Genomic DNA, 57,671 nt, shown 5'->3' on the forward strand with positions numbered 1-57,671 from the left:
TGTCCGGCGACGGGCAGCGCCTGGTCTATCACGCGGGCGCGGAGCTGTTCCTGCTGGACCCGGGTGAGGGGCCGCGGCGGCTGGAGGTGCGGCTGGCCAGCTCCAGGACGCAGCTCAACCGCAGGTTCGTGGAGGCCGCCGACTATCTCGACAGCGCGAGGCTGAGCCCGGACGGCAGCGCGCTGGCGATCACGGCGCGCGGCAAGGCGTACGCGATGGCGGACTGGGAGGGCCCCGTACGCCAGCACGGCCGCCCCGACGGCGTCCGCTACCGCTTCCTGACCTGGCTGAACGACGGCGTCCGGCTGATCGCGGCGGCCAGCGACGACGGCGACGAGGAGCGGCTGGTCGTCCTGGAGGGCGGCGAGGGCGGGCAGGGCACGGAGGTGGCCCGGCTGGGGCGGGTCAACGAGCTGGTCCCCGATCCCGCGCACGACCGGGTGGCGGTCGTCAACCACCGCGACGAGCTGCACGTGCTCGACCTGGCCACGGGCCGATCTGAGCTGGTCGAGGCCAACCCGCACGGCCCGCCGGAGGATCCGGCCTGGTCGCACGACGGCGAGTGGCTGGCGTACGCGAGCCCGTCGAGCTCCCGGTCCACCGCGATCAAGCTGCACCATCCGGCGACCGGCCGCACGGTCCAGGCCAGCGAGCCGGCGCTCAAGGACTCGATGCCGGCCTTCGACCCGGAGGGCCGCTACCTGTACTTCATCGGCCAGCGCGTCTTCTCCCCTGTCTACGACCAGCTCCAGTTCGACCTGGGGTTCCCGCTGGGGACGCGGCCGTACGCGGTGGCGCTCCGGGCGGACGCGCCGGACCCGTTCGTGCCCCGGCCCCGCCCGCTGGAGGAGCCGAAGGACGACGACGAGGAGGACGAGCCGGAGCCGCTGCGCGTGGACGTGGACGGGCTGGCCCGCAGGGTGACCGCGTTCCCGCTGCCGGAGGGCCGTTACGAGCGGGTGGCGGGGCTGAAGGGCAAGGCGCTGATCCTGACCAGCCCGCTCGAAGGGGAGGACACGCTGCACCTGTTCGACTTCGCCGGCGGCCACAACGAGCTGTTCGCCGAGGGCGTGGACGACTTCGAGCTCGGCCGCGACCACAAGACGCTGCTGTACCGGGCGGGGAATCGGCTGCGGGTGGTCAAGGCGGGCGAAGTGCCCGGTGACGGGGAGAGTCCCGGGCGTGAGACCGGCTGGATCGACCTGTCGCGGGTCAAGGTGTCGGTCTGCCCGGTGGCGGAGTGGCGGCAGATGTTCCGCGAGGCGTGGCGGCTGCAGCTGGAGAACTTCTGGACCGAGGACATGGCGGGCGTGGACTGGCCGGCCGTGTACGAGCGCTATCAGCCGCTGGTGGACCGGGTGACGACCCGCGGCGAGTTCTCCGACCTGCTGTGGGAGCTGCACGGGGAGCTGGCCACCAGCCACGCCTTCGAGAGCGGCGGCGAATACCGGCCGGGCCCCGACTACACGCAGGGCAAGCTGGGCGTGGACTGGCAGTATCGCGGCGGCGTCTACCGCATCGGCGCCCTCGTGACCGGCGACCTGTGGGACCCGAAGGCCACCTCGCCGCTGAACCGGCTCGGCCTCGACGTGCGCCCCGGTGACGCCGTGCTGGCCATCGACGGCGCGCCGATCGGGGTGGCCGCCACCCCGAACGAGCGGCTGGTCAACCAGGCGGGCGAGGAGGTCGAGCTGACGCTGCGGCGCGGCAAGCGCGTGTTCACGGTCACCGTACGCACGCTCGCCGACGAACGGCCGGCCCGCTACCGCGACTGGGTGAACCTCAACCGCGCCCAGTGCCACGAGCGCTCCGGCGGCCGGATCGGTTACCTGCACGTGCCCGACATGGGGGCCGAGGGGTTCGGGGAGTTCCACCGGGGCTTCCTGGCCGAGTACGACCGCCACGCGCTCATCGTGGACGTGCGCTTCAACGGCGGCGGCCATGTCTCGGCGCTGCTGCTGGAGAAGCTGGCCAGGCGGCGGCTGGGCTACGACTATCCGCGGTGGGGCGATCCCGAGCCGTACCCGCCCGAGTCGCCGCGCGGCCCGATCGTGGCGGTCACGAACGAGTGGGCGGGCTCGGACGGCGACATCTTCAGCCACACCTTCAAGCTGCTCGGTCTCGGCCCGCTGGTCGGCAAGCGCACGTGGGGCGGCGTGATCGGCATCTGGCCACGCCACCGGCTGGCCGACGGGACGCTCACCACGCAGCCGGAGTTCTCCTTCGCTTTCGACGATGTCGGCTGGCAGGTGGAGAACTACGGCACCGATCCCGACATCGAGGTGGACATCACCCCGCAGGATTACGCGCGGGGCGTGGACACGCAGCTCGAACGGGCGATCGACGTGGCGCTTGACCTGCTGGCCGACAATCCCCCGCATACTCCCGATCATCGGCACCGGCCGCGCATGCAACCTTAAGCATCCCCAAAGCGTCTAAAGATCATAGGTGGGGTTAGCGCACAGGGGATGAAAGCAAATGCGCTCCACCGACGAATAAGTATGAGACCGGTGGTGAGGCGAGCCCTCTCCGCCGGTCACGTGTGTCGAGACTTCTTCCGTGAAAAGGGGATCTGTTAAGTGCGCGCACTGGCACGCAAGGGCAAGTCGGCGATGGTCCGGCTCTATCGGGAGTACAACCGGCGCAAGAAGCGCGACGCGCCGCCGCCCTCGATCCGGCAGGTACGCATCCTGCTGCTGCACGCCAACGGGATGGGGGGCACCATCCGCACCGTGTTCAACCTGGCCAGTTACCTGGCCGAGGAGCACGACGTGGAGATCGTCAGCGTGCTGAAGGAGGCGGACGCGCCGTTCTTCCCCATCGATCCCCGGGTGAGGTTCCGTTTCCTGGACGATCGGATCGATCCCGGCATCGACCCGGTGCGCGCCATGTTGTCGAAGCTGCCGAGCCGGCTCCTCCCCAAGGAGGAGTCGGCGTACCACAGGTTCAACCTCTGGACCGACCTCAAGCTGGCTCGTTTCATCCGTTCGCTCGACACCGGCGTGCTCATGGCCACCCGCCCGGGGCTCAACCTCGCGCTCGCCCAATTAGCCCAGCCCGGTGTGATCACGATCGGGCAGGAACATGTGGCGTTGCGTACTCAGCCCGAACCCATCCAGGAGCTGATCAAGTGGCGTTACCGCCGCCTGGACGCCCTGGTCACCCTCACCAAGGCCGATCTGGCCGACTACCGCGAGACGCTGCCGAAGCAGCCGCGCAAGCTGGTCCGCATTCCCAACGCCGTGCCGCCGATGTCGGGCGAGGTGTCCAAGCTCGATGCCAAGGTGGCCGTCGCGGTCGGCCGGATGACCCGGATCAAGGGCTTCCACCGGCTGATCACCGCCTGGGAGACCGTCGCCGCCGCGCACCCGGACTGGAAGCTGCGCATCTTCGGCGCGGGGCCGCAGGAGGAGAACCTGGCCAAGCAGATCGTCGAGGCGGGCCTTGAGGGCAAGGTGGAGCTGCCGGGGCCGACGACCGACGTGGGCGCGGAGCTGGAGAAGTCGTCGATCTACGTGCTCAGCTCGCGGCACGAGGGCTTCCCCATGACGATCCTGGAGGCCATGGCGAAGGGGCTGGCCATCGTCAGCTTCAACAGCCCGCACGGGCCCAAGGAAATGATCAAGAACGAGGTGGACGGGCTGCTGGTCAAGCCCCGTACCAACGCGAACCTCGCCGCCGCCATCATGCGGGTGATCGAGGACGAGCAGTTGCGCCGGGACCTCGCGGCGCGGGCGCTGGAGACGGCGCACAAGTACGACCCCGACGTCGTCGGGAAGAAGTGGGACGCGCTGCTGGAGGAGCTGCTGGCGCGGCGCGACGGCTCGTGGGCCGCGGCCCGCCGGAGCAAAGAGCCCGTCGAGGCGCCCGCGGCGGAGGAGTCGTCCCCGGCGCAGGAGCAGCCCGCGGCGCAGGAGCAGTCGCCGGCTCAGCGATAAGGGTCTGATCACACACCCGAGCCGGTGAGTTCCACCGGCTCGGCGATGACGTCCACGAGCGCGCCGTTGCGGTGCACGGTGATGGGTAACGGCCGTCCGATCGCGTCGGCGAACATCAGCCGCTGCAGGCTCTGCGCGTCACCCACCGGGGTACGCCCGGCGCTCAGCACCAGGTCGCCGGCGCGCAGCCCGGCCCGGTGCGCGGGCGAGCCGGGCACCACCTCGACCACGCGCAGGGCGCCGTTCTGCCCGGTGCTCCTGCGCAGGTGCTCGGGCAGCGGCGCGGGCGAGGTCACCAGGCCCAGGAACGCCCGCCTGACGCGGCCGTCCCTGATCAGTGCGGTGATGATGGAGCGGGTGGTGGCGTTCATCGGCACGGCCAGCCCTACCCCGACCCCGGCCACGGCCGTGTTGATGCCGACCACCCGCGCCCGCGCGTCGGCCAGCGCCCCGCCGGAGTTGCCCGGGTTGAGCGCGGCGTCGGTCTGGATGACGTCCTCGATCAGACGGGTGGCGGCGCCGGCCCGGGCGGGCAGCGACCGGCCCAGCCCGGACACCACCCCGGCCGTCACCGAGCCGGTCAGCCCGAGCGGGTTGCCCACGGCCACCACGAGCTGGCCGACCACCAGCCTGTCGCTGTCGCCGAGCTCGGCCGGCGGCGGGGTGGCGGTGCGCGCCCTGATCACGGCGAGGTCGGACAGCGGGTCGCGCCCGACCACCTCGAAGTCGCCGGACACGCCGTCGGCGAACGCGACGGTGCCGGTGCGGGAGTAGCCGACCACGTGGGCGTTGGTCAGCAGGAAGCCGTCGCCGGTGAACACCACGGCGGAACCACTGCCCCGCCCGGCCCGCACGCTGGCCACCCTGGGCAGCAGCTCGGCGGCCACGGAAGACACGACCTGGGAGTAGGCGTCGAGGGGATCGGCCACCGTGACCTCCAATGTGCTTACTGGATTACACGGTAACTCTCCCCTTCAAAACCTGAGCGGGCTCCACGCGAAGCAGCGCCTGGGCGCGCGGGCCGCCCCTCTCGAAGCGGCGCCTGGGCTGAAAGCAGGGCTGGGGCTCAGGGCAAGGGCCCGGGCTCAGAGCAGGGCTTGGGCGAGGGCCGCGCCGCAGAAGGCCGCGCCGAGGCCCGCGACCACGCTGGCCACGGCGTTGGCGACCGCGTGGAAGCGGGCCCCCTCCTCCAGCAGCCGCACCGTCTCGTACCCCAGCGTCGAGTACGTCGTCAGCGCGCCGCAGAACCCCGTGCCCACCAGCGCCATCACCCCGTCGCCCACCGGCAGCGCGGCCACGAAGCCCAGCACCGCCGACCCGCTCACGTTGACGGAGAGGGTCCCCCAGGGGAACACCGTGTCGTGCCGCGCCTGCACCGCTCGATCCGCCAGGTACCGCAGCGGCGCCCCGACCGCCGCCCCCAGCACGATCAGCACGATCGTCATCGGACACCCGCCTCCGGCACGACGAGCACGACTGTCATCGGGCACCGATCCCGGGCACAATGCCGGCGGCGCGGCGGGTCAGCCACATGCCGGCCGCCGTCGCGGCCACCGCCGCCAGCATCGTGGCCACCAGGTAGACCAGGCCGATGAGCGGCGCGCCCGCCTCGACCGTCCGCCGCACGTCCACCGCGTACGTCGAGAACGTCGTGTAACCGCCCAGCACCCCCACCCCGAGGAACGGCCGCACCAGGCGGTGGGCCGGGCGGACCTCCGTGATCAGCACCATCAGCACCCCGATGAGCAGGCAGCCGGACACGTTGACCAGGAACGTCGCCCACGGGAAGTCGGCCGGCCCTGCGGGCAGCGCCGTCTGGACGGCGTGCCGGGCCAGCGCTCCGAGCGCGCCGCCGGGGGCGATCACGGCGAGTACCGGCCAGAGCGGCTCGGCCCGCTGCGCGGGAACGTGAAGATCGACATCGGGGTCGACGGGACGATCAGTCACACGACGCAGGCTACCGCCGCCTCCCCGGCGCGCCCTCGCCCACCCCTCTCACATGCCCCCCGCCCCGTCCGAGCTCGCCCCGCGGCGCGGGTGCGGAGTGGTTGATGGGACGATCAGTCACACAACCCTTCCCGTGTCAAAAGCGCCGATGCCGGGAATTTCTCTAGACAACCTGGAGCTCACGGAGGTCTGCTTGAGCACCAAGGACGCGGTCGCCGTCCTCGCCGGAGCCATCGTCATCGTCTCGTTCATCGGCACAGCCAAGACCCCGCCGGCCACCGCGGCCAGCCCGCTGGGCAACGTCAGCGGCACGTTACCGGGCCTGGCCCCCATCAGCTCCGCCGCCGACAGGCGCGAGGCGCGCGGCCTCATCAAGCGCCTGCGCGTCAAGGGTCTCGGCTCCAACGGGGGATACGAGCGCACCCGGTACGGGGACAACTGGGCCGACGACGCCACCGGGGTGCCGTACGCGCGCAACGGCTGCCGTACCCGTGACGACCTGCTGGCCCGCGACGGCCGGAACGTGAAGTACCGCAAGGGGTCGAACTGCGAGGTCGTCTCGATGGAGCTGACCGACCCCTACACCGGGCGGCTCATCCACTGGCACAAGGACAACGCCGACGAAGTGCAGGTCGATCACGTGGTGCCGCTCAACTACGGGTGGCGCATGGGAGCGCCGCGCTGGTCGATGACGAAGCGGCTGGACTTCGCCAACGACCCGCTCAACCTGCTGCCCGTGGACGGCGAGGCCAACGAGCACAAGGACGCCTCGGGGCCGTCGGGCTGGCTGCCGCCGCGCCGGGGCATCCGTTGCGCCTACGTCACCCGGTTCGCGCAGGTGGCGCTCAAGTACGACGTCCCGGTCACCCCGGCCGACAAGAAGACCATGCTCGCGCAGTGCCGATGAACCCTATCGCGGGTCGATCCAGGTGAAGCCGCGCCGGTAGGTCTGCTCCGCCAGCACCCGCTGCCCGGCCGTGTTCGGGTGGAAGTAGTCCCACTTGCTGACCTGGTCGAGGGTGAAGGGGTAGGCGAAGACGGCTCCCCCGTCGGTGCGGCAGGCGGGCCCGTACGCGGCGCACGCCTCGGCCGCCGCCCGGTTGTAGCCGATCACCCTGTCCCGCACCCTGGCGCGGCGCTCGGTGTCGGCCCGGCGGGTGGACGTGGGCCGCAGCAGCAGGCTCTGGCAGATGCGGCCGGCCGACCAGAACGTACGGGCCAGCGGGTTGCCGCGCCCGGCCTGCCACAGCCGCCGCAGGTCGGGGATGCTGGCCACGAACACCCTGGCCCTGGGCAGCCCGGCGCGCAGCTCGGCCAGGGCGGTGTCCAGCCGGCGCCGGTAGGTCGCCACCGGGGTCATCGCCTGCTCGGTGCGGGCGCAGGCGTCGACCGCGCCGATGAGGATCGTGACGTAGTCGGCCTTGGCGGCGATCGCCTTGCGTACCTGGCCGAGCAGGGCGGCGCTGGTGGAGCCGGGCACGGCGAAGTTGTGGTTGTGTTTGTGGAGCGTTCCAGACAGCTTCGACAGGCGCAGGTAGTGGCTGTCGACGTCGGCGCGGTCGCCGGTGGACCAGGAGCGGGCGGTGCAGGAGACGTACCAGCCGCAGGCGTTGAAACCGGCGGAGATGGAGTCGCCGAGCGCGGCCATGACCTCGGGGACGGGTTCCGCGGGAGCGGCGGCGTGAGCCGGGACCGAGGCGGTGAGGACGACGGCGGCGGCCAGCACTGGCCCGAGGCGAACGATCATGCGCACCAAGGTAGATAGCCGATCACCCTGCCACTATGGCTACACGGCAAGGCCTGCCAGTTCGGGACCGACTTCATATCCCCGCTTGACAGGCCGAAGGGGATCTGGTGATACCCAATACCTAACGGCATCCCGTTTTTTCCGGGTTCGTTGCCCGTAACCTCGCATTCACGGGGGTCCGAGTCGAACGTGTTCAGTTCCCGCATAGAGTGTCTTGGGTGAGTGTCGCGCTCGGAACAACCCGCCCGCTGCCGGTTCGCACCACCCTTGTCGGCGACCCCGGTGACCTGCTGGCCTCCCTCCCCAGGACGGCGCCCTACGCCTGGATCAGAAACGGCGAGGGCCTGGTCGGATGGGGTGAGGCCGCCCGCGTGACGGTGCCGCCCGGCCCCGGCAGGTTCGCCTGGGCCCGCCGGTGGCTGGCCACCGTCCTCGGTGAGGCGCACGTCGACGACGCCGTGCAGGCCCCCGGCTCCGGCGCGGTCGCCTTCGGCAGCTTCACCTTCGACGAGGACGCCCACGGCTCCGTCCTCGTGGTCCCGCGAGCCGTGCTGGCCCGCCGCGACGGCCACGCCTGGCTGACCACGATCGGGGACGCGCCGCTGGAGACGTTCACGCCGATCCGCGACCCCGGCCGGATCAGCTACGGCGACGGCAGCCTGAGCGCGCCCGAGTGGGAGCACGTCGTGGCCAGCGCGGCCAAGCGCATCCGCGAGGGCGAGCTGGAGAAGGTGGTGCTGGCCCGCGACCTGGTCGCCACCGCCGAGCGGCCGATCGACGTACGGCTGCTGCTGACCCGCCTGGCCCGGCGCTATCCCGAGTGCTACACGTTCTCGGTCGCGGGGCTGGTCGGGGCCACGCCCGAGCTGCTGATCCGGCGTACGGGGCAGGAGATCGAGTCGCTGGTGCTGGCCGGCACGACCCCGCGCGGCACCGGCCCGGCCGACGACCTCGCCCGTGGCAAGGCGTTGCTGGCCTCGACGAAGGACCGGCACGAGCACGAGTGCGCGATCGCCTCCGTACGCCAGACGCTGTCGCCCCTGTGCTCCTCGCTCACCACGCCCGACGAGCCCGAACTACTCATGCTGCCCAACGTGCAGCACCTCGCCAGCCACGTCACGGGCCGGCTGGCCGACGGGGCGTCGGTGCTGGACGTGGTGGCGGCCATGCACCCGACGGCGGCCGTCGGCGGCACCCCGACCCACACGGCGATCGAGGTCATCCGCGAGCTGGAGGGCATGGACCGGGCCGGTTACGCCGGTCCCGTGGGCTGGATCGACGCCCGGGGCGACGGCGAGTGGGGCATCGCGCTGCGCTCGGGCCTGGTCGAGGGGCGCCGGGCCCGGCTGTTCGCGGGGGGCGGCATCATGGGCGACTCCGATCCGGCGGCCGAGCTGGCGGAGGCGCAGGCGAAGTTCCGCGTCATGCAGTACGCCCTGGAGGGCTGAGCCGCCGGGTCCTCGGTCAGGCGGGGACGTGGAGGTCGGCGCCCGGTGTGACGCGGGCCCGGCCGGCCGTCAGCGTGGCCACCCAGTCGGTGAACGCCGCGACCTCGTCCTCCCCCACCGCCACCGCGAAGGTGACCTCCCCCGCGTACGTCACCTCGCGCACCGCGTGACGGGAGGCGCGCAGATCGTTCTCCACCCGCCCGGCCTGGTCGTGCGCGACCGCGACGTGCACGAGCCTGGCCGGCACCATCCGGACGGGCGCGGCCCGGTCGAGGGTCTCGGTCACCGCGCCGCCGTAGGCCCGCACCAGCCCGCCCGCGCCCAGCAGGGTGCCGCCGAAGTAACGCGTCACCACCGCCACCACGTCGCTGAACCCCCGGCCGACCAGCGCCTGCACCATGGGCGTGCCGGCCGTGCCGCCCGGCTCGCCGTCGTCGTCGCCCTTCTGGATGCGCTCGCCGATCACGTACGCCGTGCAGTTGTGGGTGGCCCCGGCGTGCTCGGCGCGGCGGGCGGCGATGAAGGCCGCCGCCTCCTCGACCGTACGCGCCGGGGCCACGGCGCAGATGAAGCGCGAGCGCCGCGCCTCGGTCTCGTGCTCGATGACGGTCGTGAGTGTGAGATACGGGGCAGGCACATTCGACAGCGTATTCCCTTGCCGCGGGCACTCAGGGAGCTAGCATGCCGACTATCCATCAGGACCTACGGGAGGGCCTCGTGACTCCTCCGCCCCCTAAAGAGGGCGGCTTCTCGCGAAGCCGCTGCGGCTTCGCGAAGGGCAAGCCCTGCCCCGAGAATGTTGATCGCCGCGTTGACGTCGGCGTGCGCAGTGTGGCCGCACGCCGTACAGGCGAACTCGGCTTGGGTGGCGCGGTTTTCTTTCGCCATGTGCCCGCATTGGGCGCACGTGCGGGAGGTGTTGCGGGGGTCCACGGAGATCAGCTCTCGACCGGCGCTTTCAGCCTTGTGCGCGAGGATGCCCAGGAACACCCCCCAACCCGCGTCCAGGATGCTCTTGTTCAGTCCAGCCTTGGCCGCCGCGCGGTTGGGCAGGTAGCCGCCTTCTCCGTCAGGTTTCGGGGCTGGGCTCTTGGTCATGTTCGCGATCCGCAGGTCCTCGTGCACGATCAGGTCGTAGTCGCGGATCAGGGCGTTCGCGGCCTTGTGCGCGCCGTCGAGTCGTTGACGCCGGATCTTGCCGTGCAGGGCTGCGACGCGGGCGACCGCCTTACGGCGGCGCTTGGACCCGCGCTTCTTACGGGCGAGGTCCTGCTGAACGGCTGCCAGCTTCTCGGCGGGCACATCGTCGCACGACAGGACGATGTACCAGCGGGAGCCTTCCCGCTTTACGCTGATCGTCTTCACCCGGCCCCGCACCGGGCGGTGCTGGTGCACGCGGACATGCCCGACGCCTTGAAGGCGGACGAACGTGGCGGACGGGTGCTCGGGTTGGGAGTCCCACCGGCAGCCGTCGCCGTCCTTGGGCCACTCAACCGTGTCGAACCAGCCCCGGCCCTTGAAACGCGGGAAGCCCGGAGCGCGACCGGCCTTGACGCGGTCGAAGAACGCGCGGAACGCCTTGTCCAGGCGGCGCAGGGTGGCCTGCTGGGAGGAGAACGACCAGTGCGCCTGATCGGGGTCGTAGGCGCGGATCTCCTTGAGCTGGGCGGACTGGTCGCCGTACCGGATCGATACCTGGGACCGCTTGTGCGCTTCGCGCCGCTCCGAAAGCGCCGCGTTGTACAGGGCGCGGTGGTCGTCCAGGCACGCGGTGAGTGCGGCCTGCTGGCGCGCGGTCGGACGCATGAGGAACTTGTAAGACCTACGCACGGCCACCCGCCTGGGGCGCCCGCTCATACTGCGTCTCGATGTAACGCCGCACCGTCTCTGCGGACACGGCGCCGACGGTCGCCACGAAGCAGGACCGCGACCACAGCGCGGGGAACTGGGAACGCAGGTGAGCGAACTCGGCGCGCAGGTGGTGCGAGGTGAACCCTTTGAACTGGTTGGCCACATACGACGGCGAGTTCTTCGGATGCGGCTTGACGAACAGGTGCACGTGGTCGGGCATCACCTCAAGCGCCACGATCTCCCACCCCTGCTCGGCGGCCTTGACGCGGATCCGCTCCTCCAAGCGGGCCTTCACCCGGCCGCCCAGCACTGCACGCTCGGGCCTTGGCGGCCCTCCCGCTCCCGATTCCCCCGACGGCTAACGCCGCCGGTCCCCTCGGAGGTACTGATGGAAACGGCGAATGACGTCATGCCCTATGCCGCGGCGGCGATCGACGCCTTCGGCACCGGTGTGCTGGCCAAGACCGGTGAGCTGGCCGCCGACACGCCTGCCGCCCGTGGCTCGCGCATCCTGCAGCGGGTGTTCGGGCGCGGCGACGCCCGCGCCAAGGACCTGATCGACCGGGTGGCGGGTGCCAAGCCTGACGACGAGGCCGGCCGGACGGCGTTGCGGCTGGCGATCGAGGAGGCGTTCCAGGCGGATCCTCTGCTGCGGCGAGAGGTGGCGGCGATGCTGCCCCGGCCGGCGTGGGACGCGCCGGTGAACGGGCCGGGGGAAGGGCCGGTGACCGTCGGGGGCGGCACTACGGCGGTGTGACCGTCGGAGGGGGGCGGCACCACGGCGGTGTGATCGTCGGAGGCGGCACCGCTCCGATCGTCGGAGGCGGCACCGCGGCGGTTTTGATCGTCGCGGGTGCCCGGTTCGAGGCGTCGTACGGACCCTTGCGACCGGCACTGCGGACGGTGTCGCGCTGTGCGGAACGCACAGCTGGGCCCGGGATCGGGCGGCATACGGTGACGCGCATGACTTATCGCGTCGCCATGGACATCGGCGGCACCTTCACCGACGTCGTCTGTTACGACGAGCGGTCGGGGGCCGTCACCGCCTCGAAGGCGCCCACCACGCCGGGGGATCTCGCGGAGGGGGTGTTCGCCGCGCTCGCGCGGGTCGTGGACGATCCGTCGGACATCTCCTTCTTCGTGCACGGCACCACGCAGGGTCTCAACGCGCTGCTGGAACGCAAGGGCGCACGGGTGCTGCTGCTGGCGAGCCGGGGGGCCAGGGACGTCTACCAGATCGCCAGGGGCAACCGGGAGCGCATGTTCGACCTGCGCTACCGCAAGCCGGCGCCGCTGGTGCCGCGGCAGGACGTCATGGAGGCGGGCGGGCGGCTGGACTACCGGGGGCGGGAGCTCGTGCCGCTGGACGAGGAGGCGGTGCGGGCGGCGGCGCGGCGGGCTCGTGCGGAGGGGTTCGACGCGGTGGCGGTGTGCCTGCTGTTCTCCTTCGCCGATCCGGCGCACGAGGTGCGGGCCGGTGAGATTCTGCGGGCCGAGCTGGGTGAGGATGTGCTGGTCGTGCTGTCGCACGAGGTGGCCAGGGAGTGGCGGGAGTACGAGCGGACGTCCTCGGCGGTACTGGAGGCGTACACGGGGCCGGTGGTGCGCCGTTATCTGGGCCGGATCGAGCGGCGCTTCGCCGAGCGGGGGCTGGCGGTGCCGGTGCACGTCATGCAGTCGTCGGGCGGGCTGGTGAACGCCTCGTACGCGATGCGCAGGCCGTTGCAGACGCTGCTGTCGGGGCCGGTCGGCGGGACGATGGGCGGGGTCGCGGCGGCCCGGCTGCTCGGGCGGGACAACGCGATCTGCGTGGACATGGGCGGCACGTCGTTCGACGTGTCGCTCGTCGTTAACGGGCGGCCCGACGTCAGCGCGGAGGCGCGGATCGAGGGTCATCCGGTGCTGATGCCGGTGGTGAACCTGCACACGATCGGCGCGGGCGGTGGCTCCATCGCCTACGCCGAGGCGGGCGCGCTGCGGGTGGGTCCCGAGTCGGCGGGGGCCGTTCCCGGGCCCGCGTGCTACGGCCGGGGCGGCACCCAGGTCACGGTCACGGACGCGAACGTGGTGCTGGGGCGGGTGGATCCGGCCTGGTTCGCGGGCGGGCTGATGACGCTGGACGCCGAGGCGGCCGGGGTCGCGGTGGCGGAGCTGGCCGGGAAGCTGAAGCTCGATCCGCTGCGGCTGGCCGAGGGCGTGTGCGACGTGGCCAACGCCAGGATGGCGCAGGCGATCAGGACGCTGACGGTGGAGCACGGTGTCGAGCCGCGTGAGTTCGTGCTGGTGGCGTTCGGGGGCGCGGGGGCGATGCACGCGGTGTTCATCGCGCGTGAGCTGGGGATCTCCGAGGTGGTGGTGCCGCGCTTTCCCGGGGCGTTCTCGGCATGGGGGATGCTGGAGGCGGACGTGCGCCGGGATCTGACGCATCCGTACTTCCGGCATCAGGACACGCTGGACGGCGCCGACATGTCCGGATATCTCGTGAAACTGGAGCGGGACGCGTTCCAGGCGCTCGCCGGTCAGGGCGTTCCGGAGCAGCGGCGGCGGGTGGAGCACGCCGTGGACATGCGGTACGAGGGCCAGGACTACACGCTCACCATTCCGCTGCGCGACGCCGCGGAGCCGGCCGGGCCCGGGTTCGCGGCGGAGATCGCGGCCCGCTACGCCGAGGCGCACACCAGCCGGTACGGGCACGCCACGCCCGAGGCGCCGGTGGAGTTCGTGATGCTGCGCAGCACCGGGTTCGGTTCGTTCCCCCGTACCGCCGCCCCCGCCCCCGGCGCCCCCGAGCAGGCGGAGCCCGACGTGCGGGACGTGATCTTCGACGGCGCCGTGCACCGTACCCCCGTGCTGCGCCGCTCCGCCCTGGAGGGCGATCTGGCCGGGCCCGCGATCGTGGTGGAGGAGACCGCGACCACGGTCGTGCCGCCCGGCTGCCTGGTCACCGTGGACGACAACGGCTTTCTCATCGTGAAGGTGGACCAGTGATCGACCCCGTCACCACCGAGATCATCCGCTGCGCGCTGCTGCAGGCGGCGGAGGACATGAACACCACCCTCATCCGCAGCTCCTACACCCCCGTCATCTACGAGGCCAAGGACTGCGCGGTCGCGCTGCTCGACCGCGAGCACAACGTGCTGGGGCAGTCGTCCGGGCTGCCGATCTTCCTGGGCAACCTGGAGGTGTGCACCCGCGAGACCGAGCGCCTGTACGGGCGGGAGGTCTGGGAGGAGGGCGACGTCTGGGTGCTGAACGACTCCTACATCGGCGGCACCCACCTCAACGACGTGACCGTCTACGGGCCGATCTTCTGTGACGGCGAGCTGGCCGGGTTCGCCGCGTCGCGGGCGCACTGGCTGGACGTCGGCTCCAAGGATCCCGGCGGCTCGATGGACTCCACCTCGATCTTCCAGGAGGGCCTGCGGATGGGCCCGGTGAAGGTGTACGCGGGCGGCGCGCCCTGCCGCGACCTGCACGAGGTGATCGCGCGCAACGTACGCTTCCCGCACGCCACGCTCGGCGACCTGCGTGCCCAGGTGAGCTGCGCGATGACCGGGCAGCGGCGGCTGCGCGAGATCGTCGCCCGCTGGGGCCTGGCGACCGTGACGGCCGCCCGCGACGAGATCTTCGCCCAGACCGAACGTATGGAGCGGGCGGCCATCGCGGCCATCCCCGACGGCGTGTACGAGGCGTCAGGACACCTCGACAACGACGGCATCGACCTGGACACCCCGTTGCCGGTGAACGTCCGCGTCACGGTGTCGGGCGAGTCGATGCACGTCGACCTGACCGACTGCGCCGACCAGGCGCTCGGACCGGTCAACTGCGGGGCGGCGCAGGCGGTGGCCGCGGTGCGGGTCGGTTACAAACTGCTGGTGTCGGGTGAGGTGCCGCTCAACGGGGGCTCGTTCCGGCCGCTGTCGGTGCTGACGCGTCCCGGCTCGATGCTGGCCGCCGAGTCGCCGGCCGCCTGCCAGTACTACTACTCGCATCTGGGGCTGCTCATCGACCTGGTGGTCAAGGCGCTGGCGCCGGTGCTGCCGGGCAAGGCGGCCGCGGCCTCGTACGGGGACTCGATGATCGTGCAGTTCACCGGCACGGACCCGCGTACCGGGAAGTTGTACGTCTCCCAGGAGGCCACGGTCGGCGGGTGGGGCGCGTGGGAGGGCGGCGACGGCGAGAGCTGCCTGATCAACAACGTCAACGGGTCACTGCGGGACATGCCGATCGAGGTGCTGGAGACGCTCTTCCCCGTGCGCGTCACCCGTTACGAGATGCGTCCCGGCACGGGCGGGGCCGGGCGGTGGCGCGGCGGCAACGGCGTGGTGCGCGAGTACGAGTTCTGCGGCGACACGTCGTTGTCGCTGTGGTTCGAGCGGTCGGTCACGCCGGCGTGGGGGCTGGCGGGCGGCGCGGCGGGCGCTCCTCCCCGGGTCACGCTCAACCCCGGCACGGGCGGGGCGCGGGAGATGCTCAAGGTGAACGCGCTGCCCGTACGGGCCGGGGACGTGCTGCGGTGCGAGTCGGGCGGGGGCGGCGGCTACGGCCCGGCCGACCGCCGCTCCCCCGAGGCCACGGCCGCCGACCTGGCCCAGGGCCTGATCACTCCTTGACCCCGATCCGCTCCCGCGCGCTCCCGTCCGGTGCGGGGCGGGCGCGGAGGAGGTCCATCTCGCGCCACTCCGGGCGCAGGCCGGTCAGAACGATGGCGAGCACGTACGCGGCCCCGCACGCCAGCAGCACCGGGGCCAGCCCCGTCACCGTCACCGCCACCCCGGCCAGCAGCCCGCCCAGCGGGGTGCCGACGAAGGAGAGCGAGGTCTGCAGTCCGGCCACCCGGCCGAGCAGGTGGCGCGGCACCCGTTCGAACGAGACCGCCCCCAGGATCGGGTTGAGGAACCCGCCGGCGAACCCGCCCACCGCGAACACCGCCACGATCGCCGCCACCGGCAGGTCGAAGGCCAGGAGGAGGAACCTCGGCGGCCCCGCGATCAGGAACGCCACGAACAGCACCGGCCGACGCGGCAACCGGTGCGCCACCGCCGCCGCCACCAGGCTCCCGCCGACCGCCGTCAGGCCCATCACGCTGCCGCACAATCCGAGCAGGACGGGCCCGTACCCGCTCTCCTTCGCCCACACGGGGCCGAGCACCTGGCCGAACGCTGCGTCGAGCAGGTTCGTCACGCAGACCATGGCGATCAGGGTGAGCAGCAGCGGCTCGCCCCGCAGAAACGTCATCCCCTCCCCGAACCGCCGCCAGTACCCCTCCTTGCCGGCGGGCCGGCGCCGGGGTGGAGGCGTGGCACCTTCCTCAGCCCCGGGCTCGGGCGCGCTGTGTCCCATCCCTCTCGGCAACGCCCACGCCACGATCACCGACCCGAGCGCGAAGAAGACGGCGCTCAGCCCCAGGCTCGGCAGCGCCCCGAAGACCCCGACCACCGCTCCCCCGGCGGCCGGCCCCACGGTCTGCGCCAGCCGCTCGGTCACCCCCATCAGCCCCGTGGCCCGCTCCAGCGGCATCCCCGCCCGCCCGGCCGCCTCAGGGATCATGATCTCCTTGGCCAGGTCACCCGGCCCGCGCCCGGCGCCGATCACCACCACCAGGGCGATCAGCGCGCCCATGGGCAGCGCGCCCAGCGTGTGCAGCAGCACGACGGCCCCGGCCGCCGCCGCGCTCACCACGTCGGAGGCCAGCGAGATCCGGCGCGGGCCTACGTGGTCGACCAGCGGCCCGGTCAACGCCTTGACCAGCACGTACGGCACCATCTCGGCGAACGCGACGACCCCGGTCCAGGCCGCGCTGCCGGTGGTGCCCAGCACGTACCAGGGCAGGGCGATGGCCGACACCCGCGTCCCGGTCAGCGCCACCGCCGTGGCCGCCAGCACCCCTGCCAGCGGCCGCACCCGGCCGTTCACGACGGTTCCGGCAGGACCTCGGTGATGACCGACACCCGCGCCGACCCCTCGGGCCCGTCCTCGCCGGGCAGGTCACGCCGGTAGCGGGAGATCACTTCCTCCAGCTCGGAGCGCAGCCGCAGCCCCTCCTCCGGCGTCAGCCGCAGCGCGAACGAGCTCAGGTCGAGCACGCTCCCCCACTCCCCCGGCATGGTCAGCATCTCGTTCACCGCCCGCTGGGCGCGCAGGCCGTACAGGGCCACGATCGACTGCATGTACGCCAGCACCGCCTCCGGCTCCGTCCTGGCCAGTTCCTCGTCGGACAGGCGGGTGACCTGGTGCACCGACCGCCACCACCGCTCCCGCGCGTTGCCCCGCTCGGCGTCCTCCTCCACGAACCCGGCCGCGCCGAGCCTGCGCAGGTGGTAACTGGCCGTCCCGGAGTTGACGCCGAGCCGCTCGGCCAGCCGGGTGGCGGTGGACGGGCCGTGCTTGCGCAGCAGGTCGACCAGCTGCACCCGCACCGGATGGGCCAGGGCCCGCAGCCCCTTGGCGTCAAGGACGACGACGTTCTTGTCGGGATCGCTCATACACCCGACTCTAAACCGCAAACACTTCTTCGCAAACAGTTCTTCGCGAAGAACTGTTTGCGATCGGCGACGGAGGGGTGGGTGCCGGAGCGTCCGTGGGCGTCCACTAGCGTCAGCGCGAACGACACGTATCGCGTACGGCTGCCCGCCGATCCGCCTGCCGAAGAGGTGCTGATGACGATCTCCCGCCCTGAACCCCATCCGCCTGCCGAGCCGTTCACGGAGGTGTCAGGGGATGAGCTGGAGCTGGTGCTGGAGGACGGCGAGGGGTGGTGGGGCGGCGCCGCCGAGGACGGGCTGTCGATGCCGTTCGGGACGCAGGCGTTCGCCCGCGATCTCGGCTCGCCCCGGGGGCACGGGTCGCGCGACGCCGCCCCGTCCAACCAGAGCGGCCCCTTGCTGGTGTCGACGCGCGGGCGGGTGGTCTGGTCGGAGCGGCCGTTCGCGTTCGCGTTCGAGGACGGGCGACTGCGGCTTTCCGGACGGGACATCCTGGTCGGCCGGGGTGGCGGATCGCTCCGGGAGGCGTTCCTGGCGGCCTCGCGGCGGTTCTTTCCCCCGGCCGGGCGCGCCCCCGCGCGGGAGCTGTTCTCCGGGCCGCAGTACAACACCTGGATCGCGCACCCGTACACGCCCACGCAGGAGACGGTCCTGCGCTTCGCCCGGGACCTGCTGGAGAGCGGGATGCCGCCCGGTGTCGTGCTGATCGACGACTCGTGGGCGTGCGACTACGGCACCTGGCGGTTCGACCGTGCCCGCTTTCCCGATCCGGCGGCCATGATCGAGCAGTTGCACGCGTGGGGCTGCCGGGTGATGCTCTGGGTGGTCCCGTTCGTCAGCCCCGATTCCGCCGCCTTCCGTGAGGCTGAGGAGCGGGGGCTGCTGCTCAGGGACCGGACCGGTGAGACCGCGATCCGCCGCTGGTGGAACGGGTTCAGCGCCACCCTCGATCTCACCGACCCGGCGGCCGTCCGGTGGATGACGGACCAGCTCGACGCGCTCGTCGAGGAGACCGGGGTGGACGGGTTCAAGTTCGACGCCGGTGACGTCCGCGACTACCGGGCCGACGATCTCACCTCCGTGCCCGCCGAGCCGGTCGATCTGTGCGAGGCGTGGGCGCGGGTGGGGCTGCGGTATCCGTTCAACGAGTTCCGCGCCTGCTGGCGGATGGGCGGGCAGCCGCTCGGCCAGCGGCTCCAGGACAAGCCGGCCCTGTGGGGGCCGGCCGGGCTCGGGTCGCTCGTCCCGGAGATGCTGGCCCAGGGCATGATCGGCCATCCCTTCGTCTGCCCGGACATGATCGGCGGTGGCGAGATCGGCTCGGTCGGCGGGCAGGCGGCGGTCGATCAGGAGTTCTTCGTCCGGTACGCGCAGGTGGCCGCCCTCAGCCCGATGATGCAGTTCTCGGTCCTGCCCTCGCGCGTCCTGGACGACGAACACCTCGCCGCGGTACGTGACGCGCTCGCCGTCCGTGAGTCCGTCCTGCCGCTGATCCTCGGGCTCGTGGACGAGGCGGCCAGGACCGGCGAGCCGATCGTGCGGCCGATGGCGTACCACGCGGGCGGGCTGGACGACGTGACCGACCAGTTCTTCCTCGGCCCCGACCTCGTCGTGGCCCCCGTGACGGAGAAGGGCGCCACCGAGCGGATCGTCGCCCTGCCGCAGGGGCGCTGGCGTGCCGACGACGGCGCCGTGGTCGAGGGTCCCGCCCTGGTCACTGTGCGGTGTGATCTGTCGCGGATCCCCCGGTTCGAGCGCCTGCCCGAGGGGTGAAGTCCCGGATGAGGGCGATCACCGTGCCGGCGGTGTGGTCGAGGTGGCTGCGGCCGTCCGGCAGCAGGGCCCGCGGGCTGATGTAGCTGCGCCGCCCGAGGTGGGTGGCCGGGTCGAGCCGGTGCACGGTGATCTTGCCTGCGCGGGCGGCCTGGTGCCATCCGCTGCGGCGGAACAGCCGCCAGCGCTGGGGGAAGATCCAGGTGCAGACGCGCTCGATCCAGTCGCCGTCGCTGGTGAGGCGGTGCAGGTGGACGGCGTGGGTGAGGTCGTTGGCTCCGTTGTGGAACCCGCCGAGGGTGATCAGCAGGAGCGGGGCACGCAGCCGGGCGTGCAGTTCCTCGACCGCGCCGGTGGCGACCTGGGCACCGCCGCTGTAGCTGAGCAGCACCACGGGGACGCCGTTGCCGGGCCGGTAACCGGCCAGGCGGAGCTGGTCGGCGATCTGGCCGCCCACGGCGCGGTTGTACAGCGGGCGGTAGCGGTGGTCGGCCGCGACGAAGATCTGCATGACGTTGTGCAGGAACAGCAGCAGCCCGGCGCGGCGGCGCAGCCACGCCCACAGCGGGCGGTCGGCGAGCGGGGCGGCCAGCGGCGAGTACGGCTGCACCTGCCCCAGCACCCGCAGCTCAGGCGCCCCGGCGATCAGGGCCTTGACCAGCTGGCCGCCGTCGCGCGTGTCGTGGAAGCGGCGTTTGCCGATGCCGTCCAGGTAGACGAGGTAGGCGTCCGGCGGCCGGTCGGGGTCGGCGCCTCTGGCGTGGGGCATGCCGTACGGGAGCTCGCGGGCGGGCGTGCGCCAGCCGGCGGTGTACGCCATCACCTCGTGCCGGGCGAGCAGGGCCTCGGCAAGCAGGACCGCGCCGAGGACCAGGACGAGGAACGGGAACTCGATCATGCGGGCACCCCCCGGGTGGCGCTGATCCACACCACGAGCCGCCTGACCGCCTCGACGGCCAGGCCGAGCCCGACTCCCGCGACGGCCACGCAGCCCGCGGCGGTCCACCAGCCCAGGTCCGTCAGGGCGGCGAGCGGGGCGACCAGGCCGGCTCCGACGGCGGCGAAGAGCAGCAGGTGCAGCAGGGGCCCGAGCAGCGGGAACGCGAGGACGGCGGCGAGCAGGAGCGGGGCGGCCAGCGCGGGGGTCCAGGTCAGCGGGGTGGTGGTCGCCGGAGGCTCGGGCAGGGTCAGGCCGGCCAGGGTCCAGGCGGTCAGGGGCCAGAGCGCGAACACGGAGCCTTCCACGACGGCCCCGGTCAGCAGCAGCAGGACCGCGCCAGGCCTCGACGTGCCGGGCCCCGCAGTGTCGGGCCTCAGCGTGGCGGAACTCAGCGCACCAGGTCTCGACGTGCTGGGGCCCGACGTGCTGGGTCTCGACGTGCGGGGTCTCGGTATGCCGGAGCTCAGCGCGACGAGTCGTGAGGTGCCGGGTCGGGACGCGCCCGTTCGGCGGGCCAGCAGGGGCAGCAGGCGGCCCGCGGCCTCCGACAGCCCGGCCAGCAGCAGCAGGACGGCGACGGCGGGTGACATCGCTCAGCTCTCCCGCCGCGCGCCCACCGAAACCGGCCGGCCGACCCGCTCCAGCTGGTGCTCGATCTCGTCGGCGGCACGCACGTAGCCGCCGGCCTCGTGCTGGGCCACCCGCAGGGCTGCCGCCGCCTCGCGGAAGCGCGGCTCGCCGAGCAGGCGGAGGGCCAGGGCTTGAACGGCGCCGGCGGTGGCCTCCCCGGTACGGATCGACAGGCCGGCCCCCAGCTCGACCACCCGGCGGGCCACGAGCGGCTGGTCGGCGCCCTGCGGGACCAGCAGCATCGGCACCCCGGCGTACATGGCCTCGTTCACGCTGTTCATCCCGCCGTGCGTGACGAACAGCGCCGCCTGCTCCAGCACCTCCGGTTGCGGGACGAAGCGGCGGGCGAGCACGTTGCCCGGCAGCGGGTCCAGCGCGGCCGGATCGACCGCCCCGGTGGAGACGATCACGGTGCCGCCCAGCGGCGCCAGCGCGTCGGCGAACGTCCGCAGCAGCAGCGGGCCGGCGTTGAACACCGTGCCCAGCGACGCGTACAGCACGGGTGCCCGCAGGCGGCCGATCGGGAACGACGGGTCTCGCGGCCGCGCGCCGACGCTCGGGCCGACGAACCGGTACGACGGGTCGAAATCGCCGGCGCCGGGCTGGAACGCGCGGGAGGTGAAGACCAGGTTGAGCGGCTCGCGTACGTTCGCCAGGTCCACCAGCGGCACCCCGTGCGTCCGGTGGCGGCGGTGCAGCGCCCACCGCGCGCGCAGGAACCCCAGCGCGGCGCCGGGCCTGGCCAGCGCGGAGACCAGCAGCTCCGCCGAGCCGCGGGTGGGGCTGGGCACGTTCCTGCCGAACGCGAACGTGGTGAACAGCGCCGCCGCCGGCACCCGGAGCTCGCGGGCGGCGACCGCGCCCCACGGGCAGGCGGACCCGTGCACGATCAGGTCGGGCCCGATGCCGCGCAGGTCGGCGAGGACGGCGGGCAGCAGGCCGGTGGAGGCGCGGGCGAGCGCGTCCAGCATCGTGATCGGCATCGGCGGGTCGGGCACCGGCTGGTCGCCCCCGGGGTAGGGGCGCACGGTCGCGCCGGTGGCCTCGACCTCCTCCGCGAACGCGGGTGAGGTGTGGTACGTGACGCGGTGGCCCCTGCGGACGAGCTCGGCGGCGAGGGGCAGGGTCGGGTTGACGTGGCCGTGCAGAGGGATGTTCAGGAACGCGATGGTGCTCATCGGACGGCTCCCAAGGCGGTGGGGAACGACTCGGTTCCGGCCCGGTAGAGGCCGGGCCCGCTGACGCACAGTCCGTCGAGGAAGCGGCCCGCCTCGACGGACGCGGTGGCGATCAGCCGCTCGGCCTGGCCGAAGTCCCATGGGGCCGGCCAGGTCTCGATGCCGGTCGGCACCACGACGGTGGGGATGCGGCGCGACACCTCGTGCAGGTCGCGCTCGATCTGATGGTGCAGCAGCAGCTGACCGGCCCTGGCCGCGACGGCGCCGGCCCAGCGGGGCGGGACGACGGGACGCGGCGCCCCGCTCTCCGGACCGGTCGACAGCACGACCACGCTGGCCGCACCCGCCTGCAGCGCCGCCCGTACCGGGACGAAGGCCACCACGCCGCCGTCCACGAGCCGGCGGCCCTCGCGATCGACCGGCGGCAGGATGCCGGGGATGGCGGCGCTGGCCAGCAGCGCGGACTCGAGGTCGCCGTGGTCGAGCAGCGCCTGGTCGCCGGTGGCCAGGTCCATGGCCACCGCGGTGAAGGGCACCGCCAGCTCTTCGATCCGCGCGGGCAGCCCGGCCCTGGCGATCAGCCGGCGCAGGCCGCGGTCGGCGAAGAGGCCGGCGCGGGAGGGCAGGCAGCCGAGCGGGAACACCTCGCGGCGGCGTACGTGGGTCCACACCCGGGCCAGCCAGGGTGCGGCCTGTCCCGGGTGGGCGGCGGCGATGGCTCCGTTGAGCGCGCCGACCGAGGTCCCGACGATCAGGTCGGGGACGAAGCCGCGCTGCTCCAGGGCGTACCCGACGCCGACCTGCGCGGCTCCGAGCACTCCCCCGCCGCCGACCACCACCGCCACGGGGCGGGGCAGGGCGCCCAGGCCCGCCGTTGCCGAGGTCGTCGCCCGCGCCGGCGGCGTCGTGAGCCGGGGAGGCTGAGCCCGGCGACAAATGATGGTCATCAGAAACCTCCGAGGAAACCCCGCCTTCAGGCGGGGGAGGAATCGGACCCCTGCGGAGCAGGGCAGGAACAGGCGATTCGCCGCCAAGCGCGCCAAGTACCCGACGTTCAAGAGCAAGAAGAAGTCGCGCCTGTCGGCGGAGCACACGCGTTCGGCGTTCCGCTGGCGTGACGGTGAGTTGACGCTGGCGAAGATAGACGGCCCGCTTCCACCCGCAGCACAGAACGTAGGCGTGGATGCGGGCATCACCGCCCTGGCCACACTCTCCACCGGAGAGAAGGTCGTCAATCCTCGTCACGAGCGCCGCGACCGGCGCAAGCCGGCCAAAGCCCAGCGAGCGCTCGCCCGCAAGGAGAAGGGCAGTAACAACCGGGCGAAGGCCAAGCCGAAGGTCGCCAAGGTGTACGCCCGCATCGCCGACCGCAGGACAGACCACCTGCACAAGGTCACCACACGGCTTGTTCGCGAGAACCAAGTGATCGCCGTGGAAGACCTGGCCGTCCGCAACCTGGTCGGCAATCACTCGCTGGCCCGCGCCATCTCGGACGCGGCCTGGCGCCGGATGCGGCCGATGCTCGAGTACAAGGCCGCCTGGTACGGGCGCACGCTGGTGGCGGTGGACCGCTGGTTGCCCTCCTCCAGGCTGTGCCCGGCCTGCGGCGCCGTGCGAGAGAAGATGCCGCTGAACGTCCGGATGCGGGAGTGCGCCTGCGGCACGGTCCACGACCGGGACGTCAACGCGGCCAGAGACGTGCTCGCCGCCGGGCCGGCGGCGAACTGAAACGCCTGTGGAGCTGGTGTAAGACCTCAACGAGAATCCTCTCGGGCGGGCGGCTGGCCGTGAAGCAGGAAGTCCCATGGGCGACCATGGGACTCCGCTCCTTCAGAGGGGGAGGATGTCAACGTCCGCCCTCTCTCACCAGCGGCTTCCTCGATTAGTATCACATGATACTGTCGCATTCGTAACCAATGTGAGCGTGTGACTCGTCACAGGCCCTGCCGAAGGCCCGCGTCGGTCACGCGCAGGCGAGGGCTGCGTTCGAGGCCGAGGATGCCCAGCAGGTGGTCCATCATGTGCTCGAACAGCGGCATCGGGTCGTCGAACGCGAAGTTGTGATGCTCGTACACGACCATGCAGAGCAGCCCGTAGATCTGCCGCCAGCAGATGACCATGAGCAGCACCACCCCGATCGGGAAGTCCAGCCCCACGCGCGCCCGGTAGGTCCGCAGCTGCTCCGCCAGGACGGGATCGATGTCCTCGTCGGCCTGGATGCGCAGCCGGCCTTCGCGCCACAGCCGGGCGAAGGGCACCCCGAAGAAGCCGCCCAGCTCGCGGGCGATGACCGTCGGGATGCCTTCCTCCGAGTCGGCGATCTTGGCGTAGGCGGCGCCCATGAGCAGGTCGAACTCGACCTTGTTGGCCATCGACCAATCGAGCACGGCCCGGGTGGCGGCGTGCAGGTGGGAGCTGAGGTCGTCGGGGTCCTGGCGGCGCACGGCCTGGGCGAGGGTGTCCATGAACTCCGCCGTGACGTCGTCGTAGACGGCGCGGACGAGCCCCGCCCGGCCGTCGAAGTAACGGTACAGAGCGGGCGGCGTCACCCCCACGGCCCGGGCCACGGCGGCGACGGTGAGCCCTTCGACGCCCTCTTCCGCCGCGAGCCGCCTGGCGGCGGCCCTGGCGTCGCGTTCGAGCTCGGCCCGCAGTCGTTCGCGTCGCGTCAACTCTGTCACAGGCCTAGTTTCGCGGCTCCCGGCCGTGCCCGCGAGCCGCGAGCAGGCCGCACCCGCCACTTACGGTGAACATCCATCACATGGTTAATGGTATTCACTCTTTTACGGATCATCATCGAATGGAGTCCTCCTGATGGGCACCCTCCGCGGAACGGCAGCGGCCGTCGCGTTCCTGCTCGCCACCACCGCCTGCGCGGCGGCACCGGAACCCGCCGCCGTACCCCCGGCCACGCGCAACTCTCGCGCGGAGTCCCTGGCGGAGGCGGCGAAGAGCCTGCCCGCTCTGCTCGCCGCACGGGGCCCGGTGGCCTGCTCACGGGACGGTGCGCACTGGCGGGTCACGGCGTACGACGACGCCTTCCGTACGCCCGCCGCGACCTTCTCCAGCGCCATGCTCCAGCCCCTGCTGACCGAGATCGCTACCAATGGCCGGAAGGCGGTCGTGCGAAGCCTTTGCGGCGAGACCGGCGACCCCGGCGTCAGCCCGGTCTCCCCGGACGGGCGCAGGCTCGCCGTCCAGGTCGACGGCGCGTCCGGCAGCGATCCGACGCACGTCGGCTGGCTCGACCTCGGCACCGGCGCGTTCACCGACCTCACCGAGCGGTCGAACATGAAGGGGTACGTGACGAAGACGTTCTCCGACAGCCGGCCCGGTTTCGCGTCCGACGGCTCGTTCTGGTTCCGCCGCGGCCTGCGGTTCTACTCGGCCGCCCAGGACGGAACGCCGGTCGCGCGCCGGCTCAGCATGGCGTGCGTCAAGAACGAGAGCGAGGAGATCTACTACCGCGTCGTCGGGCAGGTCGCCGTCGTGTGCCCGGGCACCGTGCACCCGTCTGGCAGGTTCGCCGCCGACCCCACCACCGTGGCCAAGGGCATGAGGTCGGTACGCGGCGCGGAGCTCGACCTCGTCGGCCGGACGATCGTCGGTCATGACGACGAGCCGATGATGAAGCCGTTCGGCATGGAGGTCGTCGTGCGTGACGGCGGCGGGCTGCGCGACTGCCTGCCCCTCGCCTGGCTCGGCGCCGCCGAATTGCTCTGCCAGGGCGGGAGCAACGACTTCTACACCGCGCGGGTCTCGCCGCGGCTGGCGCGGGACGACATCGAGTACGTCCAGGACACCGAGGTCGAGGTGATCAAGGAGATCGCCCCCGCCACCGAGTCCGCGATCCTGTCTGTGGCGCTCACGAAGGACCGCCGTTCCCTGATCATCGCCTCCTCCGCGAACGACGGCGCCGGTGTCGGCAAGCTCTACCGCACGGGGCTGGAGCCGCCGTCGGGCCTGGTGGAGCTCGGGCCGATCCCGCCGGAGTCGAAGGACCATTTCACCTTGCTGAACAACTTCCAGCACCCGTTGGACCGGCCCTGAGCGCCGAGACGCTGCGCAGCGTTCTGGGTGTCTCCTGCGGCCATTCATGTCGTGTTCATCCCTCTATTGGAGGTTTGTCAGCTGTCACCCTTATCTGCAGGAAAGGCAGCACTGTGAGGAACAAGAAGGCCGAGGAGACCGAGCACTCCGGGCTTTCCCGACGCCGTCTGGTCAAGTACGCCGGCGTCGGCGCGACCCTGGCCGCGGCGGCTCCCCTGATCGGCGGCACCCCGGCGCAGGCGGACGACGAGCGTACGTTCGCCGCCGGCGGCAACAACGGCCGGATGTGGCGGGCGGGCGATCACCACGTCCACTCGGAGTACAGCGGTGAGTTCGACACCAAGACGAACCCGCCGACCTTCCACAAGGGCGCGGACGCGGTCTACCCCATCGTCACCAACGCCATCATGGCCAAGTATTTCGGCCTGACCTGGGCGATGTGCACCGACCACGGCGGCCCGACGCACTCGAAGGTGAACTTGGAGCAGGCCTACCCCGACCTGCTGCGGTCACGGGTGCTGGTGCCGGAGGTGCTGCAGTTCTGGGGGATGGAGTTCGACGCGCCTGCGCTGGACCACCACACCCTGATGATCCCGCACCACGACGGGGAGGCGCAGCAGCTGTTCGAGCTGGAGAGCCGCTTCGCCAAGTTCGACGCCTTCCCAACCGATCCGGGCCGCGACACCGAGGCCAAGATGGTGGAGTTCCTCAAGGCCGCCCGCGGCATGAACCGCAAGCCGCTGGTGATCGCCCACCACGCCTCCCGGTCGGCGACCGGGCTCGGCGTGTGGGGGCAGGACACGCCGCGTGAGTTCCGTAACGGCAACAACGCCGCCCCCGACGTGTACGTGGGCTTCGAGGGCGCGCCGGGCCACCAGGCGGGCCCGCTGAACGGCGGCGCCCGCGGCGGGTACGGCAACCACCCCACCTACGGCGGATTCGACCAGATGACCGCCCGCGTCGGCGGCCTGTGGGACTCCCTGCTGGGCGAGGGCCGGCACTGGTGGATCACCGCCACCTCCGACTCCCACGTGCACTGGACCCGCGGCGGCTCCGACTTCTGGCCGGGCGAGTACAGCAAGACGTACGTGGCGGCCCGGCAGGACTACGGCGACATCATGGACGGCCTGCGCAACGGCCGGATCTTCGTCACCACCGGCGACCTGATCACCGCGCTCGACGTGACCGCGAGCAACCAGGGCCGCCGGGCCACGGTGAGCGAGACGCTCGTCGTCAGCAACCGGGGCCGCACCGACGTCGAGGTGGAGATCCGCTTCCGTCCCCTGGAGGGGAAGAACGGCAACGGCGACCGTCCCGAGGTGCAGCGGGTCGACCTGATCGCAGGCCAGGTCACCGGCGTGAGCTCGGACCTCGACGCCGCCACCAACCCCACCACGAAGGTCGTGGCCCGCTTCGGCCCCCGCGACTGGCGCCGCCAGGGCAAGGATGTCGTCATCCGGCACACCCTGCGCGACGTGGGCCAGGACAGCTACCTGCGGGTGCGCGGCACCAGCACGGACGAGATGGAGCCGCAGGCCGACGGGAAGGAGAGCCCGTGGGAGGACCTGTGGTTCTACTCCAACCCGGTCTTCATCCGCGTCCGCTGACGCCCTGACCGGGGCGGCCCGCGACGGGCCGCCCCGGTGCTCGCGTCCCCATCTCCGTCCGGGGTGGACGGTCCCGCTCAGGCGCCGCCCACGCGACGAGCGTCATGCTGACGCGTCGCCCACACGGAGGGCGGCGTGCTCAGGTGTCGCCCACACGGAGGGCGGCGTGCTCAGGTGTCGCCCACACGGAGGGCGGCGTGCTCAGGTGTCGCCCACGCGGAGGGCGGCGTCGAGGGCGCGGCGGCGGCTCATGGCGGTGTGCGCGTACGCCCCCAGCACCGCGCACAGCCCCAGCCCGGCCGCCAGCGCCACCGGCGTGAGCAGGCCGGGCGGGTGCTCGGTGACGGGCAGGCCGCCGGCGAACGCCGACATGTCCACGCCCGGCCCGAGCGCGGCAGGCAGGCTCAGGCCCAGGGCCAGGCCGACCGGCGCCGTGATGAGGACGACGGGCAGCAGTTCCAGCAGGGTCAGCCGCCGGGCCTGGCGGTCGGACAGCCCGAGCGTGCGCAGCAGCGAGACCGTCCTGGCCCGCCCGGCGGCCCCGGCGGCCAGCGACAGCACGATCGCGACCAGCGCGTACGCCCCTAGCGCCACCGTCACCACGACCATCGTGGTGCGGACCGTGCCGGTGAGCGGGTCGGCCCGGATCCCGGCCAGCGCCGCCTCCTGCGTCTCGACCGTGGCCGAAGGCACGAGGCGGGCCAGCTCAGCGGGCGTGATGTCGCCCTTGATCAGCAGCGTGTCGGCCGCCGGCCAGGGCAGCACCTCCTGCGACACAAGGAGGAACTGCCCACTGGCGTAGAACCCGGGCACCGCGTCGATCACGCCCTGGGCGTTCAGCCGTACCGGCGACAACCACGTGATGTCGAACGAACCCCGGCTGTCCAGGGCGGGCGAGAGCAGCGCGGAGTTCTTCCCGGACAGCTCAGGCAGCGCGATCGGGGCGTCCTCGTTGACCCGGCGCCACGCCGCGAGGTCCACGGCGACCGCGTACGGCCACTCTCCCGTGGCCTTGACCTGCACCCGGCCGGTCAGGGCGAGCGCCACCCGCTCGACGCCTGGCGCCCGTCGTACCCGATCGACCACGTCGGCCGGGAGGTTGCCCTCCGTCGTCAGCTTGATCGGCGCGCCCACCTTCTGCCAGGACGCCACCTGCTGCGTGGTGGTGATCCCGTCGTGCACCACCGCGGCGAACACCGACAGGCTCAGCGCGGGCAGCAGGATCAGCACCGGCAGCGCGCCCGCCGACCGCTCCCTGGCGGCCCTGGCCAGGCCCAGGAACGGCACCGCCGCCCGCCCCCGCGCGGCCAGCCCGACGAACAGCCGCAGCGGGTACGGGTGGCACCGCAGCGTGATCAGCGCGGCGGCCACCGTCAGCGCGACCGGGATCAGCAGCAGGAACGGATCCTGCTGCGCGGTGCCAGACGGCCCTCTGGCCCGCAGCAGGTACGCCCCCACCAGGGCGAGCACGACGACCAGCGCCTCCACCGTCAGCCGCCGCGCGGACGGCCGGGCGGCGACCAGGTCGGCCCGGCGCTCGTTCAGCGGCGCGCGGTGTGCGAGCACCAGGCGCGTCACGGCGAACGCCATGGCACCGGCGGCCACGGCCGCGGGACCGGCGTGCACGATGGGCAGCACGGGCCCCGGCAGCAGGTACGACAGCGCGTACCCGGCCAGGGCCGCGGGCACCACCGTAAGCGCGGTCAGCGCGACCCCGGCCACCGCCACCTGCCGCAGCGACGCGCCGCGCGCCCGCGCCAGGGACAGCGCGGGCTCCAGCCGGTCGGTCAGCAGCCGCACGCCCAGCACGATCACGCCGAGCGCGACCGCGAACAGGCCGCCGAGCAGCAGGTACATCACGGTCTGCGCGGCCGACAGCGCGACCTGGAAGGCGCCCAGCAGATCGGGCAGCCCGGTGACGACGCGGTAGATGATGCTGCCCGTCCCCTGGACGTCCACTTGCCGTTCGAACTCGGCGAGCGCGGCTTCGACGTCCGGCACGCCCAGCGCGTTCGCGGCCCGCCCGTCGAGGGGGAGGACCCAGCGGTAGGACAGGGTGCGTTCGCGGTTGGCCAGCGCGGCCAGGCCGTCGTCCGACATCAGCGTCGTGGTGTGCAGTTCCTCCGGCGCGTCCAGCGGTACGATCCTGGTGACGTGCAGGACGTCGGCGTCGTGAGTCCAGGCGCGGTCGGCCGGGTCTCTGGCCTTGAAGACTCCGACGATCTTGGCGGCGGTGTGCACGCTCCCGCCGAGCATCATGGTCCGGCCGACGCGCAGCCCCATCCGGGCCACCGCCTCCTCCACGACGCCCACCTCGATGACGGGGATCGTGGTGCCCACGTACTGCATGGTGAACGGCTTGCCGGGCGCGCGGCCGCTCACCCACTCCACCCGCCGGTCGGCGTCGGACAGCCAGCCGAGGTTGGCGAAGGTACGGATCCCGCTCGCGCCGGCGACGGGCGTACGGGAGGTCTTGGCGCTGATGTGGCCGCCGGACCCGATCATGGGCCGCAGCGCCGCCGGGATGAGCCGGCGCCAGCGCAGGCCGGCGTCCTCGAACTGCGCGCGTGAGCGCAGCTCGCCGGGCGGCAGGACCGGGGCGCCGGTGACGGCCACGTCGGCCCGCACCGCTGGTGCGCCGGCCAGCGACCGGCGCAGTGCCTGGTCGAACGAGGCCTGCATCGTCCTGGGCAGCCCGGCGAGGAGCAGGCAGGCGACCGCCGTCAGCACGGCGATCAGCGCGAACGTGCCCGCGTGCGCCCGTACGCCCAGAGGGATCGTCACCGCTCCTCCAAGGTCTGCCCCCGCCACACCCGCCGGGCCAGCCCGGCCACGATCGCGACCAGCACCGCCGTGACCAGGACCAGCATCGCCGCGACCGCGGCCCACGGGACGTGGAACAGCACACCGGGCGTGACCGCCGACGCCTGCCCGGTCAGGACGACGCGCGGCACCACCAGGCTCCCGACGAGCACGGCCAGCCCGGTGCCGGCCGCGAGCGACAGCCCGATGACGAACGCCTGCTCGGTGACCAGCATCCCGAACACCTGGCGGAAACCGGCGCCCAGGGCCCGCAGCACGGCGAACTCGGCCCGCCGCTCCCGCGCCGCGACCACGGCGTTGACCAGGAACCCGAGCACCGCGAACCCGAGCGCGGCGGCGAACCCCAGGGTCAGCGCGCCCTGGAGCGCGCCGGCCAGCGGGTCGTCGCGCAGCTCGGCCGCCAGCTCCCGGCGGTCGATCGCGGTCACGTCCCATTGGGGGTTGCGGCGCAGGATCTCCCGCGCGGGCGCGGTGCCCGCGGCGGCGAGCCACCATTCGGTGGCGGGCCTGGACGGCTGGGCGGAGGCCAGCTCGTACGTCTGCAGCGTCTCCCAGTCGGCGAGCACGGCCTGCTGGGCGGGGGCGCTGGTGGGCATGCTCGTCACGATCCCGGCCACGACGACCTGGACGACCCGGCCGGCCAGGCGGACCGTCCCGCTCTGGCCGATGTCGAGCTTGAACGTGGCGGCCAGACCGGGGGTGATCACCACGGGCAACGGCCCAGGCTCCCCGGCCTCGCCGCGCACCCCCGAGAGGCCCGACTCGCCCTTCCCCGGCACCTCCGACTTCGCCGGCGGCTCGAAGGTGACGATGCCGTGCGGGCGAGAGACGGCCCCGGCCACGGGCACGTCCAGTCCGTCCGCCTTCAGCCCGGTCAGCCTCGGGCCGGCCTGCTCGCCCGCCACGAGCCCGCGTACCGACAGCGGATAGGCGATCCGCCCGGCGCGCCCGGCCAGCGGGGCCAGATCGACCTCGACCAGGTTGGGACCCCACTTCAGCTCGCCGAGCGGCAGGTCGCGCCAGACGCCCAGCGCGTCGGAGATCACCAGCCGGGCCGTCGCGGCGGCGCGGGTCGCGACCCGCACGGTGAGGGTGCGCGGCCGTCCCGGCAACTCCAGCCGGCCCGCCCGGTCGCCGGGCAGCGCCCGCGCCAGCTCGGCCACGCTCAGCTCCGACAGGTCGGGACGCAGCCGGAACAGCTCGCCGAGCCGGCCCGCGTCCAGGGCGAGCAGCAGCGCGCTCTCGCCGCCCACGTCGGTCTGCGCCCGGAAGGCGGGCGAGGCGGCGGTGACGCCGGGTAACGCCGTGAACGCCGTGCCCCGGCCGAGCGCCCCCAGCTCAGGCCCTTCTGCCGGCCCGGACAGGCGCAGATCGGCCGACGCCTGGTGATCGGCCTGATCGCCTTGCGAGGCTTGCCAGGTGGAGGTGGTGGCCATGGAGACGACGCCGATCGCGACGGCCAGGGTGAGCAGCAGCGCCGGGCCCGCGTACTTGAGCGGCCGCCGGCTGACCTGCCAGGCCCCCATCGCAGCGACCAGCGTGGGCCGCCTGGACGTCACCCGTTCGGCCAGCTTCGACACCCGAGGCACCAGCCGCAGCCCCAGTAAACCCCCTGCCAGCAGGGCCAGCGCGGGCCCGGAGATGATCAGCGGATCGATGCCCAGCCCGCCGGCCGCCGTCTCGGTGACCGGCGCGCCGTACCGCTGGAGCTGCCAGATGGCCAGCGCGGCCACCGCCAGCAGCGCCAGGTCCGCGCCCGCCCCCTGGATCAGGCCGCGCCGGCCGCCGCGCCCGCGCGCCGTCTGCTCCTCCACGTACGTACGCCGCGCACCCGCCACGGCCGGCAGCGCCAGCAGCACGGCCGCCGCCAGCGCCACCCCACCCGACACGAGGAACGTGCCCAGATCCGCTACCGGCGCAAGCCGCACCTCCGACGCGCTGATCCAGGGCAGCATGGTGACCAGCGCGAGCAGCGGCGGGCCGAGGAACGGGGCCACGATCGCGCAGGGCAGCGCCACCAGCAGCGCCTCGCCGCCCGCCAGCGCCACCAGCCGCAGCGTGCCCGCGCCGCGCGAACGCAGCAGCGCCACCTCCATCCGGCGGTGGTCGGCCAGCAGCCGCGCGGTCAGCATCAGCGCGTACGCGGCCAGCAGCAACAACTGCAGCACCGGGATCAGCATGGTCGAGCGGGCCACCAGCGAGGCGGTGCCGAGCTGGATGAGCAGTTCGGGCAGCTCACCGGCGGTCACGCAGCTCACGCAGCCGGCCTTCGTCAGCCGCTCCCCGACCCGGCCGACGGCCTCGGCCAGCGGGCGCAGCCGCTCGGGGGTCAGCGCCCCGAGCTCCGGTTCGGCCGCCCAGACGGCCCTGACGCCGGTGGCGAAGCGCCCGACGAACGTCTCCCTCGCCACCATCAGCGGCCCGTACGTGGTGTATTCGCCGCGCTCCACGCCCCGGCGCAGCAGTTCCTCGCCGGCCCAGCGCTCGTCGGCGGGGTCGTCGAGCCGGAAGACGCCGACCACGCGGACCTGCACCGGACGCCCGTCGAGCCGCGCTTTCGGCGCGAGCTCGGAGCCGGTCCTGAACCCGGTGGCCGCCGCCGGCTCCGAGACCACCGCCTCGACGCTCTCCCCTCCGGCCCGCGGCCACCTGCCCGCGACCAGCCGGGCGTGCCGGTCGAGCCCGTCGTGACTGCCGAACCGCAGCAACTCGGGCAGTTCCTCGCCGTCCTGCCCCGGCATGACATAGGAGTCGGAGCGCAGGCTGGTGGTGACCGCCGGCGCCGCCCCGTACGCCGCCGCCAGCTCGCCACGCACCAGCCGGTCGTACGTCGGGAAGGTCCTGGCATCGACCTGAGCGCTGATCGTGGTGGTCGTCTGCCGGTACGAGGCCGTCTCCAGCGCCCTGCGCACGCCCGCGCCGGCGATGGAGGAGGCGTACATGGTCAGCGCCACCAGCGTGGTCGTCGCCAGCAGGATCGAGACCGTCGCGGCCAGGAGGAGCGGCGGCTCACCGAGTGCCCGCTTGACGACCAGCGGCCCCCGCATTCCCTGTCTCCTTCCCGCAGCCCGGCGCGAGCGCTTCAGTCGACGAACATCCGCGGCTTCGGCGTTTTCGGCGGTTTTGATCGGCGCACGAGTATTTCAGGCAGCGCGCCCGATACGCGAGCCCGCAACCACGTCAGTCGGCATGCGGATAGGCGAGCCGGCAGCTATTTCAGTCGGCGTGCGGATAAGCCAGCCGGCAGCACCCTGCCCGGCAATCACTCAGAGTCTCCACAGCGGCGCGCCTCGCCCGGCCCAACTCGGCGATCTTGGCATCGATCCGATCCACCACCGCTTCCAGCCGCCAGCGCTCACTGTCACAGGTGGCACCACCACGATCGTGCGCGGCCAGGGCATCGACGATCTCGTCCAGGGTGAACCCGAGCTCTTGCAGGCTCTTGGCCATCCGGATGCGTTCAACCGCGGCGGCGTCGAAAACGCGGTATCCCGAGGGCCGGCGCCGGGCGACAGGCAGGATCCCGCGCCGCTCATAGAAACGGACCGTGTCCACACTGACCCCGGCCTTGTGCGCGACCTGCCCGATCTTCACGGCGCAACCCCTTGACTCTGGACCAGGCTCCAGACTCTACGGTTCGAAGTGACGGCACCACAAGAGCGCTGACCGCCCCACCCGGAGGAGCCCAAAGGTGAACATTCCCCCCGCTTCCACCCCGATCGTCTGCGACATGACCACCGCCCCCGACACGCCCCAGGAGCGCCTGGACGAGTACCGCCACCTGTTCACCCGCCACCTCACTGCCCGCGAGCGCACCGAGCAGGGCATCCGCTTCCGCCTCCGCGCCGAACCGGGCACAGCGGCCTGGGTCCGCGACCTGGCCGCCCGTGAGAAGGCCTGCTGCGTCTTCTTCGCCTACGACGTCACCGTCGAGGACGGCGAGGTGCTCTGGGACTGCGCGGTCAGCGACGACGACACCGCCCGCGCCCTCCTGGAGGAGTACTACCTCCTCCCCGACCAGACCCACCAGAGCCCGGAAGCCTTGGAACACCACCTGTCCGCCAAGGGCCTCCACTTCACCACCGACCCGACCCACCCACACCGGCACCCGCCGGCCCAGCACCCAGGCGGAGACGCCGACGCCCGGTAGCAGCGGCCTCCGGTGTGACGCTGGACCGGCAGCGCCGTATATAAGGTGAAGCCGATCATTGGAGGTAGGCATGGACCACGACGTCGCCGCTCTGCTCGGTATCGACCTGGATGATCCCGATGTTCAGCGGGAGAGCGCAGCGGTCGAACGCGACATGCGTCTCATCGAGGCCCTCGTCGGCGTGCGTAAGCAGCTTGGGCTGGCGCAGAGCGAGGTGGCGGACAGGATGGGGCGGAGTCAACCCGCGGTGTCCGACTTCGAGCGAGTCGGTGGAGATCCACGCCTGTCCACGGTTCGCCGGTATGCCCTGGCGATCGGTGCGGAGGTCCACCACCTCGTCAGAACGGAAGGCACCGCGACGTGTGGCACCGCGTCAACGTCTGCGAGCGTGGTGATCGAGGGACTGACCGGCCCGGTGGCCCCGTCGCCCACTCGTGGTGGGAACACACTGGAGCTGAAGAGGGCTGTCGCCTGATGCAAAGTTTCCTGGTACGGAGGCGGAGTGGAGTACCACCGTTCATGACGATCGTTCGCTCACTGATGTTGTTCGCGCTGGCGGCGCTCCTGGTGATCATGTACGCCCCGCGCGGCTGACGGCCCCGGCCCCAAGCGCAGGTCAGCGGATGCGGCGGCCCGTTTCGGCGCACGAGTAGCCGCCCAGCGCCTCCACCTCCGCCCGGAACTCCGGCCGTTCCAGCAACTCCCACAGCGGCGCCAGCAGTTCCTCCTCCAACGTCCCGGTACGCAGCACCAGGTCGTACGGCTCCCGCGCCACCGGCACGAAGTCCAGCCCGAAGGCGCGCGCGGCGGCCAGGATGCCCAAGCCGGTGTCCGCGCGGCCGGCCGCCACGGCGGCGGCGACGGCGAGGTGGGTGTGTTCCTCGCGGGAGTAGCCGGACACCTCACGCGGGTCGATGCCGAGGCCGGCCAGCTCGTGGTCGAGCAGGGCGCGGGTGCCGGCGCCGCGCTGGCGGTTGACGTAGCGCAGGTCGGGTTTGGCGAGGTCGTCGATGCCGGTCAGGCCGAGCGGGTTGCCGGGGGCGACGATGAGGCCCTGGTCTCGGTGGACGAGCCGGATCACGGCGACGTCGGCGTCCGCCCCGAGCAGGCGGTCCACGTACGGGAGCGTGTAAAGGCCGGTGGCCGGGTCGAGCAGGTGTGAGCCGGCCACGTGGCAGAGGCCGTCGCGCAGGGCCACCAGGCCGCCGAGGGAGCCGACGTTCGACGACGCCAGGGTGATGAGGGGGTCGGCGGCGCGCAGGGCGGAGGCGGCGAGGTCGAGCACCATGTCGTGCGAGCCGATGGCGACGATGGTGCGGCCGATCTCGGACAGCCCGCGCAGCAGCTCGACCCGGACCTGCTCCCCGGCGTGGTGGCCCTCCACCCCGGAGGGCACGACGAGCAGGCCGTCGGCGCGGACGAGGGAGGTGAGCACGCCGGCGCCCCTGGGCAGCGGGGTGGCCACGAGCCGGTCGCGGACCCGGCCGAGGCGCACGCGTACCCAGTCGTCCATGCCGATGGCCGACGGCAGCTTCCTGGCCAGGTGCGCCGTGGCGGTGGGGCGTTCGCGCGGCGCGGCGCCCTCCAGCTCGGCGAGCGCGGGTGCGGCGAAGATGTCGAACGTGAGCGCCGCCGACACCGGGTAGCCGGGCACGCCGATCACCGGCGTCCGCTCGACCGCGCCGAGCACGACGGGATGGCCGGGACGCACGGCGACCCCGTGGACGGCGACGACGCCGGCCTCGGCGACCACGCGGGCGGTGTAGTCGTCGCGTCCCGCGCTGGAGCCGGCGATGAGCAGCACCAGGTCGGCGTCCTGAACCGCCTCCATGAGCACCGCGGTGATGGCCGCGGGGTCGTCGGGAACGATGTCCGTGACGCGCGCCGAGCAGCCGGCCTCCCTGGCCTGCGCGGCCAGCATCATCGAGTTGGTGTCGAGGATGTCGCCGGGCGCGAGTTCGGCCCCGACGGGGCGGATCTCGTCGCCGGTCGGCACGATCACCACGCGCGGCGCGCGGCGGACGCCGACCTCGACGACCCCAGCCGCGGCGCAGGCGGCGACGTCGACGGGGCGCAGCCGGTGTCCCTCGGGCAGCAGCAGCTCGCCGGCGCTGATGTCCTCGCCGATGGAGCGGACGTGCTGGTACGGAGGTACGGCCGCCCGCAGCTCGGCCTCCCCGTCCTGGGTGCGGTGGACGTGCTCGCGCATGACCACGGCGTCGTATCCCTCGGGCAGCGGGTCACCGGTGTCGACCACGGCGAAGTCGCCGTGGGCCAGCAGCACCGGGGTGGTGTCGGCCGCGCCGACGGTGTCGGAGGCGCGGACTACGATGCCGTCCATGGCCGCGGCGTCGAAGGCGGGCGAGGAGCGCAGCGCCCATACGGGCTCGGCGGTGACGCGGCCGACGGCGGACCCGACCGGCATGCGGACCGGGCCGACCCGGGCGGGGCAGCCGGCCGCGGCGCGGGCCTCGCGCCAGACGGTGAGCGCCTGGGCCGCGGGCACGTCGGAGACGAAGGGACTTTCAGCGCTCATCTGTACAGGGTGACCTCTACCTCGGTGCCCGCGTCCAGCCCGGTGGCCGGTTCCGGCACGATCACGTAACCGTCGGCGCGGGCCAGCACCGACAGTAGCGCCGACGGGCCGAAGATCGGCTCGGCCACGCCGTCGCGTACGCCGACTTGGACCACGTCGAGGCGGCCGGCCGCCGAGGCCAGGTCGCGGGAGAGCCGGGCGCGGGTGCTCGGCTGCGGCGGCGGGTTCTCGCAGCCGGCGATGCGCCACACCAGCGGCACGCCGACCTGCCCGAACACCACCAGGGCGGACAGCGGGTTGCCAGGCAGCCCGATGAGCGGCACGCCGGAGCACTCGGCCAGCAGTGTGGGTTTGCCGGGTTTGATGGCGATTCCGTGGCACCAGACCTGGCCGATCGCGGCGACCGCGCCCGCGGTCTCGTCGCGTGCGCCGACCGACGAGCCGGCCGAGACGACGACCAGGTCGGACTCGGGCAGCACCGCGGCCAGCCGGTCCTTGAGCGCGCCGGGCTCGTCGGGGACGATGCCGGCGATCCACGGCTCGCCGCCCGCGTCGGCGACCAGCCCCGCCAGCGCGGAGGCGGTGGCGTCGCGCACCTGCCCGGCGATGAGCCGGGCGGTGCCGGGCGGCACCACCTCGTCGCCGGTGGACACGATCGCCACCCGGGGGCGGCGGTGCGCGGAGATCTCGTTCACCCCGGCGGCGGCGAGGAAGCCGAGGTCGGGGGCGCGCAGCGGCCGGCCGGCGGGGGCCAAAACGCCGCCGCGCGCGACGTCCTCGTCGGCGCGGACGATGCCGGCGCCCGGCGCGACGGGCCTGGTCACCTCGATCGTGCCGGGCATCGTCTCGGCGGTGTACTCGACCATCACCACGGCGTCGGCGCCGTCCGGGATCACTCCCCCGGTCGGCATCGCGACGCAGCCGCCGGGCCGCACCGCCACGTCGGGCTCGGCGCCCATCCGTACCGCGCCGAGCAGGTCGAGGTAGGACGGGAGCCCGTCGGAGGCGCCGTAGGTGTCGGCCGCCCTGACCGCGAAGCCGTCCACGGTGGAACGGGCGAAGCCGGGCAGGTCGGCGGGCGCGGTGATGCCGGCGACGGGCACCCGGCGCAGCGCCCGCGCCAGCGGGACGCGCTCGGCCGGCGTACGGCGGGCGGGCCGGAACCCCTCGCGAACCTCGGCGAGGGTCCTGGCGGTGAAGAACTCCCTGCCGCTCAACGGTCCGGCTGCTCCTTCGAGCCGCCGGGGCGGGGTTGCGGCCGGGCCGCCGCGCCGCCCTTGTCCAGCCCCAGCACGGACACGACCGGGCCGAGCGCCACCTGCCCGAGCCCGCAGATGGACGTCTTGCGCATCGTCTCCTCCAGTTGCAGGATCCGGCCCCTGCGCGCGTCGTCGAGGGCGCCGGACCCGGAGTCCAGCGTCTCCCGCAGGAGCTCGTGCGCCTTGGTGGAGCCGACCCGGCAGGGCACGCACTTGCCGCACGACTCGTTGCGGAAGAAGCGCAGCACGTTGGTCGAGGCGGCCAGCAGGTCGGTGCCCTCGGCCAGCACCACCAGGGCGCCGGAGCCGAGCATGGTGCCGGCCTCGGCGAGCGTGCCGAAGTCGAGCGCCAGGTCGAGCCGGTCGGGGCCGATGAAGTTGGAGGACGCGCCGCCCGGCTGCACGGCTCCGACCTGCGCGCCGCCGAGCACGCCGCCGGCCAGGTCGATCAGGGCGCGCACGGTGGTGCCCATCGGCACGCAGTAGACGCCGGGGTTTTCGACGTGCCCGGAGACGGCGAAGAACTTCCAGCCGACGCTGTCGCCCTCGCCCTGCTCGGCCCACCAGTCGGCGCCGCGCTGCAGGATCACCGGCACGTCGGCGAAGGTCTCCACCGAGTTGATCAGCGTGGGGCGGCCGTGCAGGCCGTAGTTGCCCGGGAAGGGCGGCTTGTTGCGCGGCTCGCCGCGGTGGCCCTCCATGCACTCCAGCAGCGCGGTCTCCTCGCCGAGGATGTAGCCGCCGGGCGAGACGAAGATGTCGGCCTCCAGCCGGCGGCCGCTGCCGCAGGCGTCCGGGCCGATCACGCCCGCCTCGCGCAGTGCCGCGAGCTCCGCGCGCAGCACGCGCTCCTCGGGGCCGTACTCGTGCCTGATGAAGATCCAGCCGTGCTCGGCGCCGGTCACGGCCATGCCGAGCAGCAGCCCCTCGATGACGAGGTGCGGCTGGTCGGTGAGGATCTGGCGGTCCTTGAACGTGCCCGGCTCGGACTCGTCGGCGTTGCAGATCGCGTATTTGACGCCGCCCGGGTCGGTGGCGGCGACCAGGCCCCACTTCCGGCCGGTGGGGAACCCCGCGCCGCCCATGCCGCGCAGCCCCGACGCCTCCAGCGTGGCCACCACGCTCTCTGCGCTCATCTCGCCGGCCAGCAGCGCGCGCAGGCTGGCGTATCGGGACGCGACGCCGGAGCCGGCCGGGTACGGGTCGTTCGGCCAGGGTTCTGCGCGGCCCGTGACACCGGCCTCAGCGAGCTCGGCGTCGCGGGCGGCGGCCACGAGCGCGTCGACCTCGGTGGCCGGCGCCGGATGCTCGTTGACGGCCACGGCCGGGGCGCTGTCGCAGCGGCCCAGGCAGGAGACCTCGTTGAGCTCGATCTCGGTGTCGTCGCCGTAGCGGGCGCGGATCGCGGCGATCCGGTCGTCGGCCGAGCGCAGCCAGCACGACAGGTCGTGGCAGACGCTGACCTGCACCTTGGCCGGCGGCGTCGTACGGAAGTGCGGGTAGAAGGAGATGAGCCCCTGGATCTCGTAGAGCGGCCGGCGCATGGTGCGCGACAGCTCCTCCAGCTCCTCCCGGGGCAGCCAGCCCAGCCGCGCCTGGATGGCGTTGAGCGCCGGGATCAGCGACGGGCCGGGAAACTTGCCGGCTCGTGCCTCGACGCCGGGGACCCGCGGACGTCCCGTCTCGAAACTCAGGGTCATTCAGACACTTCCCATGTCGTTCAGGGGTCCGGTGCTGAGCGGCTCGGCCTGCCGATCGCCCAGCGCCTCGACCTGGATCGCGCAGAACTTGAACTCGGGGATCTTGCCGAAGGGGTCGATCTCGTCGATGGTCAGCAGGTTCGCCGCCGCCTCACGGAAGTGGAACGGGATGAAGCAGTTGCCGAGCTGCTCGCGGTGGGAGACGCGGACCTGCAGTTCGATGGAGCCGCGCCGGGAGCGTACGCGGGCCATCTGCCCGTGTGACAGGCCGCGGTCGGCGGCGTCCTTGGGATGCATGTAGACCTCGGCGACCGGCGAGATCGCGTCGAGCGCGTACGACCGCCGCGTCATCGATCCGGTGTGCCAGTGTTCGAGCAGCCGGCCGGTGTTGAGCACCAGCGGGAACTCCCCGTCTGGCAGCTCCTTGGCCGGCAGCCACTGCGCCGGGACGAGGTGGGCGAGGCCGTCGTCGGTGTTGAACCGCTCGTCGAACAGCACCACGGTGCCGTCGGAGTGGTCGGGGTCGGCGTTGGGGTAGAGCTTGCCGCTCAGACCCAGGTTGTCGTGGCGCAGGTTCGCGTACGACGGCATGAGCGCCACCATCTCGTCGAACACCTCGCTCGCGGAGGTGTAGGACCAGTCGAGCCCGATCCGGCGGGCGATGTCCTGGATGATCTCCCAGTCGACCCTGGCCTGCCCCGGTGGATCCATCACCTTGCGGCCGAGCTGCACGCGCCGGTCGGTGTTGGTGTAGCTGCCGTCCTTCTCCAGGTAGGACGACGCGGGCAGGATGACGTCGGCGAACTCGGCGGTCTCGGTCAGGAAGATGTCCTGGACCACCAGGAAGTCGAGCTGCGACAGCGCCTTGCGGACCTTGTTGATGTTGGGGTCGGACAGGAACGGGTTCTCCCCCAGCATGTACATGCCGCGCACCCCGCCCGGCTTCAGCACCGAGCCGATGATCTCGGTGACGGTCAGCCCGCGGTCGGGGTCGAGCTGCGTGCCCCACGCCTCCTCGAACCTGCGCCGGGTGCCCTCCCGGTCCACGCCTTGGTAGTCGGGGTAGAACATGGGGATCAGCCCCGCGTCGGAGGCGCCCTGGACGTTGTTCTGCCCGCGCAGCGGGTGCAGCCCGGTGCCGGGACGGCCCACGTTGCCGGTGATCGAGCAGAGCGCGATCAGGCAGCGGGCGTTGTCGGTGCCGGTGGTGTGCTGGGAGATGCCCATGCCCCAGTAGATGACACCGGCCTTGGCCTCGCCCCAGACCCGTGCGACCTGGCGGATCAGGTCGGCGTCGACGCCGGTGATCTGCGCGGCGCGCTCCGGCGGGTATTCGTTGACCGTGCGCACCAGCTCCTCGAAGCCGGAGACGCGGGCCCTGATGAAGTCCATGTCGATCAGGCCGAGCCTGATCACCTCGTGCATGATCGCGTTGTAGAACGCCACGTCGGTGCCGGGCTTGACCTGGCAGTGGTAGTCGGCGTGCTCCGACACCGTGCTGGCTCGCGGATCGACGTAGATGATCTTCGTGCCGCGCCGGCGGGCCTGCTTGAAGAAGGAACTGGCGACGGGGTGGTTCGCCGTCGGGTTGGACCCGGTGATGATCACGACCTCGGCGTTGGCGACGTCGCCGTACGTGGTCGAGACCGCGCCGGAGCCGACCCCTTCGAACAGCGCGGCCACCGACGAGGCGTGGCACAGCCGGGTGCAGTGGTCGACGTTGTTGGTGCCGAACCCGGCCCTGATCAGCTTCTGGAAGAGGTACGCCTCCTCGTTGGAGCACTTCGCCGAGCCGAACCCGGCGATGGCGCCCGCGCCCTGCTCGGCGTGGATCTCCTTGAGCCGCCGGGCGACGAGGTCGAGCGCCTCCTCCCAGGTGGCCTCGCGGAAGTGCGGCAGTACCTCGTCGTAGTCGACCAGGCCGCCGGGCTTGCGCCGGCCGTCCTTGCGGTTCTTGCTCAGCCCGGAGCCGCGTCCCCCGCCGCTGCGGCCGCCTCCGCCGCCGGCCCGCCCCCGGTCGTTGTGGGCGTCGCCGCGCACGTCCGCCGACAGCGGGCCCTTGGGGTAGGAGGAGTCCACCCTGATCAGCGGCACGGTCAGCCGCTGCGGCGAGGCCGCGTAGTCCCAGCCGTAGCGGCCCTTGACGCACAGCCGGCTCTTCGAGCCCGGCTGGTCGCGGCCCTCGGCGAAGGCGATGGCGCCGCGCTCGCGGTCGACGTAGTAGGTGAGGGCGCAGCCGACGCCGCAGTACGGGCAGACGGTGTCGACCGCGTCCAGCTCTTCCCGGGGCCTGATGGGGACGTCGTTGATCGCCTTGTTGGTCAGAGCGCCGGTGGGGCACGCCTGCACGCACTCGCCGCAGGTCACGCACGAGCTGGCGCCCATGGGGTCGTCGAGGTCGAACGAGATCGTGGTCGAGTAGCCCTTGCCCGAGCGGCCGATGACGTCGTTGCCCTGGATGTCGTCGCACGCGCGTACGCACCGGTCGCAGAGGATGCACGCGTCGTGGTCGACCGCGATGACCGGGTTGGAGGTGTCGAGGCCCCGGCCTGAGCCGCACGGCAGGCCGGCCGTCTCCTTGGCCACGTCGAACCGGTCGGCCAGATCGAGCAGCAGGTTGTCGCCGGTGGTCGTCTGCTTCGGGTCCTCCTCGCGGGGCGGCTGGTCGGACAGCAGCAGCTCGGTCAGCGTGGCGCGGTTGCGCTCCAGCTCGGGCGTGCTGGTCTTGACCTCCATGCCGTCCTCGCACGGGCGCACGCACGCGGCGGCGAAGGCCCGCCCGCCCGTGTCGACCACGCACATGCGGCACACCCCGACGGGGTCGTACCGCTCGTTGTGGCACAAAACCGGAATGTCGATGTCCACTGACTTCGCGGCGTCGTAGATGGTGGTGCCCTCGGGCACGCTCACCTCGCGACCGTCGATCTCGACGGTCACGGTCCGTACGGCGGTCGCCGGCTCCTCGATCGTCGTCATCTCAACCTCACCATGAGAGCACCGCAATTCGGCATACTGAATACGGCATACACTATGTCAGGCAATGTACCCCTTCGAGTGGCCGATCTTCTACCCTCTGATGGTCCGTTCCACGACACGGCGGCTCATCTACCCGTCCAGCAGGAGATCCGCGAGGTCGGCGGGGGCGACGCGCCCCTCCTCGTCGAGGCCGCGAGCGGCGTAGTAACCGGTGACCATCGAGCGCAGGCGGTCTTCGTCGAGCGCCGCCCGGCGTCCTGAGCCGAGCTCCAGCGGCGTCTCCAGCATCCGCGCCGGCAGCGTGTCGTCGGCGGCGGTGGCCCCCTCACGCTGGTTGAACGCGCGCTTGGCCCGGACGATCCGCCGGGCGGTCTCGCGCAGCTCGGCGGCGTCCACCGGCCAGCCGGTGACCAGCGCGAGCAGCCCGGCCCACTCGGTGAAGGGGTCGTCGAAGACGCCGCGCAGGAACTTGCACAGGATCATCGAGTCCATGACGGCGGCGCGATCCTCGGTGCCGACCGCGGCGGCGACGTGGGCCGCCCCGCCGGCCAGCCGGTCGAGCTCGCCCGACAGGTCGGCCTCGTAGGCTCCCGACCGGTTGTGGTCGGCTCCCCTGGCGTTGACCGCGAGGCCGAGCGCCATCGCCTGGAGGCTGCGGGGTTCGTATCCGGGCAGCTCCAGCCCCTTGACCTGCGGCGCGAAGTCGATCGACGACCCGCCCACCACGGCGGCGGCCCGGCGTGAGCCCTGCGCCAGCAGCTCGCCCAGACCCGGCGACCGCTCGCCGATCGCGTCCAGCGCGCGCAACAGGGCGGCGCCGTCGCCGAAGCGCAGCCACGGCTCGTCGAGCAGGCCGCGCTCGGCGCACTCCATCGCCCACGCGATGGTGCCGCCCGCCGAGATCGTGTCGATGCCCAGCTCGTCGCAGCGGGCGCTGGCGGCGAACACCTCGTCGGGGTCGGACACGCCGCACAGCGGGCCGAGCGCGAAGACGTTCTCGTATTCCATCCGCTGCTGGCCGCCGCCCTTGCGGGAGTAGATGTGCTCGCAGCCGATGGAGCACGAGGCGCAGCTGTTGCGGGCCACCCCGCGCAGCTCGTGCAGCTCCTCGGCGGCCAGACGGGGCGCGCCCTCGAAGGTGGCCGCGGTGAAGTTGCGGGTGGGCAGGGTGCTGACCGCGTTGAAGGCCAGCAGGTTGGCCAGCGTGCCCAGCTCGCGGTATTTCGCGGTGGCCGGGCCGAAGCTGCGTTCACGCAGGTCGCGGGCGGCGGCGAGGACGCCCGCCGGGTCGGCCACCGACACCTTGGCCGCCGACCTGACCAGCACCGCCTTGATGTTCTTCGCGCCCATCACCGCGCCGAGACCGCCCCGGCCGGCGTGGCGGCCGTCATGGCTGATGGTGGCGTAACGCACCTGCCGCTCCCCCGCCGGGCCGATGGCCGCGCTGCGCCAGGTACGGCCGAAGCGCTCTTTCGCCGCGGTCTCGGCCTGCGCCGCGGTCAGCCCGGCCAGCTCGGGCGCCGGCTCGAGCCGTACGTCGCCGCCGTCGACCAGTAGCACCGACAGCTCGTCGGCCCGGCCGCGGATCACGATCGCGTCATGCCCGGTCAGCTTGCCGGCGATGGCGAACCGGCTGGAGGCCAGAGCGTCGGTCAGCAGGCCCGTGAGCGGCGACTTGGCCACGACCGCGAACTTCGCGCTGGTCGTCAGCGGCGTGCCGACCAGCGAGGAGAAGACGAAGGCCAGCGGCGCCTCAGGCGCCAGCGGATCGACCCCGGCGGGCGCCAGCCGATGCAGCAGCCACGTGCCCAGGCCCACCCCGCCCAGGTAGGAGCGGAGCACCCGCTCGTCCAGCGCGATAGGGGCACCGCTCGCGTCGCGGCCGGCGACGTCCACGAGCAGCGCTTGGCCGAAGAATCCGCCAGGTGCCATGTCACGACTCTACGACGCGCCACGAGGAGACCATCCCGTGGCCTGCCCTCGCGGGGTTCGCCTCCCGCGTAACCGGCCGCCGCCGCCCGCGTGCCGGCCGCGCACGCCCTTTTCCGCCCGTTTTCCGGACCGGATACGTCCTCAGCCACCCGCTTCCCGGACCGGATGCGTCTTCAGCCGCCGGCGTCGGCGGACAGGAAGGAGACGGTGTCACCGGCCACGAGGGGCAGGGCGGCGTCCCGGGTGACCTGGTCGCCGTTGAGCGCGGCCACCACGTGGCGGTCCAGAGCCAGCCCGGCCGCCGCTGCGGCGGCCCCGAGCGTGGCGGCAGGGACGGCGCGCGGCCGGTGACTCCCGTTCCTGGCCAGCGCGCCGAAACACTCCACCGTGACCTCCGCCGGCGGACGTTCCCTGGCCGCCGCATAGTCCTCGGGGGAGTTGACGTTCACCACGGACTCAAGCTCCGGGTCGTGCCGCCTGAGCCCGGCGTCGGCAAGCAGTTCGTCGTCGTCCAACTGCACCGCCTCGCAGTGCTTGAAGAGCATGCCGGGCCGCAGGTCGCCCGCCGCCAGCAGCTCCGTGACCAGTCCGGCCAGAGCGGTCCGGTAGCCGGCGGCCAGCGGCTGCCGGAACCCCCGGGCGACCGGCAGCACGACGTCCGCTCCCCCGTCCATCGCGCGCAGCACCCGGCGGACGAAGGCCGGATGGAGGAAGGGCAGGTCGGTGGAGCACACGAACGCCACCTCGGCCCGGTCGGCCACCGCCGCCAGCCCCACGGCCAGCCCCTGCATGGGCCCCAGCCCCTCCACGGGGTCCTCCGCCACCGTCACGCCCGAGGGCAACGGCGGCAGCTCCTGCCCGGGCGCGGCCACCACGACGACCGGGCCCTCGACCGCCCTGCCGACCACCGCGGCGGCGCGGTAGAGCAACGTCGAACCATGCCATTCCAGCCACGCCTTCGGCCGCCCCATCCGCGAGGAACGCCCGCCCGCGAGCACGACACCGGCAGCAGTCTGCATGCCCGCATGTTAGGCCACCCGAGCCGGCGAAGGAGCACCGCGGCCACCCCGCCAGGCCGCGCTGCGCTCAGCCGGGCCGCTGCCCGGCCTTCCGCACGACGGCGGCCTCGACCAGCGCGTTCCAGTCGCGGATCTCCCCCTTCTTCCACACGTCGCCGAACGGGGGCTGCTCCTTGTGGTTCGCGACCACGACGGTGCGGTAGCCCAGGTACACGTACGTCTCCGGATCGATGAAGATCTCGTCGCGCAGGTATCCGTCCAGGACGTGGTAGAGGGTGACGCCGCGGCGCTTGAGCAGGTCGGAGGCCGTGTCCTCGTACCGTACGCCGGGGATCGCGGCGAGGGCGCCGTACATGGCGGCGCGGAGTCTGGGCGGCAGCGCGGCGTCCCTCATGCCCATCGCGATCAGCTGGAACGCCCACCTGTCGCGCTCCTCGCGCTGGAGCTCAGGCGTCGATTCTGCGGCGATGCGCTCGGCCACCTCCGGGCTCTTGCCCCTGCTCTCCGCCCGCTGCCGGACGCGGTCCTGGAGCGACTCGCGGTGCCTGGCGTCCTCCTCGTCGACCGTCGCGTAGACGCGGGCCAGCAGCTGATCGGCCTCGGTCGGCAGGGCGAGCAGGTAGGCGTAGGTCACCTCGAACTCCGACCCCTTATGAACCTTGAGCCGGCCCTGCTCGACGGTGGCGAACGCCTTGTCGTCGAACCGCCGCCACTGCTCGTGGGTGACCGTCTCCTTGGGACGGCCGCGCAGCCACTCCCCGCCGTCCGGCCGCGTCTGGGCGCGTACGCTCTTCACGTAGCTCCACTGCGTGGGTGAGATCGCCCATCCGGCTTCGGCGCCGGCCAGCAGCGCCGCGTTGTCCGCCACGTCCTGGGCGTCCGCGACCGGCCGCAGCCGCAGCTCCGTGGTGGTCGTGGCAGTGGTGGACGGCGGGGCCGGGGAGGTCCGCGGATCCACGCCCGCGCCGGGAACGACCGTCACGGCCACGGCGACCGCGGTGGCGGCCGCTCCGGCCAGGCTCAGCCCCCACATCGGCCGGACCCGGCGACTCCGGCCACCGCGCATCTGCGCGTTGAGGCCGCTGCGCATGTGCACGTCCAGGCCACCGCGCATCTGGTCACCGCGCATGTGCGCGTTCAGGCGGGCGCGGGCCGCGTCGACGGTCCTCGGAGCGGGCTCCGGCTGCGCGTCGTGGTGGCGGCGCAGCTCTCGCAGTTCTTCCATGGTCTCTTCCATGGTTCAGGCCTCCTTCGCCACGTGACCCAGCGTCTTGCGGAGCTTGGCTCTGGCCCGGTTCACCCGGGAGCCGACGGTGCCGATCGGTACGCCCAGGGCTAAGGACGCCTCCGCGTAACTGAGGTCGGCGCAGGCCACGAGCATCAGCGCGTCGCGGTCGCGCTGGGACAGCCCGCTCAGGCCACGGGCCAGCCGTGGGCGGAGCAGTTCGGCGGAGACCCGGTCCGTGACCTGTTCGGCGTGACCCTCGACGTCGTCACGGCCGGCCGCGCGGCCGAGGGCCCGGTAGTAGCGGAGCTCGTCGCGGCGATGACGGGCGATGAGGTTGGTGGCGATGCCGTACAACCAGGCTTTCGCCCGCGCGTGGGTCAGGTCGTAGCGGGCGCGCTGGTCGAAGCCGATCAGGAACGTCTCCGCGGCCACGTCGTCGGCGGCCGCGGGCCCGAGGCGGGCGGCGGCGTAGCGGTGGATGGCGGTGAAGTACCGGTCGAAGATCACCGCGAACCACTCGGGCTCATCGCGCGACTTGGCGATGACCGACGCGTCGTCCGTCTCCGCCACCATCGGCCTCGACGGGTGGGAGGAAGGGTCATACATCCGGCGCCTTTCTCGAAAGAGGGTCGGCGCTTATTGCCCGATGCGCACCTTCTTGTTCGCGGTTGTTGTCCCCTGTCCTCCTGCGGCCCGCCGGACAACACCCGCCGGGCCCCGGTCACGGAGCACGTCGTGGGCACCTGTGCGTTAGGGGCGCCTTTCTCACCCGGTCACGCCGCCGGCTCCCGAGCAGGAGGACGACTGAAGTCATGTTGATCCTCCGCACGGTCTCGTGCAGGCCGTCACCCACATGACACACCCTCGCCGGGCAACTCAGAGCCTGCTGACGAAGGACTTTGGTGGTGAGGCTCGAGTCAGGAGAGTGTTGGGGTGCGGTCATCATTGGGCCGTTGACCGGTGAACGGGAGCGGGCTCCCGGTAGCTGAGGTGTTGTCTAAGCAGCTCAGCGGCCAGGAGCCCGTGGTTGTCTGTCTACACGTCCGCAGCCGTGAACGTCAGCGGTTGTGCCTCATCGGGGTGCGCATGTCGCGATCGGAAACCGGCATACCCGTCGGATCTCACCGACATCGAAGGGCAGGTGCTGGAGCCTGAGGCGCGAGGCGTGATGGCCGAGTTGGTCATGGTGACAGGCCGGCCGATGGTGCATGACCTGCGCGCGACCCTGGACGCGATCGACTACGTGACCCGGTACGGGATCGAGTGGCGGGCCCTGCCGGTCGACTTCCCGCCGCACGAGGCGATCTATGCGTTCTTCCTGCGCTGGTCCCGGCGCGGTCTGCCCGAACGGCTGGCCGGGCGGTTGCGTGGTCGTCTGCGCGTTCTGGCCGGACGCAGTGAGCTGCCGACTGCCGGCTGCGTGGACTCCCAGACGGTCCGGGCGGCCGAGACCGTCGGCGCGGCGGCCTGCGGATACGACGCGGGCAAGAAACTGAAGGGGCAGAAACGGCACGTCGTGGTCGACACGCTCGGGCTGCTGTTGTGCGTGATGGTCACCGCCGCGTCGGTGCAGGACCGCGACGGCGCGCCTCCGGTGCTGGCGCTGCTGCGCAAGAAGTTCTCCACGATCGCTCTGGTCTGGGCCGACGGCGGCTACTCTTGAAGCCGCTGACCTGAGTGCTGCATCTCGGCCGGACCCGCCTTCCAGGTCGCGGCAGAAGGCTTCATGATCGGAGCCCCGACGCAGCAGGGCATCAGGGCTCTGGGCGAGTGGAGGTTCTCGCTGTGGCCGTACCCCGGGGGTGCGGCCACAGCGAGATTCACAGTCTCTTGATGCACCCGGTGATCGCCACCGCGAGGGCCTCCTTGGGATACGCGGCCAGGTGGGCGACGTCACCGCCTGACCAGCGGTACAGTCCGTCGGCCGCACCAGCAGTGCAGAGGTGTGCCTTGTACAACGCCCACTTGCCAGCCTTCTTTGCCGCCGCGACGATCTGTTTCCAGAACTTCTTGACGAAGTTGTAGATGGCAGTCGGTATCCCGGCGATCTCCGCCCCATGGCCATCTTGGTGGCGATTGATGGCATCCGCGTGGCTGGTCATCGCGGCCCAGAGTCCGAGCTGATTTCCCGAACAACGGCGTCGGACAGGAAGCTGAGGTTGACCCGTTGTCGGTGATCACATCGTCGACCTCGGTCGACTCCATCGCCTCGGCGAATTCGGCGGGGTTCTGTTGGGCCCAGGCCATCAGGACGCCTGAAACATCGGTGCGGCTGTTCGACCATTGCGACGCCCCGTGATGTCACTTCTGCTGTAGGGGCTCGTCGGTTGTCCAGCGAGGGCGAGGCTTACTGGACAAACAACGCAGAGTCGGTCGAGGCGCGTGACCTGCGGCAGGATCAGTTCTGAGACGTTGTTCAGGAAAACGGAAGAAGCTGCGGCCGGCGACTACCACTCCGACCCCGAAGCCGTAGTAGGGGTGATTACGACCAGCACCGGCCGGACTGCGTGCGCTGCGAACATGAGCGCCAGGAGTCCGCCGACCCGGCACAACCCGCCCTACTGCATACGCCTCCCGGCCTACCGGGTGGGCGTCGGCTGGGGAGACCTGCGAGGCCAGCAGGTAACCCTGATCGGCACGCACTACAACATCAGCGGTACTGACGTGATCTCAGCGAATTGCTCGTAGGTAGTTGTGCTCGAAATGGGTGCGGACAAGTGCTGCTCGGGCGATGTCGCCGATGGTGCTGGGGCTGAGGGTGATGTGCTGGAGGATTCGCCAGCGGCCTTTGAGCAGGGCGAATCCGCGTTCGCCGAGGCAGCGCAGGGCGCGGAGGAGCCGGTTGTAGGTGCGGTTGTCCGGGCTGAGGATCTGGTTGCCGTCGGGCTGCTTGATCGGGGTGTGAATGCCGATTCCGGCGCCGTCGTAGCCGCTGTCGGCGAGGGTCGGCAGGCCTGCCGCGGCTGCGGCGTACAACGTGCCCAGCACGTGCGTGCGGGCAGCGGTCAGGTCATGGACCGAGCCTGGCTCGACGTCGGAGATCCACAGGGGCAGTCCGTCGGGTGCCGAGAGTGCTTGGAGGTTGCCGGCGTGGTGGTGGGCTTTGCCGGAGTACCAGGCGTCGATGGGTTCGCCCTTGACGCTGATGGTCTGCTCGGCGCAGCGGTCGGCGGGGATCAGGGTGCCGTCCAGGATCACATAGGGCAGATCGTCGGCTTGGGCGCGGTCCAGAGCCTCCTGCAGGTCAGGGGCTTGAGCTGCGAGGACGTCGATCCCTTCGACGGTGTAGCGGTAGGCCGTGGCGCGGGAGACGCGGTGATCGCGGCCGAGCTTGGGGATGTCGCGTTCACCCCGGAACCACCGCAGTACCAGGACCGCCTGCCAGAACGGGGTCAGGGCGCGGCTCCCTTTGGGGGTGCCGAGCCGGCGGCGCTCGTCGTGCAGCAGCCGGGCAACGTAGTGAATGAGCGCGCGGGAGACGTCGAGCGTGGCACGATGAGCAATCACGTGGAGCCTTCCGGGCGACGGGATTTCTTGTGGTGAGAACTCATCTACCGGAGGCTCCACGTCTGTCTCCGGCCTTCGACGACTTCTCCCGAAAAGCCCGAAACGCCACTGCGGGCGTCCCGAACATCCCCTATCACCCGAATTATTTCACTGAGATCACCTCACCATTGACTCTTAGTGAATGATTGCCTACCGTCGGTGTTTGACGTGGCGTCAAGCTCTTTCGCGGGGTGAAGCTCATGCTCAGGCGAGTCGAATCCGACCGGTGGCAAGAATCACTCGATGTCAATCCCCTTTACAACGGGCTGGTGCCGGAAGGCGGCGTGCCCCGGTTCAAGATGCCGGCCGGCCCGATGAATCCCGCGGCGGCCCAGGCGCTCATCCGCGACGAACTCCTCCTCGACGGCAACGCCCGGCTCAACCTGGCCACGTTCTGCACGACCTGGATGGAGCCCCAAGCCCGCGAACTCATCGCGGAAACCCTCGACCGCAACCTCGTCGACCACGACCAGTACCCGCAGACGGCCGACATCGAGGCGCGCTGCGTCAACATGCTCGATCACCTGTGGGGCGACCCGAACGGCTCCAGTGTCGGCTGCTCCACGAGCGGCTCCAGCGAGGCGGCCATGCTCGGCGCGCTGGCGATGAAGTTCCAGTGGCGCGAGCGGCGCCGGGCAGCCGGACTGCCCACCGCCAACCCCAACCTGGTGATGGGCACCGCCGTCCACACCTGCTGGCCGAAGTTCTGCCAGTACTGGGACGTCGAGCCGCGCTGGATTCCGATCGAGGAGCCGGCTTTCACCTTGAACCCGGCCCGGCTCGGCGAGTTCTGTGACGACAACACCATCGGCGTCATCGGCGTGCTCGGCTCCACGCAATGCGGCAAGTACGACCCGATCGAGCAGATGTCGGCCGAGCTGGACCGGCTGGAGGCCGAGCGCGGGCTGAGAATACCGCTGCACGTGGACGCGGCCGTGGGCGGCTTCATCACCCCGTTCCTGGAACCCGGCATGGTGTGGGACTTCCGGCTTCCCCGGGTGCAGTCGATCAACGCCTCGGGGCACAAGTTCGGCCTGGTCTACCCCGGCGTCGGCTGGATCGTCTGGCAGGAGCCGGACGCCCTGCCGCAGGACCTGGTGCTCTCCTGCGACCTGCTCGGCGGCAACATGGACACCTTCACGCTCAACTTCTCCCGCTCCGGCGCCCCGGTCATCGCGCAGTACTACAACTTCCTGCGGCTCGGCTTCGAGGGCTACCAGGCCGTCCAGCAGACCTGCCGGGACGTGGCGACCTACCTCGGTGCGGAGATCGCCAAACTCCCCGAGCTCTCGCTCATCGCCGACGGCTCGGAACTGCCGGTGCTCGCCGTACGGACCGCCCCCGGCTACGACGGTTTCACCGTCTTCGACCTGGCCGCCCGGCTGAAGATGCACGGCTGGCAGGCCCCGACGTACTACCTGCCGCCTGACCTGGAGCACATAGCCGTCATCCGCTTCGTCATCCGCAACGGCTTCAGCCTGGACACCGCCGCCAAACTGCTGGCGAACGTGCGCACCGAGGTGGAGTACCTGCGCGGCAATCCGGTTCCGCACCCTCGCCTCGGCGGCGATGAGGCGGCCGCCGAGCAGCCCGGTGTGCCGACGGGAGGGTGACGTCGATGAACGACTTCGCCGCGTCCATCACCTTCGACCAGCTCGGCAGTGACCCCTATCCGATCTTCGCCAGACTGCGCCGCGAAGCGCCGGTCGTCCTGCTGCCGAAGCTCGACCTGTGGATGGTCACCCGCTGGGATGACGTGCGCCAGGTCCTCAGCGCGTACGAGTCGTACACCAGCGCTTTCCCTTCGATGGCCACGCGGATATTCGGGGAACGGTCCGTACTCAAGGTCGAGGGCGACGCCCACGCCGATCTGCGAGCCGCCGTTGACACGCGATTCGCCCACGAACGCATAGAACGGGCCACCGCACTCACCCGCGAGGCCGCACGGCCGTACGCCGGCAAGCTCAATAGCCGGGACGAGCTGATGTCCAGCTACTTCGAACCCGCCACTAGCACCGCCCTCGCCCGTTTCATCGGCCTGCCGGACGTGGACACCGAGGCGCTCAGGCGCTGGGCCCGTAACCTCACCGCCGGGATGAGCAACTTCGTGGCGGACCCGGCCGTACACGAACAGGCGGTGGCCACCGCCACCGAGATCCGCCAGACGATCGAGCCCTCCGTCCGGCAGGCCACAGACCGGCCTGACGGCTCAGTCCTGTCGCAGCTGCTCCACAGCGGCTGCCCGCCCAATACCGTCCGATCCGCCGAGCACGTCATGCCCACCTTCATCGAGATCCTCTCGGCGTTCCTGGAACCGGCGGCCGGCGCGGGGCTCACACTGCTCGCGCTGCTCCAGCACCCCGCGCAGATGCGGGCCGTCCGGGATGACCCGCGCCTGATCCGCAAGGCCGTCCACGAAACGCTGCGCTGGCTGTCACCGAACGGCGCGCTCAGCCGCCGCGCGACCAAAGACGTGCTCCTCGCCGGACAGATCATCCCCGCCGGAGCGACCGTCATGGCGGTCATCGCCTCGGCGGGCCGGGACGAGAGCATCTTCACCGACCCGGACACCTTCGACATCAACCGGGACCCCTTCCCCAACCTGGGCCTCGGATACTCCCGCCACGCATGCCTCGCCGCCCCAGTCGTCGGTGCCATCATCGTGGCCCTGCTGGACGTGCTCCTCGAGCAACACCCCCAGCTCTCCCTGGATCCCGGACGGCCGCATAGCGTGCACGGCTGGAAGTTCCGCGTGCTGACGAACCTGCATGTCCGCATCGGTGATCCGGCCCGAGGCCGCTGAGCGCGGGATCAGTTCTCGGCTTTCCGGATCGGCGGTCCGCGTCCGTCGCTCACCAGGCGGGCCGCGTGGACGCGGTTGCCGCGCGTGATTCGCGGCAGTGCGAGACCGCAGCTGAGGGTAGGGCCGCGTAGGTTGGCACGCAGCACAGCGAGGAGAACTCATGCCGAGTAACACACCCGTGATCGCGGTCGGTGACGCGGAACTGAACGAGCTCCGCGCTCGGTTGACGTCCACGCGATGGCCCCGGCCCTGGCCGGTGACCGGCTGGGAGGCCGGTACCGACGCCGTGGAGCTTCGCCGCCTCGTCGCCTACTGGGCCTCCGGCTACGACTGGCGCGCCCATGAGGCGACCATCAACGCCCTCCCGTCACATTTCGCGGACCTCGACGGAACGCCGGTGCACTATCTCCGCTTCGACGGCGAGCACCCGGACGCGTTGCCGATCATCATCACGCACGGCTGGCCCAGCTCCTTCCTCGAACTCGTCCCGCTCGCCAACCGGCTGGCCACCCCTTCCCGGTACGGCCGGGCAGCAGCGGACGCGTTCACCGTGATCGTCCCCTCACTGCCCGGGTTCGCCTTCTCACCCCAGCGGCCCGCACTCACCGGCGCGGAGCAGACGCACGACCTCTGGCACCGGCTGATGCGCGACGAACTCGGCTTCGAGCGGTACGCGGCACACGGCGGAGACCTGGGCGCCGGCGTCACCTCACGTCTCGCCGAGGCCCATCCCGAGGTACTGGCCGGCATCCACCTGCTGGCCGTGGCACCCCCGGCCGGCTACGGCCCGGACGACCTCACCCCGCAGGAGCAGGACCACCTCGCCTCCGTGGCGGCCTGGCAGGCGGAGGAAGGCGCGTACCAGCACCAGCAGAGCAGCCGCCCCTTCACCCTGGCCTTTGGCCTGGCCGACTCGCCCGCCGGGCTGCTCGCCTGGATCGTCGAGAAGTACCGTGCCTGGTCCGACTGCGGAGGTGACCTGTCCTCGCGCTTCAGCGACGACTTCATCCTCACGCAGGCGTCCCTCTACTGGTTCACCGGTACGATCTCCACCTCGTTCAGGCCCTACTACGAGTACGCCCACGGCCTGACCAGGCGCGTGGAGCGGGTGAGCGTGCCCACAGCGGTCGCCCTGTTCCCCGCCGACCTGAGCCGGCCCCCGCGGAGCTGGGCCGAGCGCACCTACAACATCACGCGCTACACGCACATGCCGCGCGGAGGGCACTTCCCCGCCCACGAAGAACCCGATCTGCTGGCCCACAACATCATCGAGTTCTTCCGCGCCCACCGTCCTGCTGCGCCGTCGGCCCCGCGATCCCATGCATGAATGGGGGGAATGTTTCCGCTTCCGATGAATCCCACAGTCGTCATGTTCTCGGCGTCCTTCCAGAAGAGCCAAACCCTTGTCATGTGCCGAGCTCGTGGCGATGCGCGGGTCCCTGCCGTCAGCCGGCGGAGAAGTCATGGCCGTTGTCCAGATCGGTGAGCGGGTCTCTCTTCTTCCGATGAGCAGGGCGAGCCATTCAGGGTCGGTGGCGCCGACCGCGCGGGCGACTCAGTCCCATGCGGGATCTTGTGCCAGCTTCTCCGCTATCCGGTCGTGGAAGCTCTTTCGCTCCAGGGCCTGCTCGATGTCGGTGACGACGCGCGACAGCGGGTACGGGATCTCGCTCTCGATCTCGGCGACGGCGGCCTCGGTGGCCCGCCACTCGGCCGCCAGCCGGTCCACCACGGCCCGGGACTGGTCGGTGAGCATCACCTTCTTGCTGCGCGCGTCCTCGCCCTCGACGGTACGGACCCAGCCCGCGTCACGCATGGCGGCCACCTTCTGGCTGAGCGCCGAATGGGTCCGGCCGACCGACTCGGCCAGCTCGGTGATGGTCATCGGGCCTCGGGCGTGCAGCCGGAGCAGCTCCATGACGAAGCTCGGCTTGAGCCCCGTGATGCGTTTGCCGGAGTAGATCCGGGCGATGTCGGCGTCCATGGACGCCTGCAACCGGCGCAGTGGCCGCCAGAGGCTCTCCTCGGTGGGATCTTGCACGCGGGGATCGGTCATGAGTCCATCATATCAGCACTTATACAAGTGCTGATACTACATTTCTCTCTCCTACGGATGCACTCCCGTCGGTCGCCTTTTGCGGGAAATATCGTGAAAATCTGGCGGGACAATAAATCCTTTGCCGGGCCGGGTTTCCCGCCTCCACAATATCGATGTGGTAAGCGAGTTTTCCGGATCAGAGGCCGGTGACGGGCGGGTCGCCGGCGCGCTCTGTGCCGCCGTCGCGCAGGCCGGCGGGCCGGTCGCGGCGGGAGCGGCCATCTCCCAGATCATCAGACGGTGGGTGCCGCACGACGCGCTGCGCCTGGTCGGTCTCAACCCGGCGGCCGGGATCGGCCTGGGCTCGTTCAGCTTCTGGCACGACTACCATCCGGCACTGATCAGCGCTCTGGTGCTGAACAACTATCTGCACGGCGATCCCTGCTCGACCTCCACGCTCGCCCGGCGCGGCGAGCCGGTCGCGGTGGTGGGCGCCGGGGGCCACGGGGACGCGAGCATGCGGCGACTGCTGGCCTCCCACGGGGTGAGCGGCGAGTTGCGGCTGCTGATCAGGGACCGGCACGGGCCGTGGGGCCTGCTGGGCCTGCTGCGCGCCGAAGGCGCCAGGCCGTTCGGAGTGGAGGAGTGCGGGCGGGCGCAGCTGCTGGTCCCCGCGCTGCTGACGGCGCTGCGGCGCTACGTCACGGCGGGGCCGCTGACCGCCACCGCTCCCGCGCTCCCGACCGGCGTCATCGTGGTCGGCTCCGACCACACCGTCAGATCGGTCTCACCCCAGGCGCGGGCCTGGATGCGGCTGATGTGGCCGGGCACGGGCAACGGGGTGCCCGACTGGATCGCCGACCCCTTCTGGGTCGGGCTGTCCCTGCACGCGCGGGCCCACGCCCGCGACAATCGGGCCTGGCAGCCGGCGCTCTGCACGCCGGCCGCCAACTTCGGGCGTTCGATCCTCATTCACGGCCAGCCGCTGGACGAGGGCGGCGACGGCGACATCGCCATCCTCATCCAGGCGGCCGGCGGCAGCCTGCTGCTGCCGTCGTTCTGCGACTGGTACGGCATCACCCCGCGCGAACGCCGCATCCTCGAACACCTCTACGACGGGGCGGCCCCGAAGCAGATCGCCCGAGCCCTCGACCTGTCCGCCCACACCGTCAACGATCACCTGAAGTCGGTGTACGGCAAGACCCGCGCCCAGGGCCGGGACGAGCTCATCGCGGCCATCTCCGGCTGAGCACCGCCCTCAGGCGACGGCGCCCAGCCGGAGACACTCAGACCACGACTCACCGATGACGTCCCTCAGACCACGGTCCTCAGACCACAGTCCTCAGGCGACGATCGAGATGACGCGGCCGATCGCCTGGCCGGCGGCGACCAGCTTGATGATGTCGTCGAGGAAGGGCGTGAAGTCGGCGTTGACCCTGGCCTCCCAATGCCAGGACCAGCTCCGGTACAGGTCCGCCCAGTACGTCTGCATGAAGGTGTTGATCTCGGACTTGCCCCAGTCGTCGTCCCGCGAGCCGGACTCGAAGGTGCCGTGCACCCGGCCCGTGTGCCCGAAGGAGTAGATGTTGCCCACGGCGTCCTTGACCACCCAGACGAACGCGGTGTCGTAGCTGATCGCGCCGGACACGTGGAAGTGCCCGCTGAAGTTGATCGACCCCGTCTGGCTCAGGCCCAGGTTGGCCCACCCGCCCACGGCCACGCCGTCCTTGAAGCCGATGCTGGCGTTCCAGGGGCCGAGCTGCTGGCTGTCCATGGCCGCCGGCAGCCCGATCCCGGACGCGCTCGCCACCCGCCGGCCGAGCCCGCCCTCGGCGGGCGGCTCCGGCATGTGCAGCGAGGCGCCGACGGACGCGCGCACGTGCGGCGCGGTGTCCCATTCGCGGAGGGTGGCGGCGAGCCCGTTCGCCTCTTCGGCGGTGAATTCCGACATTTGTTGTTCCGTCCTTCCGTGTCATTCTCGTTTCCCTGCCTTTCCAAGAATGGGAAATCAGGCGGGCGAGCGACATCCCGAGCTTTCGGGATTGCGCCGCTGGGACGGCTCGAGCA

At 71.8% G+C, this 57,671-nt stretch carries 46 protein-coding genes and 1 pseudogene (1 of these 47 running past the window's edge); 18 read left to right on the forward strand and 29 right to left on the reverse strand.

Annotated features, from left to right (window positions below):
• Both AB0C27_RS28760 and AB0C27_RS28765 read left to right on the forward strand, forming a co-directional pair.
• Positions 1–2,420, forward strand: partial view of a PDZ domain-containing protein gene (locus AB0C27_RS28760; RefSeq protein ID WP_357849636.1) — the 3' portion only. 691 nt of this gene lie to the left of the window's left edge; 2,420 of the gene's 3,111 nt are visible here — the last part of the coding sequence; the start codon falls outside the window, past its left edge; the stop codon is at positions 2,418–2,420.
• 159 nt (positions 2,421–2,579) lie between these two features.
• Positions 2,580–3,938: a glycosyltransferase family 4 protein gene (locus tag AB0C27_RS28765; protein WP_357849639.1), complete on the forward strand. Its 1,359-nt coding sequence runs from the start codon at positions 2,580–2,582 to the stop codon at positions 3,936–3,938.
• Positions 3,939–3,946: 8 nt separating this feature from the next.
• Here AB0C27_RS28765 and AB0C27_RS28770 read toward each other — a convergent pair whose 3' ends face one another.
• The 3 genes from AB0C27_RS28770 to crcB (AB0C27_RS28780) form a co-directional block, all read right to left on the reverse strand.
• Complete coding sequence (locus tag AB0C27_RS28770; RefSeq protein ID WP_357849642.1) at positions 3,947–4,867, reverse strand: trypsin-like peptidase domain-containing protein; 921 nt, start codon at positions 4,865–4,867, stop codon at positions 3,947–3,949.
• Positions 4,868–5,023: 156 nt separating this feature from the next.
• Positions 5,024–5,383, reverse strand: coding sequence for a fluoride efflux transporter CrcB (gene crcB, locus AB0C27_RS28775; RefSeq protein ID WP_346112753.1), 360 nt, complete (start codon positions 5,381–5,383; stop codon positions 5,024–5,026).
• A 34-nt stretch (positions 5,384–5,417) separates the two neighbouring features.
• On the reverse strand, positions 5,418–5,885 hold the full coding sequence (gene crcB, locus AB0C27_RS28780; RefSeq protein WP_357849645.1) for a fluoride efflux transporter CrcB: 468 nt from the start codon (positions 5,883–5,885) through the stop codon (positions 5,418–5,420).
• A 193-nt stretch (positions 5,886–6,078) separates the two neighbouring features.
• Between crcB (AB0C27_RS28780) and AB0C27_RS28785 the strand changes: the two genes are divergently transcribed.
• Positions 6,079–6,792, forward strand: coding sequence for an HNH endonuclease family protein (locus tag AB0C27_RS28785; protein WP_357849649.1), 714 nt, complete (start codon positions 6,079–6,081; stop codon positions 6,790–6,792).
• 3 nt (positions 6,793–6,795) lie between these two features.
• Here AB0C27_RS28785 and AB0C27_RS28790 read toward each other — a convergent pair whose 3' ends face one another.
• Positions 6,796–7,632 (reverse strand): GDSL-type esterase/lipase family protein, encoded by an 837-nt coding sequence (locus AB0C27_RS28790; RefSeq protein WP_357849651.1) that lies wholly within the window; start codon positions 7,630–7,632, stop codon positions 6,796–6,798.
• Positions 7,633–7,850: 218 nt separating this feature from the next.
• Here AB0C27_RS28790 and AB0C27_RS28795 point away from each other — a divergent pair, with 218 nt between their 5' ends.
• Positions 7,851–9,080 (forward strand): isochorismate synthase, encoded by a 1,230-nt coding sequence (locus AB0C27_RS28795; protein WP_357849654.1) that lies wholly within the window; start codon positions 7,851–7,853, stop codon positions 9,078–9,080.
• A gap of 16 nt (positions 9,081–9,096) precedes the next feature.
• Here AB0C27_RS28795 and AB0C27_RS28800 read toward each other — a convergent pair whose 3' ends face one another.
• From AB0C27_RS28800 to tnpA, 3 genes are all read right to left on the reverse strand, one after another.
• Positions 9,097–9,717 carry a YigZ family protein gene (locus AB0C27_RS28800; protein WP_357849657.1) on the reverse strand — a complete coding sequence of 207 codons (621 nt, stop codon included), beginning with the start codon at positions 9,715–9,717 and terminating at the stop codon, positions 9,097–9,099.
• A 65-nt stretch (positions 9,718–9,782) separates the two neighbouring features.
• Entirely contained in the window at positions 9,783–10,886 is a 1,104-nt protein-coding gene (locus AB0C27_RS28805) for a transposase (RefSeq protein WP_357849662.1), read from the reverse strand.
• Between the two features lie 16 nt (positions 10,887–10,902).
• The gene (tnpA, locus tag AB0C27_RS28810) at positions 10,903–11,241 is read right to left on the reverse strand and encodes an IS200/IS605 family transposase (protein ID WP_357849665.1); all 339 of its coding nucleotides are present in this window, start codon (positions 11,239–11,241) and stop codon (positions 10,903–10,905) included.
• Between the two features lie 78 nt (positions 11,242–11,319).
• Here tnpA and AB0C27_RS28815 point away from each other — a divergent pair, with 78 nt between their 5' ends.
• The 3 genes from AB0C27_RS28815 (at position 11,320) to AB0C27_RS28825 (ending at position 15,544) form a co-directional block, all read left to right on the forward strand.
• On the forward strand, positions 11,320–11,688 hold the full coding sequence (locus tag AB0C27_RS28815; RefSeq protein WP_357849668.1) for a hypothetical protein: 369 nt from the start codon (positions 11,320–11,322) through the stop codon (positions 11,686–11,688).
• A gap of 206 nt (positions 11,689–11,894) precedes the next feature.
• A complete protein-coding gene (locus tag AB0C27_RS28820; RefSeq protein ID WP_357849670.1) occupies positions 11,895–13,919 on the forward strand; it encodes a hydantoinase/oxoprolinase family protein in 2,025 nt (674 codons plus the stop codon).
• Positions 13,916–15,544 carry a hydantoinase B/oxoprolinase family protein gene (locus AB0C27_RS28825; protein ID WP_357849673.1) on the forward strand — a complete coding sequence of 543 codons (1,629 nt, stop codon included), beginning with the start codon at positions 13,916–13,918 and terminating at the stop codon, positions 15,542–15,544. The genes AB0C27_RS28820 and AB0C27_RS28825 overlap by 4 nt, the downstream gene beginning before the upstream one ends.
• Here the strand turns inward: AB0C27_RS28825 and AB0C27_RS28830 are convergent.
• Both AB0C27_RS28830 and AB0C27_RS28835 read right to left on the reverse strand, forming a co-directional pair.
• A complete protein-coding gene (locus tag AB0C27_RS28830) occupies positions 15,534–16,847 on the reverse strand; it encodes an MFS transporter (protein WP_357849676.1) in 1,314 nt (437 codons plus the stop codon). The two genes, AB0C27_RS28825 and AB0C27_RS28830, sit on opposite strands and share 11 nt — an antisense overlap.
• Positions 16,844–17,416 carry a winged helix-turn-helix domain-containing protein gene (locus AB0C27_RS28835; protein ID WP_357849679.1) on the reverse strand — a complete coding sequence of 191 codons (573 nt, stop codon included), beginning with the start codon at positions 17,414–17,416 and terminating at the stop codon, positions 16,844–16,846. Before AB0C27_RS28835 ends, AB0C27_RS28830 begins: the two co-directional genes overlap by 4 nt.
• Before the next feature lie 81 nt (positions 17,417–17,497).
• Here AB0C27_RS28835 and AB0C27_RS28840 point away from each other — a divergent pair, with 81 nt between their 5' ends.
• Positions 17,498–19,189, forward strand: coding sequence for a glycoside hydrolase family 31 protein (locus AB0C27_RS28840; RefSeq protein ID WP_357849682.1), 1,692 nt, complete (start codon positions 17,498–17,500; stop codon positions 19,187–19,189).
• Here the strand turns inward: AB0C27_RS28840 and AB0C27_RS28845 are convergent.
• The 4 genes from AB0C27_RS28845 to AB0C27_RS28860 are packed head-to-tail and all read right to left on the reverse strand — an operon-like array spanning position 19,131 to position 22,884.
• A complete protein-coding gene (locus tag AB0C27_RS28845; protein ID WP_357849685.1) occupies positions 19,131–20,087 on the reverse strand; it encodes a hypothetical protein in 957 nt (318 codons plus the stop codon). The genes AB0C27_RS28840 and AB0C27_RS28845 overlap by 59 nt on opposite strands.
• On the reverse strand, positions 20,084–20,719 hold the full coding sequence (locus AB0C27_RS28850; RefSeq protein ID WP_357849688.1) for a hypothetical protein: 636 nt from the start codon (positions 20,717–20,719) through the stop codon (positions 20,084–20,086). The genes AB0C27_RS28845 and AB0C27_RS28850 overlap by 4 nt, the downstream gene beginning before the upstream one ends.
• A 3-nt stretch (positions 20,720–20,722) precedes the next feature.
• Positions 20,723–21,937, reverse strand: coding sequence for a macrolide family glycosyltransferase (locus AB0C27_RS28855; protein ID WP_357849691.1), 1,215 nt, complete (start codon positions 21,935–21,937; stop codon positions 20,723–20,725).
• Positions 21,934–22,884, reverse strand: coding sequence for a patatin-like phospholipase family protein (locus AB0C27_RS28860; RefSeq protein ID WP_357849694.1), 951 nt, complete (start codon positions 22,882–22,884; stop codon positions 21,934–21,936). The genes AB0C27_RS28855 and AB0C27_RS28860 overlap by 4 nt, the downstream gene beginning before the upstream one ends.
• A gap of 76 nt (positions 22,885–22,960) precedes the next feature.
• Between AB0C27_RS28860 and AB0C27_RS28865 the strand changes: the two are divergent.
• A pseudogene (locus tag AB0C27_RS28865) lies at positions 22,961–23,823 on the forward strand (RNA-guided endonuclease TnpB family protein); the annotation flags it as partial.
• Between the two features lie 48 nt (positions 23,824–23,871).
• On the opposite strand, the gene AB0C27_RS28870 reads toward AB0C27_RS28865, so the two are convergent.
• The gene (locus tag AB0C27_RS28870; RefSeq protein ID WP_357849697.1) at positions 23,872–24,618 is read right to left on the reverse strand and encodes a TetR/AcrR family transcriptional regulator; all 747 of its coding nucleotides are present in this window, start codon (positions 24,616–24,618) and stop codon (positions 23,872–23,874) included.
• Between the two features lie 133 nt (positions 24,619–24,751).
• On the opposite strand from AB0C27_RS28870, the gene AB0C27_RS28875 reads away from it, so the two are divergent.
• Positions 24,752–25,987: a hypothetical protein gene (locus AB0C27_RS28875; RefSeq protein ID WP_357849700.1), complete on the forward strand. Its 1,236-nt coding sequence runs from the start codon at positions 24,752–24,754 to the stop codon at positions 25,985–25,987.
• Positions 25,988–26,100: 113 nt separating this feature from the next.
• Complete coding sequence (locus AB0C27_RS28880; RefSeq protein ID WP_357849703.1) at positions 26,101–27,594, forward strand: phosphoesterase; 1,494 nt, start codon at positions 26,101–26,103, stop codon at positions 27,592–27,594.
• Between the two features lie 201 nt (positions 27,595–27,795).
• Here the strand turns inward: AB0C27_RS28880 and AB0C27_RS28885 are convergent, their stop codons facing one another.
• The 3 genes from AB0C27_RS28885 to AB0C27_RS28895 all read right to left on the reverse strand — a co-directional run bounded on the left by AB0C27_RS28885 (position 27,796) and on the right by AB0C27_RS28895 (position 34,011).
• Complete coding sequence (locus AB0C27_RS28885) at positions 27,796–30,378, reverse strand: FtsX-like permease family protein (protein WP_357849706.1); 2,583 nt, start codon at positions 30,376–30,378, stop codon at positions 27,796–27,798.
• On the reverse strand, positions 30,375–33,464 hold the full coding sequence (locus tag AB0C27_RS28890; RefSeq protein ID WP_357849709.1) for an ABC transporter permease: 3,090 nt from the start codon (positions 33,462–33,464) through the stop codon (positions 30,375–30,377). Before AB0C27_RS28890 ends, AB0C27_RS28885 begins: the two co-directional genes overlap by 4 nt.
• A gap of 169 nt (positions 33,465–33,633) precedes the next feature.
• The gene (locus AB0C27_RS28895; RefSeq protein WP_357849712.1) at positions 33,634–34,011 is read right to left on the reverse strand and encodes a MerR family transcriptional regulator; all 378 of its coding nucleotides are present in this window, start codon (positions 34,009–34,011) and stop codon (positions 33,634–33,636) included.
• A 97-nt stretch (positions 34,012–34,108) separates the two neighbouring features.
• On the opposite strand from AB0C27_RS28895, the gene AB0C27_RS28900 reads away from it, so the two are divergent.
• The gene (locus tag AB0C27_RS28900) at positions 34,109–34,567 is read left to right on the forward strand and encodes a hypothetical protein (RefSeq protein ID WP_357849715.1); all 459 of its coding nucleotides are present in this window, start codon (positions 34,109–34,111) and stop codon (positions 34,565–34,567) included.
• A 70-nt stretch (positions 34,568–34,637) separates the two neighbouring features.
• The gene (locus AB0C27_RS28905) at positions 34,638–35,042 is read left to right on the forward strand and encodes a helix-turn-helix transcriptional regulator (protein WP_357849718.1); all 405 of its coding nucleotides are present in this window, start codon (positions 34,638–34,640) and stop codon (positions 35,040–35,042) included.
• Positions 35,043–35,183: 141 nt separating this feature from the next.
• Here the strand turns inward: AB0C27_RS28905 and AB0C27_RS28910 are convergent, their stop codons facing one another.
• The 8 genes from AB0C27_RS28910 to AB0C27_RS28945 form a co-directional block, all read right to left on the reverse strand.
• Positions 35,184–37,103: a molybdopterin biosynthesis protein gene (locus AB0C27_RS28910; RefSeq protein WP_357849721.1), complete on the reverse strand. Its 1,920-nt coding sequence runs from the start codon at positions 37,101–37,103 to the stop codon at positions 35,184–35,186.
• A complete protein-coding gene (glp, locus tag AB0C27_RS28915) occupies positions 37,100–38,320 on the reverse strand; it encodes a gephyrin-like molybdotransferase Glp (RefSeq protein WP_357849724.1) in 1,221 nt (406 codons plus the stop codon). The genes AB0C27_RS28910 and glp overlap by 4 nt, the downstream gene beginning before the upstream one ends.
• On the reverse strand, positions 38,317–40,062 hold the full coding sequence (locus AB0C27_RS28920) for an NAD(P)H-dependent oxidoreductase subunit E (RefSeq protein ID WP_357849727.1): 1,746 nt from the start codon (positions 40,060–40,062) through the stop codon (positions 38,317–38,319). The genes glp and AB0C27_RS28920 overlap by 4 nt, the downstream gene beginning before the upstream one ends.
• Positions 40,063–43,038: a formate dehydrogenase subunit alpha gene (fdhF, locus tag AB0C27_RS28925; protein ID WP_357849730.1), complete on the reverse strand. Its 2,976-nt coding sequence runs from the start codon at positions 43,036–43,038 to the stop codon at positions 40,063–40,065. It lies immediately after the preceding gene.
• A 129-nt stretch (positions 43,039–43,167) separates the two neighbouring features.
• On the reverse strand, positions 43,168–44,970 hold the full coding sequence (locus AB0C27_RS28930; protein WP_357849733.1) for an aldehyde ferredoxin oxidoreductase C-terminal domain-containing protein: 1,803 nt from the start codon (positions 44,968–44,970) through the stop codon (positions 43,168–43,170).
• Between the two features lie 173 nt (positions 44,971–45,143).
• Positions 45,144–45,989 carry a molybdenum cofactor guanylyltransferase gene (locus AB0C27_RS28935; protein WP_357849736.1) on the reverse strand — a complete coding sequence of 282 codons (846 nt, stop codon included), beginning with the start codon at positions 45,987–45,989 and terminating at the stop codon, positions 45,144–45,146.
• Between the two features lie 67 nt (positions 45,990–46,056).
• A complete protein-coding gene (locus tag AB0C27_RS28940; RefSeq protein WP_357849739.1) occupies positions 46,057–47,226 on the reverse strand; it encodes a hypothetical protein in 1,170 nt (389 codons plus the stop codon).
• A gap of 3 nt (positions 47,227–47,229) precedes the next feature.
• Positions 47,230–47,823, reverse strand: a complete 594-nt coding sequence (locus tag AB0C27_RS28945; protein WP_357849742.1) for an RNA polymerase sigma factor — start codon at positions 47,821–47,823, stop codon at positions 47,230–47,232.
• 535 nt (positions 47,824–48,358) lie between these two features.
• Between AB0C27_RS28945 and AB0C27_RS28950 the strand changes: the two genes are divergently transcribed.
• Positions 48,359–48,880, forward strand: coding sequence for an IS5 family transposase (locus AB0C27_RS28950; protein WP_357849745.1), 522 nt, complete (start codon positions 48,359–48,361; stop codon positions 48,878–48,880).
• Positions 48,881–49,037: 157 nt separating this feature from the next.
• Here the strand turns inward: AB0C27_RS28950 and AB0C27_RS28955 are convergent, their stop codons facing one another.
• On the reverse strand, positions 49,038–49,319 hold the full coding sequence (locus AB0C27_RS28955; RefSeq protein WP_357849748.1) for a hypothetical protein: 282 nt from the start codon (positions 49,317–49,319) through the stop codon (positions 49,038–49,040).
• A 568-nt stretch (positions 49,320–49,887) separates the two neighbouring features.
• Complete coding sequence (locus AB0C27_RS28960) at positions 49,888–50,724, reverse strand: transposase family protein (RefSeq protein WP_357850251.1); 837 nt, start codon at positions 50,722–50,724, stop codon at positions 49,888–49,890.
• A gap of 308 nt (positions 50,725–51,032) precedes the next feature.
• Here AB0C27_RS28960 and AB0C27_RS28965 point away from each other — a divergent pair, with 308 nt between their 5' ends.
• The 3 genes from AB0C27_RS28965 to AB0C27_RS28975 all read left to right on the forward strand — a co-directional run bounded on the left by AB0C27_RS28965 (position 51,033) and on the right by AB0C27_RS28975 (position 54,893).
• Positions 51,033–52,376: a glutamate decarboxylase gene (locus tag AB0C27_RS28965; protein WP_357849751.1), complete on the forward strand. Its 1,344-nt coding sequence runs from the start codon at positions 51,033–51,035 to the stop codon at positions 52,374–52,376.
• Between the two features lie 5 nt (positions 52,377–52,381).
• On the forward strand, positions 52,382–53,566 hold the full coding sequence (locus AB0C27_RS28970; protein ID WP_357849754.1) for a cytochrome P450: 1,185 nt from the start codon (positions 52,382–52,384) through the stop codon (positions 53,564–53,566).
• 160 nt (positions 53,567–53,726) lie between these two features.
• Complete coding sequence (locus AB0C27_RS28975; protein ID WP_357849757.1) at positions 53,727–54,893, forward strand: epoxide hydrolase family protein; 1,167 nt, start codon at positions 53,727–53,729, stop codon at positions 54,891–54,893.
• Between the two features lie 228 nt (positions 54,894–55,121).
• Here the strand turns inward: AB0C27_RS28975 and AB0C27_RS28980 are convergent, their stop codons facing one another.
• Complete coding sequence (locus tag AB0C27_RS28980; RefSeq protein WP_357849760.1) at positions 55,122–55,622, reverse strand: MarR family transcriptional regulator; 501 nt, start codon at positions 55,620–55,622, stop codon at positions 55,122–55,124.
• Positions 55,623–55,779: 157 nt separating this feature from the next.
• On the opposite strand from AB0C27_RS28980, the gene AB0C27_RS28985 reads away from it, so the two are divergent.
• Positions 55,780–56,853, forward strand: coding sequence for a helix-turn-helix transcriptional regulator (locus tag AB0C27_RS28985; protein WP_357849763.1), 1,074 nt, complete (start codon positions 55,780–55,782; stop codon positions 56,851–56,853).
• A 93-nt stretch (positions 56,854–56,946) separates the two neighbouring features.
• Here AB0C27_RS28985 and AB0C27_RS28990 read toward each other — a convergent pair whose 3' ends face one another.
• Positions 56,947–57,555, reverse strand: coding sequence for a hypothetical protein (locus AB0C27_RS28990; RefSeq protein WP_357849766.1), 609 nt, complete (start codon positions 57,553–57,555; stop codon positions 56,947–56,949).
• Between the last annotated feature and the right edge of the window lie 116 nt (positions 57,556–57,671).

Origin of the sequence: Nonomuraea sp. NPDC048882 (genome assembly GCF_040649755.1) — a bacterium.
Classification (GTDB): Bacteria; Actinomycetota; Actinomycetes; order Streptosporangiales; family Streptosporangiaceae; genus Nonomuraea; species Nonomuraea maheshkhaliensis.

Coding starts and splice junctions, on each gene's coding strand:
- AB0C27_RS28835 (WP_357849679.1), bottom strand. CDS start 17,416: ATGAGCGATCCCGACAAGAACGTCGTCGTCCTTGACGCCAAGGGGCTG.
- AB0C27_RS28860 (WP_357849694.1), bottom strand. CDS start 22,884: ATGACCATCATTTGTCGCCGGGCTCAGCCTCCCCGGCTCACGACGCCG.
- AB0C27_RS28935 (WP_357849736.1), bottom strand. CDS start 45,989: ATGCAGACTGCTGCCGGTGTCGTGCTCGCGGGCGGGCGTTCCTCGCGG.
- AB0C27_RS28955 (WP_357849748.1), bottom strand. CDS start 49,319: ATGACCAGCCACGCGGATGCCATCAATCGCCACCAAGATGGCCATGGG.
- AB0C27_RS28945 (WP_357849742.1), bottom strand. CDS start 47,823: ATGTATGACCCTTCCTCCCACCCGTCGAGGCCGATGGTGGCGGAGACG.
- AB0C27_RS28875 (WP_357849700.1), top strand. CDS start 24,752: ATGGGCACCCTCCGCGGAACGGCAGCGGCCGTCGCGTTCCTGCTCGCC.
- AB0C27_RS28845 (WP_357849685.1), bottom strand. CDS start 20,087: ATGATCGAGTTCCCGTTCCTCGTCCTGGTCCTCGGCGCGGTCCTGCTT.
- AB0C27_RS28920 (WP_357849727.1), bottom strand. CDS start 40,062: ATGACCCTGAGTTTCGAGACGGGACGTCCGCGGGTCCCCGGCGTCGAG.
- fdhF (WP_357849730.1), bottom strand. CDS start 43,038: ATGACGACGATCGAGGAGCCGGCGACCGCCGTACGGACCGTGACCGTC.
- AB0C27_RS28975 (WP_357849757.1), top strand. CDS start 53,727: ATGCCGAGTAACACACCCGTGATCGCGGTCGGTGACGCGGAACTGAAC.
- AB0C27_RS28820 (WP_357849670.1), top strand. CDS start 11,895: ATGACTTATCGCGTCGCCATGGACATCGGCGGCACCTTCACCGACGTC.
- AB0C27_RS28805 (WP_357849662.1), bottom strand. CDS start 10,886: ATGCGTCCGACCGCGCGCCAGCAGGCCGCACTCACCGCGTGCCTGGAC.
- AB0C27_RS28970 (WP_357849754.1), top strand. CDS start 52,382: ATGAACGACTTCGCCGCGTCCATCACCTTCGACCAGCTCGGCAGTGAC.
- AB0C27_RS28890 (WP_357849709.1), bottom strand. CDS start 33,464: ATGCGGGGGCCGCTGGTCGTCAAGCGGGCACTCGGTGAGCCGCCGCTC.
- crcB (WP_346112753.1), bottom strand. CDS start 5,383: ATGACGATCGTGCTGATCGTGCTGGGGGCGGCGGTCGGGGCGCCGCTG.
- AB0C27_RS28790 (WP_357849651.1), bottom strand. CDS start 7,632: ATGATCGTTCGCCTCGGGCCAGTGCTGGCCGCCGCCGTCGTCCTCACC.
- AB0C27_RS28815 (WP_357849668.1), top strand. CDS start 11,320: ATGGAAACGGCGAATGACGTCATGCCCTATGCCGCGGCGGCGATCGAC.
- AB0C27_RS28980 (WP_357849760.1), bottom strand. CDS start 55,622: ATGACCGATCCCCGCGTGCAAGATCCCACCGAGGAGAGCCTCTGGCGG.
- AB0C27_RS28850 (WP_357849688.1), bottom strand. CDS start 20,719: ATGTCACCCGCCGTCGCCGTCCTGCTGCTGCTGGCCGGGCTGTCGGAG.
- AB0C27_RS28855 (WP_357849691.1), bottom strand. CDS start 21,937: ATGAGCACCATCGCGTTCCTGAACATCCCTCTGCACGGCCACGTCAAC.
- AB0C27_RS28905 (WP_357849718.1), top strand. CDS start 34,638: ATGGACCACGACGTCGCCGCTCTGCTCGGTATCGACCTGGATGATCCC.
- AB0C27_RS28990 (WP_357849766.1), bottom strand. CDS start 57,555: ATGTCGGAATTCACCGCCGAAGAGGCGAACGGGCTCGCCGCCACCCTC.
- AB0C27_RS28930 (WP_357849733.1), bottom strand. CDS start 44,970: ATGGCACCTGGCGGATTCTTCGGCCAAGCGCTGCTCGTGGACGTCGCC.
- AB0C27_RS28940 (WP_357849739.1), bottom strand. CDS start 47,226: ATGGAAGAGACCATGGAAGAACTGCGAGAGCTGCGCCGCCACCACGAC.
- AB0C27_RS28910 (WP_357849721.1), bottom strand. CDS start 37,103: ATGAGCGCTGAAAGTCCCTTCGTCTCCGACGTGCCCGCGGCCCAGGCG.